We start from the raw sequence: 57292 nt of genomic DNA, 5'->3' as shown, positions 1-57292 counted from the left end.
GGGGCCGCGGACGCGATTCTCAGCCAGGTGCGGGCGATCTCCGCGCCGCCGAGGATCGGGTGCAGGAAGGCCGGGGCCAGGCCGCCGCTGTCGGCCGTCGCGACGGCCTGCGGATCCAGCAGGCCGATCAGCGCCTCGATATCCCTTGCCTCCCAGGCTCTTTTGAAATCCTTCACGACCTCCGCGCGCTGCGCCGAGGGCTCCCGCGAGGTGCGGATGCGGCGGCGCGCGGAGGAGGCGAGCTGGCGGCAGGCCGCCGGCGTGCGCCCGACGATGTCCGCGACCTCGGCGAAGGAGTAGCGGAAGACGTCGTGCAGGACGAACGCCACCCGCTCGGCGGGCGTCATGGCGTCCAGGACCACGAGGAAGGCCATACTGATCGACTCGTCGAGGGTGACGCGGTCCGCGGGATCGGCCGGGGCGGGCCCGCCGAGCCACTCCGCCCCGTCCGGCACCGGCTCCGGAATCCATTCGCCCACATAGCGTTCCCGCCGGGCACGCGCCGAGCCGAGCAGATCGAGGCAGATGCGGCTGGCGACCGTCGTGAACCACCCGCCCGGCGACGCCACCTCCCGCCGCTGTTCCTCCGACAACGCATACCAGCGCGCATAGGTCTCCTGCACCACGTCCTCGGCCTCGGCCAGCGAGCCGAGCAGCCGATAGGCGAGGTTGATCAGCTGGCGGCGTTCGCCGATCACCGGACTCGGGTCGGTCATCGCGGCTCCTTCGGGTCGGTACGGTCTCGATGTATAGACGACACGGCGACCCGAAGTGTGAGGCGGGCTATTTCCTCTTCAATCCGTCCAGGGCCGCGCGGGCCCGGGATTCGGCGATGGGGGCGAGGTCGTCGCGGTTCACCGGAGCCTCGCCCTGGGCGCGCAGGACGGCGACTTCGACGCGGACCGAGGCGTTGCCGTCCTGGGCGCCGACGATGTAGGTCATGCCGTTGCCGGTGGGTGTCGCGGACATGTGCCAGAAGGCCTGGGCGCCGAGTCCGGTGACGTCGCCGGAGGCGCGGCCGGGCCCGGTGGAGGCGGTGTCGGTCTGCTTCCACGTGTCGTAGGCGGGCGCGGTGGTGGCGCCGGTGATCGTGGCCTCGAGACTGATTCCGGCCTCGTCGACGGTGGCGTCGTCGGGCAGGGTGGAGGGGCTGATGTAGCGGATCGCGCAATACAGGGTGCCGCCGTCGGCCGTGCTGGGCGGGTGTTCCTGATGCTGCGGAGCCTCCTTGGGCGTGGCGGACCAGCGCTGCAACGGCGTCGGGTCGACGAGGTCGCACGCATTGGCGATCCCGTCGATCGAATAGATCCCCGGCGCCGCCTCCCGGCGCGCCGCCGTCGTGGTGGGGACGGCCGGGGCCGGGACCTTGGACGGCGTGGGAGCGACGGACGAGGTCGGCGCGGCGGCGGATTCGCCGTCCGTGCGCAACGCGCCCAGCACCCGGCGGACCTGCGCTCTCGCGACCGAGTCGAGTTCGTCCCGGCTCACCACGGGCGACCCCTTCTCCCGCGTCAGCCCGACCTTGGCCCGTACCGAGACATTGCCGTCCTGCACCGTGACGGCGTGCGACATTTCCTTGACGAGGTCGCCGGTGATCTCGGAGTGCCAATGGGCCTGGGTTCCGAGGCCGCGGATCTCGCCCGATTCCTCCCCGGGTCCCGGTGTCGCGGTGTCGGCGTGTTTCCAGTGGTCGTAGAAGGGCGGCGCGGAACCGTTGGTGAACTTGGCCTCGACGATCATCCGGGCCCGGTTCATCGGGAACCTGTCGGTGGTCGAATTGGTATAGCCGATTTCGCATTTCAGCCCACCGGCGTCGTAGGCGGACGGCCGCGTCTCCTCGTGTTCGGGAGCGCCCTTCGGCGTGGACGACCATTTCGCCAGCGGCGCCGGATCGACGAGTGCGCACGCGTCGGTGACCGCGTCCATCGAATAGATCGGCGATCCGGCGGCCACCGCCGTACCCGATACCTCACCACCGTCGCCACACCCCGCGAGAACGGCGACCGCCACACCGGCGAGGATCAGCCCCGCCCTGCCCCTCGTACCCATCCCGCCACCCCTTCGATTCCACAACGGGCTCCCCCGCCGACCGTGCACTGCGAGCCGATCGTATTCCCGCCGAGCCGGAATCGCGCGAGGGATCTCGCCCTAACTCCCCGAGGGCGTCAGCACGATCCGGCCGAACACCGCCCCGCCGTCCATCGCCCGATGCGCCGCCACGGCCTGCTCCAGCGGCAGCACCTCGTGCACCACGGCCTCCAGTTCCCCGCGACCCGCGGCCTCGAACAGGTCCGCGATCGCGGCGCGCCACCCGTCCAGGGGCACGGTATCCGCGCTGAAGGTCGTGAACGACAACGACTTCCGGAATCCGGCGAACAGCTCCGTCCCGAAATCCGCCGGCGGATCGCCACCCATCACACCGATGACCACCATGCGGCCGTTCGGCTCCAGCCGCCGGAAGAACGAGGGCATCTCCGGACCGGCGACGATATCGATCACGACGTCGTACCCTGCGGGCGCGTCCGGTCCGTCGCCCGACCGGTCGAGCACATGCGTCGCGCCGAGCGCACGCAACCGATCTCCCCGCGCCGCCGACGACGTGGTCACCGCGACGACCCCCGCACCGCCGCGCGCCGCGAGCTGCACCGTCATGGTCCCCAATCCCCCGGCCGCACCGCGCACCAGCACCGATTCCCCGGGCGCGAACCGCGCGCGACGCAGAGCGAAATGCGCCACCATCCCCGAACTCCCGAGCGTCACCGCATCGGTGGCCGCCAGGCCCTCCGGCAACGGCACCAGCGTCGCGACCGGCGCCACCGCCCGCTCCGCATAGCCACCGCCCAGACCGGTGAACGCCCACACCCGCCGGCCGATCCACGAACCGTCGGCGCCGTCACCGGCCGCCTCCACGACGCCCGCGATCTCACTGCCGAGCACATGCCCGTCCCGGAATCCGTAAGCCGCGAGCGCGCCACCGCGGATGAGTGCGTCCACACCACCGACCCCGATCGCCTCGGTCCTGATCAGCACCTCCCCCGCGTCCGGAACGGGCACCGGAACATCGATGACCGCGAGCCCTTCCGGACGGCCGAACGCCTGCACTGCGACTGCCTTCATCACCATCTCCTGTGTCGTACGGATCTCGCCGGCCGACGCTAACGGACGCCCCCGTCCGTTTAGCTAAAGTGAGAGGCGTGCCCGACGGTTTCCCTCAGATGCTGCGATCCGATGCCCGCGACAACCGCGATCGCATCCTCGACGCCGCCCGCGCGGTCTTCGCCGCCGAGGGCCTGGATGCCCCCATGCGGGAGATCGCCCGCCGGGCCGGAGTCGGCCCCGCCACCCTCTACCGGCGCTTCCCGACCAAGGAACTGCTGGTCACCGAGGCATTCACGGATCAGATGCGCGCTTGCTACACCATCGTCGACGAGGGACTCGCCGACCCGGACCCGTGGCACGGCTTCCGCCTGGTGATCGAGCAACTGTGCGAACTGCACGCCCGCGACCGGGGCTTCACCGCGGCTCTCATGTCCACCTTCCCCACCACGCTGGATTTCACCGCCGATCGCGAGCAGGCGCTGCGCTCCCTGGCCCGGCTGACCCGCCGCGCCCGCGACACCGGCCACCTGCGCCCCGACGTCACATTCGACGACGTCCTGCTGGTCATCATGGCCAACAGCGGCCTCCGAACCTCCTCTCCCGCAGCGGGAATCGCGGCCTCCCGCCGCTTCGCCGCCCTCGCCCTCCAGGGCCTGCGCGCCGCCCCGGACGCCCTGCCGCTCCCCCCGCCGCCACGCTAGACGGACGGCAGGCCGAACCACGCACACGCGGCCCGCTCGAACGCCGCCCGATCGGGTGCGAGATCGCTTGCCCAGCAGACGATCCCGTCGGGCCGCACCAGCACCGCCCCGAACCCGAGGTCCTCGACGGCCGCCCCGGCCACATACCGAATCCGGCTCTCCCACCTCGTCGCCGAATCGCGCAGCCCGCGATCGGCGCCGAAATCGAGCAGGACGCCACGCCCGTCCGCCGTCAGATCACCCAGCCGTGTCCCGTCCTCGAGACAGAAGTGCGGGACAGCGCACCCCACCAGGGGGTGATCGCTACCGAGGTCGTAGCGGGTCGAGACCCCCGAGATCTGCCCGAACGCGTAGGTCGCCCCGTCCCGGGTCGAGAGCAGATCGCGGATCAGCCCCTGCAACGCCGGTGCGTGCGATCCGGGCCGCATGACCGCCACCTGCGCCCGCGACCAGTCGAGCACCCGCGCGCCGACCGGATGTCGCTCCCGGGTGTAGGTGTCGAGCAGCCCCTCCGGTGCGTCCCCCCGCACGACCGCCCCGAGCTTCCACCCGAGATTCATCGCGTCCCCGAGACCGAGATTGAGCCCCTGCCCGCCGAGCGGCGAATGAATATGGGCGGCATCGCCCGCGAGCAGGACGCGCCCCTGCCGATAGGTCGTCGCCTGCATCGCCCGATCGGTGAAACTCGAGGCGAAACGCACCTCGCTCAGCGTCACGTCGACACCGGACACGCGACGCAGCACCGTCTGGAGATGCTCCCGTGTCGGCGGCAGCGTGCGATCGAACGCCCCGCCGTCGAAATCCATCATCCCGAGGTGCCCGTCCAGCGACATCTGAATGTAGGCGCCCGTCGGCGTCGGATTGATCCCGAACTTCAGCTTCCCCGGATCGTCGAGCGTGCCCAGCACGACATAGCCGGTGAACTGCGGCTCGCTACCGACGAAGTCGAACCCCGCGAGTTTCCGCACCACGCTGTGCCCGCCGTCGCACCCGACCACCCACGTCGCCCCGTACGCCCGCTCGCCGGCGCGCACGACCACGCCGTCGCCCTCCTGCGCCACGGCCGACACCGCCGCGCCCCGCCGGATCTCCACGCCGAGTTCGGCGGCCCGCCCGGCCAGCACCGTCTCGACGGCCTCGAGGCTGGTCATCATGAAATTCCGTAGCGGACTCGGCAACCGGAACGGCAGCGCGGCGGCGTCGACATCGTCCGGATCCAGCGCGATCCCGGCGAAATGCCCGGCCATGCGCGGCGGCCGCGGCCCGGAATCATCCTCGATACCCGACGCCTTGAGCAGCTGCGGCAGCAGACCACGCCGAGCGAACGCCTCGATCGACGTCGCGGACAACCCCCGCCGCCCCAGCGGCGCCGCCCGCCACGGCGACACGGCCTCCGCCTCCCGCTCGAGCACCAGCACGGAAGCCCCCGCGAGCCCCAGCTCACACGCCAGCAACAGCCCGACCGGCCCCGCCCCCACGACCACAACATCGAATTCGTCCATGACCCCATGGTTTTCGGGCCGCCTTGCACCCCCCTGACGCGAGCCTTGCGGGGCGCATGCGCCGGATCGATCGTAAGCAGAATGAGCACAACGCCCGTATTGCAGGTTGCGTGGGTTGTGCGCACAAGCGGGGGTGGTGTGACCCGGGGCACTTATGGTCGAGCGGCGGTCGCACGTCACACAGTGCGGCGTCGGAAGTTCAGGAGTATGTCATGACCAACCTCATGGAGCGCCACGGCGAGCCGTGTATCGAGTTCCGGAGCGCGACGAAGCGCTTCCCGGGATCCGGCGGTGGCATCCACACCGCGGTGAAGAACCTCGACTTCACCGTTGCCCCGGGCGAATTCGTCGCGGTCGTCGGCCCCACCGGCTGCGGCAAGTCGACCACGCTGTCCCTGGTGTCCGGACTGGAGAAGACCTCCGCCGGCCGGACGCTGGTGCGCGGCAAGGACGTTCAGGGCATCCCGGACGGCATCGGCTACATGTTCCAGCAGGACGCCGTGCTGCCCTGGCGGACGGTCCTCGACAACGTCGCGCTCGGCCCCCGCTTCCAGGGCGCGTCGAAAGCCGATGCGCGGCAACGGGCCGCGGAGTGGGTGCGCACGGTCGGCCTGGCGGGCTTCGAAAAGTACTACCCGCATCAGCTGTCGGGCGGTATGCGCAAGCGCGTCGCACTCGCCCAGACCCTCGTGAACGAGCCCGAGATCCTGCTGATGGACGAGCCTTTCAGCGCGCTGGACGTGCAGACCCGCCAGCTGATGCAGGACGAGCTGCTGCGGGTGTGGTCCGGCACCCGCGCGGACGACGGGCGCGGAGGCGGCAGCCTGCGTAACCACGGAGCGACCCGGGAGCGCGGCAGAGAACGCAGCGCGGCCGTCATCTTCGTCACCCACGACCTCGAGGAGGCGATCGCGCTCGCCGACCGCGTGGTGGTGATGACCGCGAGCCCCGCCACCGTCTGCGGCGACTTCCGCGTCACCCTCGACCGTCCCCGCGACGTCGAGGAGGTCCGCCTCACCGACGAGTTCCGGCAGCTGTACACCGAGATCTGGGGCACCCTGCGCGACCAGGTCGACGCCGCCCGCGCGAAGGGAGCGACCCGTGTCGCCTGACACCCTGACCACCGTCGACGCCCCGCAGGTCGAGGCCGAATCCGAGGAGCAGATCCTCGCCCGCGCCCGCGGCGCGGCCCGCCGCGCGCTCATCCGCACCTGGGGCCTGCGGGCCGTGCTGGTGGTGCTGTGGCTGGGCGCGTGGGAGCTGACCGCGAGCCTGTGGATCGACCCGTTCTTCTATTCGAAGCCGTCGCTCATCTGGCAGCGCATCGTCGAATGGTTCACCGAGGGAACGCAATTCGGCTCCATCTGGCTCCAGCTGTTCACCACCGTCGAAGAGGCGGTGCTGGGCTTCGTCATCGGCGCGGTCGCCGGGGTGGTGCTGGGCGTGCTGCTGGGCCGCAGCCGGTACTGGGCCGAGGTGCTGGCGCCGTTCATCAAGGCGCTCAACGCCGTTCCGCGCATCGTGCTGGCGTCGCTGTTCATCATCTGGTTCGGTCTCGGGCTGGAGTCCAAGGTCGCCACGGTGGTGGTGCTGACCTTCTTCGCGGTGTTCTTCAACGCCTTCACCGGCGCCCGCGAGGTGGACGGCAATGTCATCAACAACGCCCGCATCCTGGGCGCGAGCCGCTGGCAGGTGCTGTCGCAGATCGTGCTGCCCAGCGCGACCACCTGGATCCTGTCCAGCCTGCACACCGCCTTCGGCTTCGCCCTCATCGGTGCGGTGGTCGGCGAGTACGCCGGCGCGAGCAAGGGCCTGGGCCTGCTGATCTCCAACGCGCAGGGCACCTTCGACGCCGCCGGCATCTACGCGGGCATGATCATCATCACCGTGGTAGCGCTGCTGGCCGAGTGGGGCATCGGATTCGCCGAGGGGCGGCTGCTGAAATGGCGTCCGCCGCTGGTCACGTCGGCACGCGAGGTGTGAGAGATGAAGTATCGCAAGCACATCGCCGTGGTCCTGCTCGCCGTCAGCACGCTGCTGGTGACCACCGGGTGCCGGGATTCCCGCAAGATCCCCATGGCCGACGGCCGCCCGCAGATCACCATCATGGTCGGCGGCCTGGAGAAGGTGATCTACCTGCCCGCCATGCTCACCGAACGCCTGGGCAACTTCGCCCGCAACGACATCGACGTAAAGCTGATGGGCGAGCAGTCCGGCGCGAGCGCGGAGACCGCGCTGCTCACCGGTGACGTGCAGGCCGTGGTCGGTTTCTACGACCACACTGTCGACCTGCAGGCCAAGGAGCAGTGCCTGCGCACCGTCGTCCAGTTCTCCGACGTCCCCGGTGAGGTCGAACTGGTATCGAAGGACCAGGCCGCGTCCATCAAGTCACCGAGCGACTTTCGCGGCAAGAAGCTGGGCGTCACCTCCCTGGGCTCCTCCACCGACTTCCTCACCCAGGCGCTGGCCGGACAGGCCGGGATGTCCACCGCCGACTACTCGCGCGTGAAAGTCGGTGCGGGACAGACGTTCATCGCGGGCATGAACCACGGCGGCATCGACGCCGGCATGACCACCGACCCGACGGTGGCGCAGATGGTGAACTCCGGCGACGCCCAGGTGATGATCGATATGCGCACCGAACAGGGCACCCGCGCCGCGCTGGGCGGCCTCTACCCGGCGTCGTCGCTCTACATGAAATGCGACACGGTCCAATCCCATCCGGAGATCGTCCAGAAGCTCGCGACCGCGTTCGTCCAGACACTCCAGTGGATCGAGACCCACACCCCGGAGGAGATCGCCGCGAAGATGCCCTCCCAGTACGCCGCCGGCGGCAAGGACCTCTACATCCAGTCCATCCGCGACTCGATCGGCATGTTCAACGGCAACGGCCTCATGAAACCCGAAGGCGCACAGAACGTCCTGAACATCCTCGGCCGCTACTCCCGCAACGTCGCCCCCAAACGCGACACCATCGAACTCCAGGACACCTACACCAACGAGTTCGTGGAGAAGGCATTGGGCAACCGGCAGTAGCGCCAACGCCCTCCCCATTTCCCGGCACGCGCCCTCCCATTGTCCCGGCACGCTTTTGGCCGGGACCTCGGTGAGATTCCCACAGTGATGCCCGGTCGCGTGAGGGGCGGCCGGGCATCACCCTCTCATCACTCGTCCAACCACCGCTCGATGTCCTCGAGGGTCAGGGCGGAGTACAGACATTCCCCGTCCTCGGCATCCAGCAGCACCCACCGGTAGGGCTGCGCGGAATCCCGGATCAGCCGATACCCGCCGCGAGCGGCACGCGCGGTCAGCGCTCCGATCCGCGCCCACACTTCATCGCCGTTCACCACCCGCAACCGGCGCACGATCACCCGAGCCACCGGGTCGTGTACTCGGCCGCCGACGACCGCCGCGACGGAAAGTACTCCCGCCAGAACGCCCGCCGCACCGCGTCCCACAGCCCGCTGAACTCCGGCAGCCGCTCCCGCGCCAACGCCAGATCGGTCCCGACCACCACCACGGTCCCGTCAATCATGTTGCGTACGTACATAATCCCTACCCCGCTCTCGTCGAATCGCCATACCGCCTCCATCCCGCCCACCTCCGTCCGGTGCACGCCGCCTACCTCTCCCGAGCCAACGCTTCACCTCGAACGTCGGGGACAGCACACCATCAGACAACCCGCGAAACCGATAAAATAGAGATCTCTGTTCGAACTGATCGAAACGCCCTGCACACATCTCGTATCTGGGATAGAACTGTCTCTGCTTCCGTTCGAATCCGTCTCGTTTCTCCGGAAGGGATACCGGCCGTGACCAGTGCCGACAATCACGAAGTTCAGGACGAGGGCCCATCCTCGACGCTGCCGCGGCGGCAGCTCGGCCGCTTCCTACGGGAGGCGCGCGAGGCGGCCGGGTTCACCCTCGCGCAGGTCGCCGAACTGGTGGATATCTCTCGGCCGGTCATCCAGCGAATCGAAGCTGGCAAGATCATCAAGGTGCGCAAGCAGGACGTAGAAGCACTGTGCAAGCTCTACGGCGTGAGCCCCGAAGATACCGAGGGCGCAATAGATCTCGCGGTACAGGCACGCAAGAAGAGCTGGCATCACGTCTACGGTGGCCTGTACGGCAGCGCCTTCAATATGTACGTCGGGCTGGAAGCGGCGGCCTGCCAGCTGACCACCTGCCACAATCAACATATTCCGGGGCTACTGCAAACGGCCGATTACGCACGAGCGATCATCGGCGCATTCCCCGAGTTCACCGACGAGGATATCGACCGACGCGTCGAGCACCGTCTGAACCGGCAAGCACGTGTCACCCGCAAGACGAACCCCATCCGGTTGGACGTCATTCTTCACGCAGCGGTCCTCTATCGCACGATCGGCGAACCGACCATCATGGCCGCCGAGATGCGACACCTGGCCGAGATGTCGAAGCGACCGAACATCGCGATCCGAATCCAACCGTTCAGCGCTGGCCTGACCTGGGGAATTACCCATGGTTCATTCATCATCATGGACTTCGGAAAATCCAGGAGAGGCGAAACTGTCGAGCCCCCAGTGGTATTCATCGAAGGTGGAGCGGCTCAGGACGTATACCTCGAGAAACCGGAAGACGTTCGCTACTACAGTGAACTTGCCACGGCCATTCGGGGCACGTGTCTCGTCGAGGCCGAAAGCAGGAACTTGCTGCGGCAGGTAGCTAAGGAGTACGAACGTGGCAGACGGTGACCTATCGAAGGCGAAGTGGTTCAAGAGCAGTCGCAGCGAGGGCGGCGCGAAGTGCGTCGAAGTCGCTTGGCTCGCCGAAGGTGAAGTCGGCGTGCGTGACTCGAAGAACCCCAGCGGGCCTGCTCTGATCTTCGCCCCGGGCGAATGGGATGCCTTCACCGCAGCCGTGCAGGACGGTGGGTTCCAGCATCCCTCCGCATAGCGGTCGGTAACGTCTGCGAATTCAGGCCGACGGGGAGAGGTCCCAGAAACCTGTGGCGTTGAAGTGCCTCAGTGCCGCAAGAGGCTTCGTCAAGTCCCAGCTCTTGGCGTCGGTCCACTCGTCGTTGTAGTAGGTGTCGGTGTAGGGCTGGCCCGAATCGCCTTGCACGACAACGACGGTCCCGGTTCGCCCCTCCTCACGCATGCGGGCGACCAGATGTAGTGCGCCGAAAAGGCATGCGCCGGTGGAAGGCCCGGCGGACCGGCCGGTGATGTCGCGCAGATGCCGCATGGCGGCGACGCTGGACGCGTCCTTGACGGGAATCACCAGATCGATCACCTCGGCGTCGAAGGCGGGTTCGATCCGGGGACGGCCGATGCCCTCGATCATCGAGGGCATTCCGGTGGCATAGTCCGCACAGTCACCGGCCCAGCCCGGGAAGTACGCCGAATTCTCCGGGTCCACCACGGCGAGCCGTGTCGCGTGCCCGTGCGCGCGCAGATGGCGGCCGATAGCGCGGGAGGTGGCTCCGGTGCCGACGCCGGTCACGATCCACGCGGGTTCGGAGTCTCCGATCCGCCGGCAATCATCCAGGATCTCGGCGGCGAGATTCGACTCGTCATGATCCACGGCGCCGCCGAGGGTATTCAGATGGTCGATGTAGTAACCGCCGGTCTCGTCCGCCAACTCGGCAGCCTTCTCGTAGACGGCCAGCGGCGGTTCGACCGGATGCCAGCGCCCGCCCTGCTCCTCGAGCCGCGCCAGCTTGCCCGCAGCGGTACGCCGCGGCACAACCGCGGTGAACGGCAACCCGAGCATCCGCGCGAAATAAGCCTCGGCCACAGCCAGATTCCCGCTGGTCGCCTCGACCAGCCTCGTATTCTCCCCGATCCGCCCACGCCGCAGCGCCTCAGCCAGCAGACCCCGCGCGAGCCCATACTTCACACTCCCCGTCGGCCGCCGCGACTCGTCCTTGACGAACAGCCGCACCGCCGAATCCCCGGGGAGCGGATACCGATACAACGGCGTCGGCTCGTCGTCGGCGCGAGTGCCGGACAGCACCGCCAGCGCAGACCGTGCCCACTCACTCGGTCCGGGCGTCCTCTCGGAATCCTTCGCCTCGCCGCTCACCCACCGCAGTGTAGGTGCCTGGGACCATGCACATCGTGACCAATCCCGAACCGAACACCAACCACGAGACACCAGAGGGTTCGGTACGTGTGGCAACCTTCAACACCCTGTCACCATTGCTCGCCGATTGGCATAGCCGAAAAAACGCCGTGATAGAACTATTGCGGGCAACCGACCCCGACATCATCGCTCTGCAAGAGATCGACGCCGGTGCGGATCGAGAGCAGGGCATCGCCGATCTACTCGGCCCGGGCTGGCACATCGCCTGGCACTCCCGGACGACACCCGACGGCATCGGATTGGCGCTGGCCAGCCGCTGGCCGTTCGGCCAGATCCACGAACGCATCCTGGGAGTCACCGACCGCGCGGCGGTATTCCCATGGTCGGCCGTGGTCGTCGCCGAGGTCCGCGCTCCGCGACCACTGGGAACACTGCACGTCGCCCACCACAAACCGGTCTTCCAGTTCGACTACGAACATGAACGTGAGTTGCAGGCGGTCGAGGCGGCCCGATTCATCGAAGAAGTCCTCGGCGACCGCGCCGGACACGTTGTCGTGCTCGGCGACTTCGACGCCACCCCGGACTCGTCGAGCATCCGGTTCTGGACCGGCCGCCAATCACTCGCAGGCATGAGCGTCAGCTACCACGACGCATGGGAAGCGCTGCGCCCCAACGATCCCGGGCACACCTTCACCCCGGAAAACCCGCTCGTCGCCCGCGGCGACATGTTCTCCGCCGCCGGACGGCGCATCGACTACGTGATGGTGCGAGGCGGCAGTTTCGGGCCCACGCTCGAGGTGCGGTCAGTCGGCCTGATCGGTGTCGAGCCTCGGGGTGGGGTCCAAGCGAGCGACCACTACGGCCTAGTCGCCGAACTGACCGTTCCTGCCCGCTCGCCTGGGGTCTGGGGCTGACAACGCGAAAGGGCCACCGTCAGAACAAGATGTCGCGGACTCGTCGTGCCGGTACCCACGTACCGATCGTCGGCACGACGGTGTGTTCGCACGACATACGTGCGGCGTAGTCAGAAAGGTGGCGGCAGGTCCCGGGGCGGGCGTGGAGCGGCGGCCACCGGGTCATCTCGTCGTCGGCGACGTGACGGAGGAATGAACACGCGGAGTAATTCGGTGAGATCGGATTCGATGACTCCGCGATCTATCGGGGAGACCGCGTCGCGATCCGGGACGGGGACATCGATCGGCACGGTCGGCGGCACCGCGGTACGGGGAAACAGATAGTGCATACCCTCGGGTTCGGTGAGGGTGGATTCGCCTGTCGGAGTGAGCCATTCCTCGAGACGGCCGGGGTATCGGCGAATCCGCCACGCCGTAGCACCATTGTCGGCAAGCGTCTTCAGGCGGTGGTGCCTGCGGCACCGACAGCTCAGATTGCCCTCCGTGGTACGCCCACCACTCGCAGGGACCGCATGGTCGAAGGGAACATGATGATCGAGATCGGTGGCCGCAGCGGGAGTCTGACACCCAGGCGCACGACACACGCCATCAAGCGCCCGTACCCGCGCGGCCAACCGCGCACCAGGCCGATACCGCAACTCGGTCACACGCGGCTCCCCCCGCCCCAGCTCCCCCGACTCCCCGCCCCGACCGTCGACATCTCCGTTCCGCCCGGCGATTTCCGTCTCCAGGATGGCGGCATGCGCAGTGAGGCAGCCGGTTTCGATGTTGGAACCGTTGGCGGCTACGGACACAGTCGTGGACTCGGCGGCAGCACGGGTGGGGTCGGCGGCCATGTTCGTGAACTCGGCAGCGGCACTGGCGGTCTCGGCGACTACCTTCGTGGACTCGGTGGCAGCACGGGTGGCGGCAGTTAGGTTCGTGGGCTGAGCGGCAGCACCGGTGGTGTCGGTGGTTACGGCCGTGGGCGCGTTGCGGGGAGGGGCGGGTGGGGTTGTGGGCTCGGTGGCGGGGAAGACCTGAAAGCGGGCGTGGCGGGCTAGTTGGCGAGCCAGTTCGGCATCGATGGCGCCGAATCCTGCCAGGAGGGCGGGGTTATCTTGGATACCTGCCAACGTTTCGGCCGAGACGCCTACTTGGACAAGGGCTTTGCGTGGTTCGGCGGCGGCCGTGCCGGTGCAGCCTCGACGGGCGCACTGGCATACGAGGCGGCCGCTGCCGTCGGCGAGGGCGACCAGGGCGTCTGCGCGGCGCTGACTTCGGGTGCGGGGGTCCTGGGCGCAGCATTGGGAGTCGGCCATCTCGCGTAGTCGTTCGTACAGAGTCTGCCCGCCTGCCGCGGGAAGGACGGCCTCGACCATCGCGGTACCGTTGTCGCAGGCGGAGACTTGGACGTAGCGGTCCTGTTCGGCTTGTTTGCGGCGTTCGGCGCGGCCTGCGGGATCTTTCTCCAGGATCCAGCGGCGGATCGTGCGCTTCAATCGGGCGGGGTCGGCTGTCTGCGCGTAGGCCGCGATTCGCTGCTCGAGCTTCGCGATCAGAGCGGGCTCCACGTTTCGGAGTTCGGTGCAGATCACCTGCGCCTTGGTGACGTCGATACTTCCATCGCCGAATGCTCGTCGGGTGCAGGGCAATCCGTGTTCGAGGGCCAAGCCGAGGTCGATCTCTCGATCCGCTTGCCGCTGTGAGGATTTCAGGAGCACACCGATCTCGGTGGCGGCGGACTGTCCGGCGAACGCAGGATTGACCCGCAACTCCAATTCCTGGCACCGGCGACGCCGGTACAGCTGAGTTTCCAGACGAATTTTCTCCGCCTGCGCGACCGCCAGCATCCGCTGCGCGACCCGCAAGCGTTCCACCAACTCCATGGTGGAATCCGCATAGACGGAGAGTTCGTTCATATGTTCGATTATACTCCTACACAAGGGCTTTGGCAACGAAAACCGGTTCCCGCACCCCTCTCATTCCGTCCAGAATTCCATGGTGCGAACCGCGACACCAAGGAACGGCACCAGCACAGCGAAATCTCAGCATCCCTCACCCGCACAGCCCCGAATAGGCGGTCGCACATGGCCGGGCACCGCACGACAACAGGCCCACAAGGTTGTGTTGAGGATTTCCTATGCCGAGGACGCGACAGTACTTCCGACACAGACAGAATCGGCGACCGGGAGGACATCGTGGCGGAGCGGACTTTGCTCAGCATGGAGGAACTGACGCTGGCGATCGGATCACCCCGCCGCCCGTCGACGGATGGTTCACCTGGGCAGGACGGCCCGGCAACCGTGCCGACGCGGCGGGTAGTCGTCACCATGTGCGCGATGGGCCTTCTGCTGATTTCGACGGTCACCATGTTCGCCGCCGGATACGACGATCAAGCCGACACGGACCAGCGCGTGGATACCGTGGAATGCGTCACCCGCGAGCAACCACGCGACGGCCAGGGTCGCAACCAGCCCGAAGTCGTCTGCAGCATTGCCCCCAGCCGCTAGGACTCCTAGCGGGAGACGGGGACGCGGGAGACACGGCGAGCGCGGCGTAGTGCGTCCGTGGTGAAAACCGCCAGCGCCATCCAGATGAGGCCGAAACCGGCCCAGCGGGAAGCGGGCATCGGCTCGTGGCCCACCAGCACGCCCCACGCCATCTGCAGTGCGGGAGTGAGGTATTGGAGGATTCCCATGGTCGACAGTGGGACTCGGCCCGCGGCGAAGGCGAACAGTAGTAGCGGTATCAGCGTGACCGGGCCCGTGGACATCATCAGCGCGGTGTGGCCGGGGCTCTCGCCGAAGGCCGCGTGCCCGGTGACCGCGAACGCGATCGCCACGGTCAGCGCGAACGGGGCCGAGACCAGCCCCTCCGCGGCGACGCTGCGCAGGGGGTCCAGCCGGATCACCTTCTTGACCAGGCCGTAGGTGGCGAACGAGCAGGCCAGGACGAGCGCGATCCACGGCGGTTTGCCGTAGTCGACGGTCAGCACCACGACCGCGGTGGCGCCCAGGGCCAGCGCCAGCCACTGCGCCCAGACCAGCCGCTCCCGGAACAACACCACCCCGAACAGCACGGTCACCAGCGGGTTGATGAAATATCCGAGGGCACACTCGACGACGTGGCCGGTGGTGACGCCGAAAACATAGACGCCCCAGTTGAGCGCGATCGCCGCGCCCGCAACCGCGGCCAGCCGCCAGGTCCTGGCATCGATGGCACGCAGTTCGCGGAGACGGCCGGCGAGCAGCAGGACGATCAGCACCACGACCAGCGTCCAGAGGATCCGCTGTGCCACGATCTCGCCCGGATTCGCGAACTCCAGCACTCCGAAGAACGCCGGGAACGCGCCCCACATCAAATAGGCGCTCGCGCCGACGGGCACTCCCCAACGGAATTGCACTGAAAAGACGGTACTTCCGATCGGCAGGGGTTGTCGAGGGCGTCAATCCGGGAGCTGCACAACCCCGTCCATATACCGATGACAGCGGCCGGTGAGGAGGACTCGGTCTCCGGCGAGGGTGCAGCGGAGGCGGCCGCCGCGCTTGGACAGTTGGTGGGCGGTGAGGTCGGCGCGGCCGAAGTCTCGGGACCAGATGGGGGTGAGCTGGGCATGGGCGGAGCCGGTGACCGGGTCCTCGGGGATGCCGGCGCCGGGGGCGAAGAAGCGGGAGACGAAGTCGGCGGTGTCGCCGGGGGCCGTGAGGACGGCGCCGCGGGCCAGCTTCGGGAAGGCGGAGAGATTCGGGCGGGCGTCGCGCACCTCCTGTTCGGTGGCGACGATGATCACCTCGTCCTGGCCGGTGAGTGTGCGCAGCGGGCGCACGCCCAGCGCGTCGATCAGGTCCGGATCGGCCACCACGTCCAGCGAGGCGACGGCGGGCAGATCGAGGATCAGTTCGTCGTCGTCGGTGTGGTCGACCGTCAGCCAGCCGCTGCGGGTGTAGAAATGCACGCGGTCGGCGCCGGGGTGCATATCCTCCAGGATCTGCGCGGCCGACGCGAGGGTGGCGTGCCCGCACATGTCGACCTCCACCGCGGGGGTGAACCAGCGCAGATGGAATGCCGGACCCTCGCCCGGGACCGGCCCGGCCGCCGTGGGGAGGGCGGAGGTGTAGAAGGCGGTCTCGGCGAGGTTGTTCTCCTCGGCCAAGTGCTGCAGCAACTCGTCGGGTAGCCAGAACGGCAGAGGCATCACCGCCGCGGGATTACCCGTGAACGGCGCCTCGGCGAACGCATCGATCTGATGCAGCAGGACCTCCATACTGCCGAAGGTACCCGCGTTCCCAATAGACACGCGTGACAAGGCCATTCACGGCGCGCCATAGCACCCGACCAGTTACGCCGCTCGAAAAACGGCTGACATCAGCCGTTTTCGCCCGGCGAATTCGGCATCAGGCGCCGCTTCTCCCCCGCCGGCGACGCGCTCAGCCACCACGCCACCTCGACCAGCACGATGCCGATCACGCCGCAGACGGCCGCGGTGCCGGTCAGTGTCGCGTTGGACGGGTCGAGTTTGAAGAAGTGCCGGGTGAACGGGACGGTGAACAGGATCAGGTAGCCGGTGACCGAACCCGCGATCAGCACGACCTTCCACCACGTCCACGGCCGCGCCACGATCGCCAGCACCCACACCGCGATGATCAGCAGCGTGATCAGCGCCGTGGTGCCCGCCTGGACCTTCTCGGTCTCGCTCTGCTCCGCGCCCTGGTAGGCGATCAGGTAGGCGATGAACGTCATGACGCCGATCACCAGGCCCGACGGGATCGCCAGCCGGAGCACGCGGGGCACGAAACCCGTTCGCGCCCTTTCGTTGTTGGGAGCGAGCGAGAGGATGAACGCCGGGATGCCGATCGTGAACCAGGCGGCGATGGTGACGTGCCGGGGCAGGAACGGGTACGGGACAGGGTCGTAGTGGAACAGCTGCGAGCCGATGCCGACGACGCCGACCAGGAAGGCCAGCAGCACCGAGTAGACGGTCTTGGTGAGGAACAGATTCGAGACGCGCTCGATATTGCCGATCACCCGGCGGCCCTCGCCGACCACGTACGGCAGCGTGGCGAACTTGTTGTCCAGCAGCACGATCTGCGCCACCGCGCGGGTGGCCGGGCTGCCCGCGCCCATCGCCACGCCGATATCGGCGTCCTTCAGGGCGAGGACGTCGTTGACGCCGTCGCCGGTCATGGCGACGGTGTGCCCGCGCGACTGCAGGGCGCCGACCATCGCGCGTTTCTGGTCGGGGCGCACGCGGCCGAAGGTGGTCTCGTGGTCGAGGACGTCGGCGAGTTCGCCGCGGCCGGTGGGCAGGGTGCGGGCGTCCACGGCGTGATTGCCGCCGGTCAGGCCCAGCGAGGAGGCCACCGCGCCGACCGAGACGGCGTTGTCGCCGGAGATCACCTTGATCGAGACGTCCTGGCTCGCAAAGTATTCCAGCGTCTGCCGGGCGTCGGGACGCACCTTCTGCTCCAGCACGACCAGCGCCTGCGGAGTGACCGTGCCCGGCGCGCCCGGCGCGTCCACCGGGCCGTCGCTGGACGCGAGTAGCAGCACGCGCAGGCCCTGGGAGCCGATGTCCTGTGCGGTGGCGGCGGCCTCGGACTCCGGGTCCAGCAGCACGTCGGGGGCGCCCAGCAGCCAGTTCCCGTGCTCGCCGTAGGAGAATCCGCTCCACTTCTTGGCCGAGGAGAACGGCGCGATCGCGGTGTGCCGCCAGCCCGGGGAGTCGGGCAGCGCCTCGGCGATGGCCGCGACGCTGGCGTTCGGGCGCGGATCGTCGGAGGCCATGGCGGCCAGCACATCCCGCAGACCCTGCTCCGGGACGTCGCCCACGGTGCGCAGTTCCGACAGCCGCATACCGTTCTCGGTGAGCGTGCCGGTCTTGTCGGCGCAGACCACGTCGACGCGGGCCAGACCCTCGATGGCCGGCAACTCCTGGACCAGGCATTTGCGCTGGCCGAGCCGGACGACGCCGACGGCGAACGCGATCGAGGTCATCAGCACCAGGCCCTCGGGCACCATCGGCACCAGGGCCGCCACCATGCCGTTGAGGGCCTCGCGCCAGGACTCGTGGCTGGAGAACAGCTGGTTGTAGATGGTCACCAGGCCCGCCGGGATCAGCAGGTAGGTGATGACCTTCAGGATGGTGTTGATGCCGTTGCGCAGTTCCGAGTTGACCAGGGTGAACTTGCTGGCCTCGGAGGCGAGCTTGGCGGCGTAGGCGTCGCGGCCGACCTTCGTGGCACGGTAGGCGCCCGAGCCGGACACCACGTAGCTGCCCGACATGACCTGCGCGCCAACGCCTTTGTCGATCGGGTCGGCCTCACCGGTGAGCAGGGACTCGTCGATCTCGAGCAGTTCGGACTCGAGCACCTCGCCGTCGACGACGATCTGGTCGCCGGGGCCGAGTTCGATCAGGTCGTCGAGGACCACGTCGGAGGGCGCGATGGTCTCCGGCGTACCACCGCGGCGCACCGTCGGCCGGGCCTGGCCGACGATGGCGAGCTTGTCCAGCGTCTGCTTGGCGCGCAGTTCCTGCACGATGCCGACGACGCTGTTGGCCACGATCAGCAGGCCGAACATCCCGTCGATGATCGACCCGGTGGCCAGGACCAGGATGAACAGGACGCCGAGGATCGCGTTGATCCGGGTGAAGACGTTGGCCCGGACGATGTCGGCGACCGAGCGGCTGGCCCGGTCCGGCACGTCGTTGGTCTGCCCGTCGCGGACGCGCTGCTCGACCTCGGACGCGGACAGACCGGGGGCGCGTGCCGCCTGCTCGGTGATCGACATGACGACAGCCTAGAACGTCCGGCCCCCTCCGCCCCGTAACCAGGCGTTCGCGCACCCCGCGGTCAGCGGGGGCTGCGGGGACGCATGATCAGGGCGGCGACGTAGTAGGTGCAGGGGTGGGGGGTGTGGTTGGCGTAGTGGAGGGTGCTGTCGGCGGCCAGGTAGAGGGAGTCGCCGGGGGTGAGGTCGATGACGCGGTCGCCGTCGACGGTGAGGGTGACGGTACCGGATTCGGCGTAGATGAACTCGTGGGAACCCGGTGCGTAGGAGGGGTATTCGCCGGGGACGCAGCCCGCGGGGAGGGTGGTGCGGATCCATTCGAAGTTCACGCCCGGGACCACGGGGGTGAGAATCGTTCGCTGCCAGCCGGATTCGGTGACGACGTCCTGGTCCGCGGCGCGGCGCAGGATGATTCGCTCGTCGTCCGGTGCGGACAGTAGCGCCGCGAGGCGGAGGCCCAGGCCGGTGGCTATGCGGTCGAGAACCACCACCGTCGGGGCCTTGTCGCCGCGTTCGACCGCTGAGAGCATGCTCACGCTCACCGCGGAGAGGTCGGCGAGGGCCTGCAAGGTCAGGCCCCGGTCGTGCCGCAGGTGCTGAATGCGCTGGCCGAGTGCGACTAGGTCCATCTACACTATAGTAGTGACTGATTCTTCTATAGCGAAAACGTGGGTGGTGCGGGCGGGTCGCGCGGCCGACCTGCCCGAGGTCACCGAGATCTACGCGCACTACGTCCGCGACACCGTGGCCACCTTCGAGTTGCAGGCTCCCGACCTCGCCGAATGGCGGCGCAGGTTCGACGGGATCGAGCGCGCCGGGCTGCCGTTTCTCGTGGCGGAGGAGGACGGGCGGATCGCCGGGTACACGTACTGCTCGCCGTGGAAGCAGCGGCCCGCCTACCGGCAGACGGTGGAGAATTCGATCTATCTCGCGCCCTGGGCGCTCGGTCGCGGGCTCGGGGGACGATTGCTCGACGAGTTGCTGGCGGCCTGCCGGTCACAGGATCTGCGCGAGGTCATCGCGGTGATCGCCGACAGCGGCAACCCGGCCTCCCCCGCCCTGCATCGCAGTCGCGGGTTCGCTGACGCGGGGAAGTTGCGGCGGGTGGGGTTCAAGCACGAGCGGTGGATAGACACCATGCTTCTTCAGCTCAGTTTGTGAGGACGTTGGTTTCCGGCCAAAAGCGTGCCGGAAACAAGAGAACGAGCCCTCGATCACGTCCCCGCACCCCTCGATCATTTCCCCGGCACGCTTTTGGCCGGGGCCTCACCGATCCGGCACAGGCCCATCATCCGGCCCTGGGGCGGTCGTTTCTTGTTGCTCCGGGAGCAGCGGCACCACCGTAAAAGCACCCGCGGCGGCATCGGGAGGAAGTGCCTCGACGGCGCGAATGCTGTTGTGCGTGGCGAGGTCTCGGAGTTGGGGTGGGGTGGCGCGGACGACGAGGCCGACGGCGCAGGGGCAGGCGGCGTGGAGGCGGGCGGCGACCACCCGGGCCGTGCGGGCGGCGCGGTCGTCGGCGGGCTGGGAGTTGTCCATCGCGCCTGCCGCGGCCGCCAGGGATGCGAGGGTGGCGGCATCGCCCGCGGGGACCGGGACGTCGATGGGCGGGGTGTACACACGGTCGATGGGGACGTGGTAGAGCACGTGGGAGATGCGCAGGCCCGCGGCGGACCGCGGGAGCTGGTCGGCGGGGACGCCGGTGCCGAAGGACACCAGGGCCCAGTGCTGGTCGTTATCCGCGGCGGCGAGCGAATCCCGTACTCGCGCAAGGTAATCGGCGACCGGCTCACCGTTCTCCGGGCCCAGCCGGTCGGTCGAGACGACGCTCGGGCGGGGCGGGTTCGCCCAGCCGAGCAGGACGATCAGGGCGACGGCGAGGACGGCGGCAGTGAGGATTGCGGCCGTCCGCAGCCGTTCACGCACGGCGCAGGACGTCGAGGGCGTGCTCCAGGTCGGCGGGGTACTCGCTGGTGATCTCGAGCCAGCGGCCGTCGGCGGGGTGGGCGAAACCGAGGGAGCGGGCGTGCAGCCACTGCCGCTCCAGCCCGAGCCGCTCGGCCAGCCGGGGGTCCGCGCCGTAGGTGAGATCGCCACAGCAGGGGTGCCGGACCGCCGAGAAGTGCACCCGGATCTGATGGGTGCGGCCGGTTTCCAGGTGGATGTCGAGCAGGCTCGCCGCCTGGAAGGCCTCCACGGTGTCGTAGTGGGTGACGCTGGGCCGGCCGTCCGCGGTCACCGCGAACTTCCAGTCGTTGCCGCGGGCGCGGCCGATCGGCGCGTCGATGGTCCCGCTGGACGGATCCGGGTGGCCCTGCACCAGCGCGTGATAGCGCTTCTCGACCGTGCGGTACTTGAACGCGCGCTTGAGCACGGTGTACGCGTGCTCGGACTGCGCCACCACCATCACCCCGGAGGTGCCGACGTCCAGCCGGTGCACGATGCCCTGGCGCTCGTGCGCGCCCGAGGTGGAGATGCGGTAGCCCATCGAGGCCAGCCCGCCCACCACGGTCGGCCCCGACCAGCCCACGCCCGTGTGCGCCGCCACGCCGACCGGCTTGTCGACCGCGACGATGTCGTCGTCGGCGTAGAGGATCTTCATCCCCTCCACCGGTGTGGCCTCCACCCGCAGCTCGCGCTTGGGCTCCGGGAACTCGACCTCCAGCCAGGCGCCGCCGACCAGCCGGTCCGACTTGCCGACCGGCGCGCCGTCGATCTGGACGGAACCCTCCTCGGCGAGCGCGGCCACGGCGGTCCGTGACAGGCCCAGCAGCCGCGACAGCCCGGCGTCCACGCGCAACCCGTCGAGACCGTCCGGCACCGGCATGGCGCGGGTCTCCCTCATGCCTTGTCCCCCGCCGCCGAGCCGGCCTCGTCGTGCTGCCGGGCGCGGGTGCCGTCGGGTTCGAATCCGAACAGCGTCAGCGCGACCAGCAGGATCGCGCCGCACACGATCGAGGAGTCGGCCACGTTGAACACCGGCCACCACTTGGTGACCGCGATGAAGTCGACCACATGCCCCTGCAGCGGTCCGGGCGCCCGGAACAGCCGGTCGACCAGATTGCCGACCGCGCCGCCCAGCACCAGGCCCAGCCCGATCGCCCAGCCCACCGACCGCAGCGAGCGCCCGATCCGGATCACCCCGACGACCACGGCGGCAGCGACCAGCGTCAGCAGCCAGGTCATGCCGGTGGCCATCGAGAACGCCGCGCCCGGGTTGCGCACCACACTCAGCCGGACCACGTCGCCGATGATCGAGATCGGCTCGCCCGGCGTCATTTTCGCGACGACCAGCGCCTTACTGCCCAGGTCGAGGGCGAAAACGGCGGCGGCGACCAGCAACAGGGCGGGTAGCCGCCGCGCCGGGCGGGCAGCCGGGGCGGCGTCCTGCGCGACGGTGTCGCGCGGTCCGTCATCGTGCTGGTCGGGGTGCTCGTCGCTCGGCCGGTCGGTACTCACAGCTGACATCATCCCTTATCCCGATAGCGCCGCTGTCGCCCGTAGCGTCCCAGCAGATTTTCAGGAACCGGTCGTACCCTGTTCGACGTGACGGTGTTGCCTCCTCCTCCCCGCGCCTGCGCGCGGCCGTCCTCGACCGCCCGGTCCGTCCGATCGGGCGTGTGGCTGGTCGTGCTCACGGTCGCGCTGTCGGCACTGGGTGTCGGCTGCAGCGACTCGTCCGAGTCCTCGGCCGACCCCGACGTCGAACCGTCCGGACTAGGGAAGGAGGTCACCGTGCCGATCTCGGCGACGGTCACCTCCGTCGTCCGGCCCGGCGAGGAGCCGCGCGATCTGCTGCGGCCCGGCTACGAGATCGGCACCTCCCAGCAGGTCACGCTGCGGACCGTCCACCACATCGAACAGCAGATCAACGATCAGGCGGCGCGCGACTTCTCGCCGCCCTCGATGCGGATCCCGCTCACCGCGCGGACCGAACGCGAGGGCGTCGACCTGACGCTGGGCAGTCCGAGTTCCACCGATCCGAACCTGGCCAGGCAGTTGCAGTCGGCCGACGGCTCGCACGCCGGATTCGAGATGAGCGAGCTGGGCGCGATCACCGCGCTGCGGATGGAACCCACGGCCGCCACTCCCGACGCCGCCCGCGCGGCTCTGGAACAGGCTTTCTATCAGGCGGTGTACCAGTCGGTGGCGTTCCCGACCGAACCGGTCGGCGAGGGCGCGGTGTGGACGGTGCATCAGCAGGTGTCCAGCGGCGTCCCGCTCGACCAGGTGACGACGGCGACCCTGACCCGGCGCGAGGGCAATCTGCTGACCATCGAGCTGGACGTCACGCAGACGCCGAAGACCGCCGAGTGGCAGCTACCCAACAACGCCGGCACGCTCGACATCGCCGACTACCTGATGCACGGCTCGGGCACCATCACGGTGGATCTCGGCCTGCCGCTGCCGGTTTCGGGGTCCGTGACGGTCGGCGGACGGCAGTTCTACAAGGATCCCAGCAGCGCGGTCATGCTGCGGCAGAACATCAGCACGCAGGTGCAATGGGGCGAGTGAGGCGAGTCGGCGGACTGCTGGCCGGGCTGGCGCTGTGCGCGGCCGGATGCGGTTCGCAGGACCATGATTCGACATCCGGACTCGGCGCCGTGACGCCGCCGCCGGTGACCGCGCCCGCGATCACCGATTCCGCGGCGCTGCAGGCGAAATTGCTGACCGTGGCCGATCTCCCGCCCGGCTACACCCAGCTCGACGACGGGTCACCCGGCAACGGCGGCGGGGCGGCACAGGACCACTCCCGCACCGATCCGGCCGCGTGCGGGAAGGTGCTCGCCGCGGTGACCGATCAGGTGCCGGGCGCGAGTGCCCATGGCACGGTGAACTATTCGACGCCGGACTTCGCGAGTATCGACATCGATGCCGCGAGCTATCCGGGCAACGGTGCGGGACAGGCGTTCTCGTCCGTGCAGCAGCTGCTGCGGCAGTGCACCTCCTACTCGGGCACCGATGCGGACGGCATCGCCGTCGACTACAAGGTCAGCGGGCTCGACCAGCCGCGCACCGGGGACGCCTCGACCGCCTTCCAGGTGCACACCAGCAGCCAGGGCATGTCGTTGTATTCGGCGGCGGCACTGGTCCTGGTGGGCAGCACCGTGGTCCAGGTCGCCGAAACCTCGCCCCAGCCCGTCGATCCGGGGGCCCTACACAATCTCGTTGCGGCGCAGGTGGGGCGGTTGCAGGGCGTGCTGGGTCCCTGAGCGACGTTCCGGCTCGAGGCCGGAACGTCGCGTCTCCTCCTACCAGGCCGTGTTGATCGGGCCCGGGTTCCACAGGCCCGTATGGGTTTCCTGCGTCACCACCGGGTCAGCAAGGGCCGCTGAGGAATCGATGGGGGTCAGGCGCTGGAGTTCGCCCCAGTCCTGGCTCCAGTCGTCCTTCAGGTAGGTGGCGAGGGTTTCGGTGCGCAGGAGTTGCTGGCTCCAGCCGAGGGGGCCGCCGCCGTCGTGGCTCTCCCACAGGTTGGTGTCGTGGGCGGCGGGGCGGTCGGGCAGGATGCGCCAGCCGGGGACCTGGGCGATGCCGTCCTTGTGGTCGAACGGGCGCTGGCACGGGAACTGCAGGCCCACCGCCCAGTCGAGCAGCACCGGATCCTTCGAACCCATCAGCTCGTTGGCCGTGCGGGTCTGCGGGATCCGCGGCGGGGTCAGCGCCATCCACTGCTTGGGGTCCAGGGACTTGTCCTTGGCCACGATGCGGATCGCGTCGGCGTTTGCGGGAATCTGATCGAGCGGGACCCGCAGATTCCGCCACGACGGCGTCGGGCCGATATCGATCGGCATCACCGTGCCCAGCGACTTGGCCGAATTCGGCGAATCCGCGGTGCCGTACTCGATATCGATCGGCTGCCCGGGCATGACCGAACCGTCCTGGGTGATGGCGCGGAAGCGGCCCGCCGCGGTGATCGCCACGATCCCGTTGCGATCGGCCGGATCCGGCAGCTTGTACCAGCCGGTGGTGAGTTCGGCCGCACCCTGCTGCCCGTTGGTGCCCAGTTCGGGAGTGTTGGACGCGAGCCCGAAAGGCAGTGGCGCGCCGCCGGTCTGGGTGCCGGTGCTGCCGTCCGACTTGTCGTTGAAGGCGTTGGCGATACTGCTGGAATTGCCCGCGGGCTGATCGTCGGGAGTCAGGTCGCCGACGCCGTTGGGCACGTACTCGGTGGCGTTGCCGGTGAACGTGCCAACCGGATCGCCGTTCAGCGGGGTCAGCATCGACGCGTTCGGATCGGTCTCGACCAGCACGTCGTTGGCCAGTCCGCACGGCTCGCCCAGCACCGCGTCGATATTCGAGCGGGCCAGCGAGAACGCCGGATACTGGGTGATCGCGCCCTTGGCGAACGAGCCGACCTCGAAGATCACCAGCAACGCCGCCACCACGGTCAGCGGCGGGATCTTCACCAGCCGCCAGGCGCGGGGCGAAATCCGGTGCGGCGTACCGGGTTCCGGCGCTCGCACGTGCCACCAGGCGGCGAGGAACAGGCACAGGACGGCGATGATCAGGAAGACCTTGCTCAGCCCGACGCCGCCGATCGACGGCGCCGCGTCCCACCACGGAATGCCGTAGCTCGAGACGTACCACCACTCGTTGACGCTGGTGAAGATCTGCGCCATCGCCACCGCGACGATCGCCGCGAACAGCGCCCGATAGCGCGGCGCCCGCATCACGCGCGGGCCCACCGCCACCGCGGTGACCACCGCGACCGCGCCCGCCAGGCCGGCGTAGATGCCGTTGTGGTGGGTGAACTTGGTCGGGACGGTCGCCATCAGCAGCATGGCGCCGAAGGTGATGCCCAGCAGCCGCTTCGCAGGCCCGGCCGCGACGAACGGGATGCGGCCACCCTTGCGCAGCATCACGAAGGCGCACACGAGCAGGCCGAGCCACATCGCGACGATGCCGAAGCGCCGCCCGATCGACCCGTCGGCGGTGGGCATGAACAGCCACTGATAGGTCAGGTAGTCGTCGAACCAGGGCACCGACGGGCCGACCGCGTTGTGCACCCGCTTCATCTCGAACATCGCCGAGAGCGGTTCGACACCGAAGGCGAAGACCAGCACCAGGGTTCCGGCCGCGGCCAGCGGGGCCAGCAGGGCGCCGTAGGCGCGAGCCCACGACCACCACGAGACCCGTTCGGCGCCTTCGGGATTCGCCAGTTCACGGGCCCGGCGGATACTGAAGCGCACCACCGAGCGGGCCCCGGCCAGCAGTGGCGCCAGGCAGATCACGCCCGAGGGCGCCGCGGTGAGGCTGAACGCGGCGATCATGATGGCGATCGCGTACGGCAACAGCCGCCGCATCGCGATGGATCGCTCCACGAAACACCAGGTGAGCAGCACGGCGACCGCGATCACCGGCTCCGGGCGCAGCCCGTTGTTGTAGGGCAGCCACACCGCGAGGAAGCCCAGCGCCCCGGTCCACACCGCGACTTTGTCGTGGCGCACCGCCACCCCGAGCCGCGGGATCACCTCCCGGCTCAGCGCCAGCCACGTGATGACGCCGGCGAGCAGCGTGGGCAGCCGCATCCACGGGCTGGCCGTGCTGAGCTCCGTCATATGCGCGATCACGTCGTACGGCGGTGTGCCGACGGGGTTCTCGGGCACGCCGAAGAACCGGAAGTAGTTGGCCATATAGCCGGACACCAGCGACGTGCGGGCCATACCGAACTGATAGCCGTCGTCGGAGGTGGTGGAGCCGATGAAGTGCCAGACCACCAGCGCGCCGAGGACGATCGCGTCGACCCTGGTGAACGACCACCACCGCTGCGGCAGCAGCCGCTTCACCCGGCGGCCGTCGAACCGGTCCAGCCGGAACAGGGCGGCCAGCGATACCAGGGCCAGCAGCACCGCGAGCACGGTGGCGGCGCGCTTGGCGACGGTCGGGACGACCGAGAACCGGCTGTCCACCTCCGCGGTCACCGAGGCTCCGTCGGCGTTGGGCAGATCGCTGAACACGCCCACCAGCTGCGGGCGGAAATCGCCGTACAGCACAACCGGTTTCGTGCCGGTCCCCGCGAGTTCCGCGGTGGTCGTGGTCATGGTGGAGTGCACCGTGAGCGTGGCGCCGGCGAGCCCGTCCAGCGGGACGTTGAATATCGACTGGCTGCGCAGTATCACCTCGAGCCGGGCGTCGCGGTCGCCCTGCGCGGGGCGCACCCGCGCGGCGAAGCCGTACTTCTCGAGGTCGGGCGCCTGCGCCGGCATGGTCGCCGCGGCCAGTCCCCCGCGCTCACCCAGTTGTGCCAGGGAGCGGCCGGGGATGGTGGCGTCGAAGGTCAGCGGCGCGTAGGACACCAGCGGCGCGGTGATGCTGCGGGGCGATTCCTGCTGCGGCCACGACAGTGTGGTCTTGTCGACCTTGACCGGTAACAACGGCACCGCGATGGCGAGCAGTGCCGCGAGCAATCCCGCGATCAGGGCCACCGGTTGGACCCATCCTCCGCGTCCAGGCCGGCCGGCCCGAGGTTGCTCGCCTGCTGCGGGCGCCTCGTCCGCCCTGACCATCGTGTCCGTCACGGGGGCCGATCGTAGCGTGACGGATTCGTGACCGGAGAAATCGTCCAACGAATTCTCAGCCTGCACTTAACTTCCCGTCCGGCCCGGCGGGGCCGACGCGACGCGCGCATCGGCCCCGTCAGGGCTAGAAAAAACCGTTACGAGCAGGCGGGGGACGCCTGGCCGAGGTTCTGGATTCCGGCGCAGGCCCAGCTCTTCTCCAGCACCCACTTGCCGTTCTGGGCGATGAACGGGACGCTCGCCTCGCTCGGCGCACCGCCGTTGACGGAGAAGTCGGCCTTCGCGGTCAGCGTGTCGCCGCCGAGGTATGTGACGTTCGTCACCGTGATCTTGGCGTTGTTCTGCTGGTACGCGTCGGTCAGCTTCTTGATCATGTCGGGGTCCTTCTGCAGGGCCTCCTGACCGTCCTCGAGGTACTGGATCTTCTCTTCCGCGGCGACGTTCGGGTCCAGTGCCTGCCCCAGCTCGGTGTTCAGCTCCTCGACGGTCGGCACCGGCGGCACGTTCTCGGCCGAGGTGGCAGCAGCCTTGCTCGAGGTCTTGGGCTTCGAGCTCTCGTTCTTGTCACCGCTGCCGCAGGCCGACATGCCGAGCGCGGCCACGACGGCCAGGGTGGCGACCGCGATGCGTCCAGTCATCTGAAGCTTCAATGCTCGTCCTTTGCGTTCGAGTTGGTTCGAATCGTGTACGTGACAGCTACCACCCGACCGGCAGCGCTGCACGAGTGGCCTCACGCTACCCGGAGAAATTCAACGAAGACTAAGGAGCGGGTCGGCCGGGGCCAGGTCGACGTCATCGGCGGCAAAGGTATACGCCGGGCCGGGCCCTGTCGAGCGCGTCTCGAAACGCACGGTCACGCGGCCGTGTCCGGAGCCCTGCACCCAGCCGTGACCGTACCCGCGGTGCGCGACATCGCGGCCCGGATACCAGAATTCGGTGGTGTAGGACCGGGTGGCGGGCGGTACCGCGGGCGCCGGGCCGGCGGCGGGCGCGAGAGTCGGTTCGGGCGCGACGAATTCGTCCAGGGCGCTTTCGGGATCGGTTGTGGGCGACGCCCGGCCGGAACGTCCCGAGGCGGCGAGCGCCTGATCCAGTTCGGGGAACAGCGACTCCTGGCGGACCGTGGAGAGACCGCCGAAACCCACGCCCACCAACCGGATCGCGCCGAGTTCGCCCGGATCGATGGCCGAGCGCAGGGCGGCGGCGGTGAGGGTGGACAGCTCGCCGGTGGCGTAGGGCAGGGTGAACGAGCGCGTCACGATGCCCATATCGGCCTTGCGGAGTTTCAGGACCACCGTGCGGGCGGCGCGGCCGTCGGCGGTCAGGCGGCGGTGCGCGGCCGCGGCCATCTCCTCGATCGCCGGGCGCAGCTGGGCGAGGGTGACGATATCGCTCTCGTACGTGGTCTCGGCGCTGATCTGCTTGGCCTCGGCGCGCTCGGCGACCGGGCGGTCGTCGATGCCGCGGGCCAGCCGGTGCAGCGCCGCGCCGACGCTGCCGCCCAGCAGGGAGACCGCCTCCTGTTCGGGCAGGGCGGCGAACGCGCCGACCGTCTCGATGCCGACCGAGCGCAGCCTGCCCTCGGCCACCGGGCCGATGCCCCACAGCTTGCGCACCGGCAGCGCGGACAGCATCTCCTCCTGGTCGGCGGGCGAAACCACCTGCACGCCATCGGGTTTCGCGAGTCCGGAGGCGATCTTGGCGAGTTGCTTGCCGGTGCCCGCGCCGACCGACGCGACCAAGCCCGTGCGCTCCCGCACCAGGGCGCGCAGGTGCTCGCAGAATTCCAGCACCTCGGCCGCGGTGGCGCCGGCCAGTTCGGCGGGCTCGCCGAAGGCCTCGTCGAACGACAGGGTCTCCAGGACCGGGATGCGGGAGCGCAGCGTCTCGAAGACCTGCCCGCTCACCTCGCCGTAGACCACCCCGCGCGGCGGCACCACCACCGCCGTCACCCCCACCAGCCTCTTGGCCTGATGCATCGGCATCGCCGACCGCGCCCCGAACACCCGCGACTCGTAACTGGCCCCCGCCACCACCCCGCGCTGCCCGGTCCCGCCCACCAGCACCGGCCGCCCCCGCAGGGTCGGCCGGGTGAGCTGCTCCACCGAGGCGAAGAAGGCGTCCATATCGATGTGCAGCACCCAGCGGCGGGCGCGCCCGCCCGCACCAACCTCACAGCCCCCTCGCAAACTCGTTCCCGGAGCTGGCGAATTGCTGGTAGGTTTCTGCGAATCGCCGGGCCGAGCGGGTACGCCGCCGGGACCGGGCGCGATCCGGGGAGAGGCGCTCCGACCAGGCATGCGCGGTGCCGTAGCCGGGTCGGAGGCGGTGTCCATAGGGGGAAATCTACGCGCGGCTACCGACATGAACGGTGATGTGGATATGTGATGATCGGATCATGACCATCCGCAAGGCCGTGATCCCCGCCGCCGGAATCGGCTCCCGCCTGCTCCCGCTGACCAAGGCCATCCCGAAGGAGATGCTACCGGTCGGCGACAAGCCGGTGATCGAGCACACGGTCCGCGAGCTGGTGGCCTCGGGTATCACCGACATCACCATCGTGGTGAGCGCCGGAAAGTCGTTGATCCAGGACCACTTCCGGCCCAATCCGGCACTGGTCGCGCAGTTGCGCGCCGACGGCAAGACCGCCTATGCCGACGCGGTGGAGGAGGTCGGCGAACTCGGCCGCCTCGGCCACATCACCTACCTCGACCAGCACGGTCCCTACGGCAACGGCACCCCCGTATTGAACGCCGCCCGCACCCTCGGCGACGAGCCGATGCTGGTGCTGTGGCCCGACGACGTCTTCGTGGCGGAGGTGCCGCGCGCCCAGCAGCTCATCGACGCCTACAACAAGACCCACTCGCCGGTGCTGGCCCTGCTGCCGATGGACCCCGCCGACTCCAAGCGCTACGGCGTGCCGGTGGTCGAGGAGACCTTCGACCACGGGCTGATGCGCATCACCGGCCTGGTCGAGAAGCCCAAGCCGGAGGACGCGCCCTCGGCGTACGCCGCGATCGGCGGGTACGTCGTCACGCCGGGCATCATCGAGGAACTGCACAAGCAGGTCACCGAGTGGTACAACCACCGCACCGGCGAGGTCTACCTGACCGACGCCATCAACGCCTTCGCCGCCGCCAACGCGGTCTACGGCCAGGTCATCCGCGGCAAGTGGTACGACACCGGCAATCCGGCGGACTACCTGGTCGCGCAGTTCGCCTCGGCACTCACCCATCCCGACTACGGCCCCGTGCTGCGGGGCCTGGTGAACGGCTGACGCCGGGGCTGACGTCGCGGCGGGCGGTCGGGGCCGCCCGCCTCGGCATCGGTCAGTAGAAGCGGCGGATGGCGTAGATGTCGAATTCGCTGAGTGGGGTGAAGACGACGCCTACGCCGGCCGAGTGGGCGTTGAGGATCTGGCCGCCGCCGGCGTAGATGCCCTCGTGGGAGCCGTCGGCGTTGACGACGACGATGTCGCCGGGCTGGATGGCGCCGATCGGGACCGGGTTGCCGGCCTCGGCCTGCTGCCAGGTGGTGCGCGGGAGCATGATGCCCACCTGGCGGAAGGCCCACAGCGCGAGGCCGGAGCAGTCGTAGGTGTTGGGACCGGTGGCGCCCCACTCGTAGGGTTTGCCGGCCTGGGTCTGGGCGAGGCTCAGGGCGATCTGGGCCCGCGGGCTCGCGATCGGGAGATTCGCGGAGCCGCTGGCGCTGCCGGAGGCAGAGCCGGATCCGGAGCCCGAACTGCTTCCGGAACTGCCGCTGACCTCGTCACCGGTCGCGGCCGACACGGGACCCGCCAGGGCCGACGCGGCGATCAGGCCGGTCAGCGCCGTGAACAGCAGTCCGATGATTCTGTTGCGCGATGGAGTTGTCGCCATGGCTTGCCCTTCGGTTCGGCGCACACCACCCCGACGGCGAGCGGCCCGGCGACTACTCAGCGCACACGACGTACACGGGATGACCGCTTCCCCACGGGCATCTCATCCGGACAACTTGCCTGGCAGTGCGGTTTTCTCAGCGTGGTCGAACGGATAGAACACACAAGCTCAACTAGACATTCACAGTTGCTGTGACATAGCTGTTTTACCGCAAATCACATGCGCCCCACAAGATCCAATTCTCCCCCCGCGCCCCCGCCCCAGGTCAGAGGATTTTCGACGGCAACTCACCGGCGGGGGCAGTGAGATGGCAGGCACTCCCCGAGGGGTGGGCCTCGAGGCGATTCCAACCCGTGACCGCCGATCTCGACACTCCTACAGTGACCTGCGTGAGTGGACTGGATCATCTGGTGCTGGCGACCACGCGCCTGGCCGATACCGTGACGACCGTGGCTCGGTTGACGGGCGTGCATCCGGTCGCGGGCGGGCAGCACGTGGGGCGGGGGACCCGCAATTATCTGCTGGGCCTGGGCAACGGCGCCTATCTGGAGATCATCGGGCCGGATCCGGAGCAGCCGGAGCCCCGGCACCCGCGGCCGTTCGGCGTCGACGATCTGACGGGCCCGAAGCTGGTGGCCTGGGCGGTGCGCACGGACGGGATCGACGCGGTGGTGGCCGCGGCGCGGGCGGCCGGATCCGATCCGGGCGACGTGACGGAGATGTCCCGGGCGACGCCCGACGGCGAGGTGCTGCGCTGGCGGCTGACCGGCCCGCGCACGGGCGTGCTCCCCTTCCTCATCGACTGGGGCGACACCCGCCACCCGACGGACGACCTCCCGGAGACCAAACTGCTGTCGCTGACCGCGGTGCACCCGGACCCGGAGTCGATCTTCCCTCGGCTCCAAGCGATCTCGGCCGATATCGACCTGCGGCCCGGTCTTCCGGCCGCCCTGATCGCCACCCTCGACGGACCCGACGGCCCGGTCGCGCTGAGCTGACGGTTCACGTCTCGGTGGCCGCCGACCGCAGGAAGAACATGAGGTTGGCCGGGCGTTCGGCCAGGCGCCGCACGAAGTAGCCGTACCACTGGTCGCCGAAGGGCACGTAGACGCGCAGGTGCTGGCCGAGGTCGATCAGCCGCGCCTGTTCGGCGGGCCGGATGCCATAGAGCATCTGGAATTCCAGTTCGCCGCGCCCGCGCCCGGCCGCCGTGGCGAGCAGGGCCGCCGCCTCGATCATGGCGGGATCGTGCGTGGCGATCATCGGATATCCCTTGCCCGCCACGAGGATTCGCAGGCAGCGCAGGTACGACGCGTCGACCTCGCGCTTGCGCCGGAACGCCACGGTGTCCGGTTCGCGGTAGGCGCCCTTGCACAGCCGGATCCGCGCGCCCTCCGCCGCGAAGGCGCGGCAGTCGTCCTCGGTGCGCCGCAGGTACGCCTGAAGCACGGTGCCGACGGTCTCGGGATGGTCGTGGCGCAGCGTGCGCACGATCGCGTGCGTCGACTCGGTGGTCGTGTGGTCCTCGGCGTCGACCGTCATCCAGATCCCGGCCGCGGCGGCGGCCGCCGCGATCGCGCGGGCATTGCGCAGCGCGGTCTCGTGCCCGTCGGCGGGCAGCGCCTGACCGAGCGCGGACAGTTTCACCGATACCTCCAGCGGGCGGGCTCCCCCCTCACGGGAGCCCGCCGGAAGGGCGGCCAGGGCCTCGATCAGCCGCACGTACTCGCGCACCACACGCTGCGCCTGCGCCGGGTCGGCAGTGTCCTCGCCGAGATAGTCGACGGTGACGAAACGGTTGTGCCGCAACAAGTCCCGCACGGTTTCCAGAGCTGCGTCGCTGGTGTCGCCCGCGACGAAGCGGTCGACGAGCCGCCGGGTCGCGGGCGCCCGGGTGATGCCGCGTTCGAGGCGGCGCGAGCGTGCCGCGGCGAGCAGCGCGGGACGCAGCGGGTTGGTGAGAGCGGGAGCGCTCATGGCCTAGTCCTCCTCGGGATCGGGCGCCTGATGCGGGTACGCGTGCTCGGTGGCCGGGACGAACGTCTCCTTGATCGACCGCGGGGACGCCCAGCGCAGCAGGTTGAGCGGCGATCCGGCCTTGTCGTTGGTGCCCGACGCGCGAGCGCCGCCGAAGGGCTGCTGGCCGACCACCGCGCCGGTCGGCTTGTCGTTGACGTAGAAGTTCCCGGCGGCGAAACGCAAAGCCTCGCTTGCCTTCTCGATCGCGGACCGGTCGCGCGCGACGACGGCGCCGGTGAGCGCGTAGGCGGCGCCGGTGTCGACCAGGCGCAGCGCGTCGTCGAAGGCGCCGGGACGCGAGTCGTCGTAGACGTGGACCGACAGGATCGGGCCGAAGTATTCGGTGGCGAAGGCCTCGTCGGCGGGGTCGTCGCCGAGCAACAGCGTCGGGGAGACGAAATAGCCGACGCTGTCGTCGTAGGCGCCGCCGATCGCGACGGTCAGTCCCGGTGTGGCCTTCGCCCGTTCGATGGCGGCGACACTGCGGTCGAAGGCGCGCCGATCGATCACGGCCCCACCGAAATTCGCGAAATCGGTGACATCGCCGTAGGTCAGGGTGCCGATCCGGTCGATCAGCTCGTCGCCGATACGGTTCCACACCGACCGCGGGACGAAGGCGCGCGAGGCGGCGGAACACTTCTGGCCCTGGTACTCGAATGCCCCGCGGATCAGCGCGGTGATCAGCACGTCCGGTTCGGCCGACGGGTGCGCGAGGACGAAATCCTTGCCGCCGGTCTCCCCGACCAGCCGCGGATAGGCGTGATAGCGGTCGATATGGCCGCCCACCTCGCGCCACAGGTGCTGGAATGTGCGCGTGGACCCGGTGAAGTGGATCCCGGCCAGGCGCGGATCCCGCAGCGCCACCTCCGACACCTCCGGCCCGTGCCCGTGCACCAGGTTGATCACGCCCGGCGGCAGTCCGGCGGCCTCCAGCAGCCGCATGGTGTGGTACGCGGCGACGGCCTGGGTGGGCGACGGCTTCCACAGCACCGTATTGCCCATGAGAGCCGGTGCGGTGGGCAGGTTTCCGGCGATCGCGGTGAAGTTGAACGGGGTGATCGCGTAGACGAAGCCCTCCAGCGGGCGGTAGTCGCTGCGATTCCACACGCCCGGTCCGGACATCGGCTGCCCGGCCAGCAGCTGCCGCGCGAAATGCACGTTGAAGCGCCAGAAGTCGACCAGTTCGCAGGGCGCGTCGATCTCGGCCTGGTACGCGGATTTGGACTGACCCAGCATGGTCGCGGCCGCGATCGTCTCGCGCCACGGCCCGGCGAGCAGGTCGGCGGCGCGGAGGAAGACGGCGGCGCGTTCGTCGAAAGGCAATGCGCGCCAGTCTGTCGCCGCACGCGTCGCGGCCTCGACCGCGTCCCGGACGTCGTCCGGTTCGGCGACGGCGAAGCGGCCCAGTACCGCGCGATGGTCGTGCGGCTGGACGACGTCGACGCGCTCCCCCGCGCCGGCGCGGTGCTCGCCGTCGATCACGTGCCGGATATCGGTGGGCGCGGCGGCCAGCTCGCGCAGGGCGGCCCGCAGGCGGGCGCGCTCCGGGCTGCCGGGCGCGTAGGCGTTGACGGGTTCGTTGGCCGGTGCGGGCACCGTGGTGATCGCGTCCATGGCAGAAATAAACCGCATACGGGCCGCTGCCGAGTTGTCTCATCGAACGAATTGCGCCTGGGTATTTCGTCCGTTTGAATGAAGAGTGTGAACCACCTCATACCTCTCTCCGAGCTGCTGTCGGCACTGACCAGCGCCGTTGCCACGCTGGTCGACGCGCCCGCCGGGGCCGAGGTGGTGGTCGATTCCGTGGCGTTCATGGATGTGGACGACCTGACCATGGATATGCCGCCGGGGCGGGCGCTGCCGGAGGTGTATCTGCAGGTCGGCGTAAGCGACGACGACGCCGCGCGCTGGGTGCGGGATCTGGGTGAGCGGTGCCCGGCCGAGCACCGGCCGCGGGTGGTGTTCTCCAAGAGCGCCTCGCCGCGGTTGCGGGCCGCCGCGCGGGAGGCGGGTATCGCGCTGGTGGCGGTGCATCCGCATGCCCGCTGGGAGATGGTGCACGCGCTGATCGAGCGGATCACCGGGCACAGGGCCGGGCCGCGGACGGCGGTCACCGCCCCCGCCCTCGATACCGATCTGTTCGGGCTGGCGCAGTCGGTCGCGGAATCCACGCGGGGGCTGGTCGCCATCGAGGACGATCAGTCGCGGGTGCTGGCCTATTCGGCCGACAGCACGGCCTCCGCCGACGCGGTGCGACGGCTGTCGGTGCTGGGGCGGCAGGGTCCGGCCGGATATCTGCACTGGTTGCAGCGCGAGGGTGTCTTCGACCGGCTGCGCAATACCGGTGACGCCGTGGAGGTTCCGGCCCAGCTCGAGTGGGAGACGCGGCGGCGCATCGGGATCGGGATCCGCGAACCGGGGCGCGAGGGGCTGCGCGCGCCGGCGGTACTCGGCACCATCTGGGTGCAGGAGGCCGCGGAGCCGTTGCAGTCCGACAGCGCCAAGGTGCTGCGCGGCGCGGCATCCATCGCGGCCCGGGTGATCTGGCGAACCCGGCACGCTCCCACCACCGACGCGCTGCTGATCCAGCGGTTGTTCGGGGCGCACGGCGGGGATGTGGACATCGCGGCCTTCGCGGAGATGTTCGCGATGGCGGCCGACGGGCGGGCCGCGGTGGTCGGGTTCGCCCGGCATCTCCCCCGGGACAGCGGGCGGGACGCCGAGGCGGCCATGCACCGGGGCACGGTCACACTTCGCCTGCACGCCAGCGCTTTTCGCCAGGACTGCGTCACGACGCGGATCGGTGACCGGCTGTATGTGCTGTTCCCGGAGCACCGTTCGGTCGATCGGGTGACCTCGTGGACCCGGCAGGTGATCGAGCAGCTCGACGAGCGGTCGGGGCTGGGGCTGCGCGCCGCCATCGCCGCGCCCGTCGCCGGGCTGGGTGACGTGGCTCGGGCCCGCGCCGAGGTGGACCGCGTCCTCGACCGCACCGCGGATCTCCCCGCGGCCGAACCGGTGACGACGCTGGCCCGGTCGCGGACCACGGTGCTGCTGGCGGAGATCCTCACCCTCATCGGCGACAATCCGCAGTTGCGCGATCCCCGCCTGGACACCCTCGCCGACTACGACGCCAAGTACTCCGCCGATCTGCGGGCCAGCCTGGACGCCTACCTCACCCAGCGCGGCGACGTCCGCAAGGCCGCCACCGCCCTCCGCATCCACCCCAACACCCTGCGCTACCGCATCCGCCGCGCCACCCAGCTGATGGGCGTGGACCTGGACTCCGCCCCGGACCGGTTGCTGCTGGAGATTCAGCTGGCGGTGCAGCGCGATGGTGCGTGAAGTGGTTCCCGGCCAAAAGCATGCCGGGAAACGAAAGGGATACCTTGTTTCCGGCGTGCTTTTGGCCGGAAACACTGTTGGAGGAGGTTGATCGTGGCACCGTCGCGGGAGTGGGCTATCCAAGGCAGTAACGGCGAGATCGTGGGGCGGACGTGGACCGGCGACGGTGCGCCCCGGTATGTCGTCGTACTGGTGCATGGGTACGGGGAGCATGTCGGGCGGTACGAGTATGTGGCGGATGTGCTGGTGGGGCACGGGGCCCGTGGTGTACGGGGCCGATCATCAGGGGCATGGGAAGTCGGCGGGTGAGCGGGTCGTCATCCGGGATTACGAGGATGTCGTGGCGGATGTGCGGCGGGTCGAGGAGAGGGCGCGGGGCGAGTATCCGGGGATGCCGGTGGTGCTCGTCGGGCATTCGATGGGCGGCATGATCGCGGCGCGGTATGCGCAGGAGTACGGGGGCGGGCTCGCGGCGCTGGTGCTGTCCGGGCCGGTGATCGGGTCCTGGGTCGAGGCGACCTCGCTGCTCGAGCTGGACGAAATCCCTTATACCCCTATTGATGTCACGACGCTGTCGCGGGATCCCGAGATCGGGCGGGCGTACGAGGAGGACCCGCTGGTGTGGCACGGACCGTTCCGGCGGCCGCTGCTCGAGGCCCTCGCGCGGTGCCTGGAGACGATCAACGCCGGGGGTGATCTCGGTGGGCTGCCCATGCTGTGGGTGCACGGGGGTGATGATCAGCTGGTCCCCCTGCCTGCCAGCCGGGTGGGGGTGGAGCGGATTCGGGGGACGAATTTCGCCGAGCGGGTCTATCCGGGGGCTCGGCACGAGATCTTCAACGAGACCAACAAGGACAAGGTGCTGGGGGATGTGACGGGGTTCATCGATCGGGCGCTCGAAGCCTGAGGATGACCACAGCACCGAGGCCATAGTTTCCCGGCACGCTTTTGGCCGGGATCCCCCTCGGTCGCTTGGGTTTCCGGCCAAAAGCATGCCGGAAACCCAAGCGGCGAGGTGCCTGACGGGGCAGTGCCTGCGGCGGGGTGCCTGGCGGGCCTATGCCTTTGTGATGGTGACGCGGGTTCCGCCCACTACCTCGGCGGCGTCGGGGCCGGGGTCGCCGAAGGTGAGGGTGGTGGCGAGGACCTCGCCCGCGATCAGGTCGCGGTGGGTTTCGGCCCAGGCCTTGCGGTCGGCGGGGACGTCGAGGACGACCGTGATGCGGTCGGAGACGTCCAGGCCCAGGGACTTCCGCGTCTCCTGGAGGTCACGGATGAGGTCGCGGGCCCAGCCCTCGGCCTCCAGTTCCTCGGTGACCTCCGAATTCAGCACCACCAGACCGGCATTGCCGGGCAGGGCGGCGGTGGATTCGGGTTCGGCGGCCACCAGGCGCTGGGTGTACTCCTCGGGCAGCAGCTCGATACCGGCGGCGCTGACGACGCCCTCCGGGCTCTCCGACCACTCCCCGGCCTTGACCGCCTTGATCACCGTCTGCACCTGCTTGCCCAGCCGCGGGCCGGCGGCGCGAGCGTTGACGACCAGTTCGAACCGGCCGTGCGCGGCGACATCACCGGTGAGGTCGACGCGCTTGACGTTGACCTCGTCGGCGACCAGATCCGCGAACGGCGCGAGCCGATCGGCGTCGGGCGCGGCGATGGTGAGTTCCGACAGCGGCAGGCGCACCCGCAGGTTCCGGGCCTTGCGCAGGCTCAGCGCCGTCGAGCACACCGCACGCACCTCGTCCATCGCCGAGACCAGCTCCGCGTCCTGCGGCAATTCGGCGGCGGCGGGCCAGTCGGCCAGATGCACCGAGCGGCCCCCGGTCAGCCCACGCCAGATCACCTCGGTGACCAGCGGCAGCAGCGGGGCCGCGAGCCGGGTCGTCACCTCCAGCACCGTGTGCAGGGTGTCGATGGCGTCGCGGTCCTCGTCCCAGAACCGCGAGCGCGACCGGCGCACATACCAATTGGTGAGCGCGTCGGCGAACGCGCGCAGCTCCTCGCAGGCGGTCGCGATGTCGTAGACCTCGAGCGCGTCGGTCATCGCGTCGCGCGTGGCGGCCAGCTTGGCCAGGATGTACCGGTCCAGCACATGCTGCGAATCGGTCCGCCACACACCGGGTTCCGAGGCGTACAGCTGCAGGAATGTCCAGGCGTTCCACAGCGGCCGCAGCGCGTGGCTCACGCCCTCGCGGATGCCGCGCTCGGTGACGATCAGGTTGCCGCCGCGCAGCACCGGCGAGGCCATCAGGAACCACCGCATGGCGTCGGAGCCGTCGCGGTCGAACACCTCGTTGACGTCCGGGTAGTTGCCCTTGGACTTGGACATCTTGAGCCCGTCGTCGCCGAGCACGATGCCGTGCGCCACCACGGATTTGAACGCCGGCCGGTCGAACAGGGCCGTCGACAGCACGTGCAGGTTGTAGAACCAGCCGCGGGTCTGCCCGTTGTACTCGACGATGAAATCGCCGGGGCTGTGCGCCTTCTCGTCGTGCGTTCCCTCGAACCACTCCTTGTTCTCGAACGGGTAGTGCACCTGGGCGTAGGGCATCGACCCGGACTCGAACCAGCAGTCCAGGACCTCCGGCACGCGCCGCATCATCGACTCGCCGGTCGGGTCGTCGGGATTCGGCCGCACCAGCTCATCGATGGCCGGGCGGTGCAGATCCGCGGGCCGCGTGCCGAAGTCCCGCTCGAGCTGGTCCAGCGAGCCGTACACGTCGACGCGCGGGTAATCCGGGTTGTCGGACACCCACACCGGGATCGGCGCGCCCCAGTAACGGTTGCGGCTGATGTTCCAGTCGCGCGCGTTCTCGAGCCACTTGCCGAACTGGCCGTCGCGGATGTGCTCGGGCACCCAACTGATCTGCTGGTTCAGCTCCACCATCCGGTCGCGGAACTTGGTGACCGCGACGAACCAGGACGGCACCGCCATGTAGATCAGCGGCTGGCCGGAGCGCCAGCTGTGCGGATAGGAGTGCTCGATCGTCTCGTGCCGCAACAGCTTTCCGGCCGCCTTGAGGTCCTTGATGATGACCGGGTTGGCGTCGAACACCATCAGGCCCTCGTACGGCGGCACCATCGAGGTGAACTTGCCGCCCTGGTCCAGCGGCTGCACCAGGTCGATGCCCGCCTCGGACGCGACCGCCATATCCTCCTCGCCGAAGGCCGGCGCCAGATGCACGACGCCGGTGCCGGAGTCGGTGGTGACGTAGTCGGCGTTCAATACCCGGAATGCGCCCGGATGCCCGGCGAAGAAGTCGAACGGCGGGGTGTAGCGCAGGTCGGCCAAGGCGGCCCCGGAATGCTCCGAGAGGACCTCCGGATCGTCGCCCAGCTCGCGCGCGTAGTGCGAGACCCGTTCGGCCGCCAGCAGATACCGCTCGCCGTCCTGGCCGCGGACCTGGGCGTACGTCAGGTCGGGGTGGACCGCGATGGCCAGGTTGGACGGCAGCGTCCACGGCGTCGTCGTCCAGATCAGCGCGCTCGCGCCGTCGAGCTGATGCAGCGGGTGGTCGGCGGGCACGCTCAGGGGCATGCGGACCGTGACCGCCGGATCCTGGCGCATGCGGTAGGCGTCGTCCAGGCGGGACTCCTGGTTGGACAGCGGGGTCTGCTCGTACCAGCTGTAGGGCAGCACCCGGAAGCCCTGGTAGACCAGACCCTTGTCGTGCAGCGACTTGAATGCCCACATGACCGACTCCATGAAGTCGGGATCGAGGGTCTTGTAGTCGTTGTCGAAGTCCACCCAGCGGGCCTGACGAGTCACATACGCGCGCCACTCATTGGTGTAACGCAGCACAGACGATTTGCATGCGGCATTGAATTCCGCAAGCCCCATCTCATCGATCTGTGATTTGTCCGTGATACCGAGCTGCTTCTCCGCTTCGATTTCCGCGGGCAGCCCGTGGGTGTCCCAGCCGAAGCGCCGCTCGACCTTCTTCCCGCGCATCGTCTGAAAACGTGGGATCAAATCCTTCACGTATCCGGTGAGCAGATGGCCGTAATGCGGCAACCCGTTGGCGAACGGCGGTCCGTCGTAGAAGACGAACTCCGGTGCGCCGGAACGGTTCTCGATGCTGGCACGGAAGGTGTCGTCGGCGGCCCAGTAGTCGAGTACGCGCCGCTCCAGATCGGGGAACGACACCTGGCCGCCGGCGCCTAGGTCGGCGCGCGGGTAGGCGGGCGTCTCCTGGGAGGTGGCGTTGCTGGGGGATGTCTGATCCGCCATAACGGGCAGTGGTCTCCTCGTGCCGGGCGCCCCGGTGCGGGCGCTGCGTGGGCACGGGGACGATTCCGGCGTCTTTACGCCGGGACCGCGGTACCACCCCGCTTGTCCGGAGCCTGCCGTCGTGCGGCCGTGCGTTCCGGACCTCTCGTCGTGAGCTGTGACGGGCTCTCCCGTTCGGTTCTACTGAGCGCGCGGTCGGAGACCCGCGCCGTTCTTCCGAAGACTCCCCGGTGATAGCCGGATCACTGCCGTTCTACAGGTTTGATTGTAGCCAGAGTGGGCAAACTAGTTTTCGGGCCCCATCGGCGTGGCCCGTCCAGCGGCCGGACCGGCGATCGGCCGGACTCATCGCTTGGCATGCCGGCCGGGACGCGACGACGAATCGTCGTCGTCGGAATCGCGCATGGACAGCGCACTCACCAGTAGCAATACGGCGCCGATGACACAGACGACGATGCAGCCCCACGCCCAGACCACCGATCCGGTGGTCAGCGCGGTCACCAGCAGGGCGAATCCGATCGCGGCCAGGACGAGCGTCAGAACGAGCATGGTCACCCCCTCGGCGGGCCAGGTGGCTCGACCGTCTTCCGGACCACACGACTACGCAGCACGCCGAAACCGGCACGGCCGCGGAGCCGGCGGGCGATTCGAACGGAACGGTTGAACTACTTGCCGCCCTTGGCGAACGACGCGGGCGCGTGGTTGTTGGCGCCTGCTCCGTCGAAGGCCTCGCCGCCGTCCACCGGGACCGCCGAACCACGATTCTCCAGCTCCTCGAGCTGCGACTCCAGGTAGGACTTCAGCCGCACGCGGTACTCGCGCTCGAAGGTCTTCAGCTGCTCGATCCGGCTCTCCAGCACGCTGCGCTGCTGGGTGATGGTCGCCATGATCTCGGTGTGCTTGCGCTCGGCGTCGGCCTGCAGCGCGTCGGCCTTCTCCTTGGCCTGGCGCAGCTGGTTGTCGGAGCGGGTCTGCGCGTCCGAGAGCATGGTCTCGGCCTTCTGGCGGGCCTCGGCGACCATGCCGTCCGAGCGGGTGCGCGCGTCACTGACCAGTCGCTCCGAGTTTGCTCGGGCGTTGGACAGCAGCTGCTCGGCCTCGGTCTTGGCGTCGCTGGTGAGGCGGTCGGCCATCTCCTGCGCCAGGCTGAGGACCTTGGCGGCCTGCAGATTCGCGTCCGCGGCGTCCTTGGGAGCGGCGGGCGGAGCCGCCGGAACCGGGACCGGCGGGGGCACGGGAGCCGGTTTGGGCGGTTCGGGCTGCGGCGGAACCGGTTTCACGGCCTGCGGCGCCGGGCGCGGCGCCTTCTTGGCCTCTACCAGCTCGGAATCGAGCTCGGCAACCCGCTGGCGCAGGTCCGCGTTCTCCTCGATGAGGCGTGAGAGCTCCTGCTCGACCAGGTCGAGGAAGGCGTCGACTTCGTCCTCGTTGTAGCCGCGCTTCCCGATCGGCGGTTTGCTGAACGCGACGTTGTGCACATCGGCTGGGGTCAGCGGCATGGAAGGATCCCTTCACGCTTCGTACGGAGATCTAGCGGTAGATCTAGCAAGCTATTGTTCTCGGCCCATTCTGTCACACCTACACGACGGGCTGCCCGAGCCTGCTGGTCACCGACATCAAGATGAACACGATGAAAAGCAGCACCATAATGGACAGATCCAGTCGAATTCCTCCCAGGTTCACCGGAGGTATCAGGCGCCTCAGGAGTTTCACCGGGGGGTCGGTGATCGTGAAGATCACCTCCAGGACGACCGCGACCGCTCCGCGGGGGTGCCAGTCGCGAGCGAAGTTACGGATGAACTCGACGATCACTCGGCTGATCAACAACAGCCAGAAGAGGAACAGGAGTACATACAGCACCTGGAACAAGGCCACCAGACCACTTTGCCTCAGAATCGGTGTCCTGCAAACTCCCCGCGCCGTCGGATCGCGGCGTCACTCCCCCGTGCGCGGCGTGTCGTCCGGGGCGGCGGCCGCGACGCCAGACCCCGGCGGCAACGCTATTTCTGGTTGTAGAAGCCGGTTTCGGCGATCCGGCGACGCTCCTCGGCCGATACGTCCACATCCGAGGGTGAGAGCAGGAACACCTTGGTCGCCACCTTGTCGAACGAGCCGCGCAGCGCGAACGCCAGGCCGGCCGCGAAATCGACCAGCCGGCGGGCGTCGGCGTTGCTCATCTCGACCAGGTCCATGATCACCGGCGTGCCGTCGCGGAAGCGCTCACCGATGATGGCGGCCTCGGCGTAGGTCCGGGGGCGGAGCGTCGTGATCTTGGACAAGGGGCCTCCGTCCTCGAAGACCGGCGCGCGGCGCGGTGCCGGTTCGAAGCGGGCCCGCTCCTCCATCCGCCGCTCTTCCATCCTGCGCTCGGCCTCCGGGTCGACCGCGAGTGCGCCGTGCGTGGTACCGCGCACCATCGGCGTTCCCCCGCCGAGACGGTCGCCGGACCGGCCACGGCCCGAGGGGGCGGAGTCGATACGGGTGGGACGGCGCGGCGGCTCGTACCGGTCGTCGGCGTAGGACTCCTCGGAGTAGTCGTCGCGCCGGGCGACGGTGTAGCCGGGCTGATAAGGGGCCTTGTAGGCCGGTTCCGGATAGCCGGGCTCGTCGTAGCGATCGTCGCCGAACCGGGAACGACCGCTGTCGTACCGGGATTCGGGGAAATCGCGAGGATGCCGCATGCCGCGGTCGTCGACACCCCGGGGGCCGCGGTCGTCGACGTAGTCGTCCTCGTACTCCTCGAGCGGGACCATGCCGAAGTAGGCCTTGAATCGATGCAGCGTACTCATACTCCCACCTCGCTAGCACTAAGCTCCAGCACGAGCACGCTCGTGGCTGCGGTGAACTCTCGCTCGCTGCGCTCGCTCATCCTGGTCGACCTTCCTACGGCACCCGGTTGGCCTGGGGTGGTAAGTCCTGCTCATTCCCCGTCAGTCACCAGCATATGTTTCGAATGTGACTGATGAGGTTTGTTTGCTATCCCGAGGTTATCGGTCGAGTGCCCATCAAGGCGGTACCGACACGCACGCAGGTGGAACCGTGTCGGATCGCGGACTCCAGATCTCCGGACATGCCCGCCGACAGTTCGGACGCCTCCGGATGGTCGCGGCGCAACCGCTCGTACACCGCTGCCAGGCGGGCGAATTCGGGTTCGGGATCGGTGTCGAGCGGCGGGATCGCCATCAGGCCCGCCAGCCGCAGGTGATCGGCTTTCGCCACCTGGTCGGCCAGAGCCGGCAGGTCGTCCGGGGCCACGCCGCCGCGGCCCGGATCCCGGTCGAGGCTGACCTGCAGTAATACCTCCAGCGTCGTCTCGCGGTGACCCGCGTCCAGGGCTGCGCCGGTCGCCGTGTCCAGGGCCGTCACGAGCCGCTCGCTGTCCACCGAATGCACGGCATAAGCCCAGCGTGCGACCGATTTCGCCTTGTTGCGCTGCAGGCGTCCGATCATGTGCCAGCGCACCTGAGACAGGTGTCCCAGATCGGCCACCTTCGCACCGGCCTCCTGTTCGCGCGATTCGCCGAATTCGCGGCGGCCCAGGCGGTAGAGGATCTCGATGTCGGAGGCCGGGAAGAATTTGGTCACCGGCAGCAGCCGGACCTCGCCCGGATCGCGGTCGGCGGCCCGGCAGGCGGCCTCGATCCGGGCCAGCAGTTCGTTCAGGGCGCTGGACAGTTCGGCCGTCCGGGTCATAGGACATCTCCCTCGAATGCGAAACGGATCACGAATGGTCCGGGCGTGTCGGCAGTCCATTGTCCGCGCGCCATTTTCATAAAGCCGCCGCGGATACAAGCCCCCGAAAAGAGGGGGACCACAAGCTCACTCCGAGGATGCCTCGGATTCCATCCAGACGACACCGGCGATGCGGCCGGTGGGTGCGCCGCGGCGGTGGCTGAAGAGCCTGGCGTCCTCGATGGTGCAGCGCGGGTCCACCGCCACGCCCGCGACGCCCGCCTCCTCGAGCTGGCGGCGGACCCCCGCGCGCAGATCCAGGCCCGGCGTGCCCTTGGCGGTGGTGGTGGCGCTGCCCGGGAGGTGCGCCTCGACGTCGTCGCGCATGGCGGCCGGGACCTCGTACTGGCGACCGCTCGCCGCCGGACCCAGGAAGGCTCCGATACGTTCGGGATGCGCGCCGACCGAGACCATCGCCTCGATCACCCGCGGCACGATGCCGATGCGCGCGCCCACCCGTCCGGCGTGCACGGCCGCGATCACCCCGGCCTCGTCGTCGGAGAGCAGGATGGGGACGCAGTCGGCCGTCAGCACGACCAGCGCGAGTCCCGGCACGGTGGTGACCAGCGCGTCGGTCACGGGAACCGGTTCGGCGCGCGGCCCGTCCACGATCTCGACGTTGCGCCCGTGCACCTGTTCCATCCAGACCAGCCGCTCCGGCGCCAGGCCGATCCCCTCGGCCAGCCGGATCCTGTTGCGCCGCACCGCCTCCGGATCGTCCCCGACGTGGTCGCCCAGATTGAACGAATCGTAGGGGGCGCGGGAGAACCCGCCGTCCCGCGTGGTGGTCACCCGCCGGACACGAACCGAAGCAGCAGCAGTCATACCCCCGAGATTAATAGGGGTGAGTTCAGCGGCGCATGAACGACGGCACGTCGACGTCGTCGTCCGTGTCCTCGTCCGGCGGCTGGATGTGGTTGCGGGAGTTGTGGGCGACCGTCGGCTCGCTGGCCGGGCGGGGCTCGTAGGACGGGGCCGGGCCGCGCTGGACCGGAGCGGGCGCGGGGGCCGACTCCGTGGAGCGGGTGCTGCTGTAGTCGGAACCGCGCGTCGAGGCCGAGCCGAGTTCGCCGGCGCGGGCCGAGCCGATCGTGGAGCGACCGGTGGAGTCGATCCGCCGGGCGGGGGTGCCGCCGTCGAAGCCGGCCGCGATCACCGTCACGCGCACCTCGTCGCCGAGCGAATCGTCGATGACCGTGCCGAAGATGATGTTGGCCTCGATGTGCGCGGCCTCCTGCACCAGCGAGGCGGCCTCGTTGATCTCGAACAGCCCCAGATCCGATCCGCCCGCGATCGACAGCAGTACGCCGTGGGCGCCGTCCATGGACGCCTCCAGCAGCGGGGAGTTGATCGCCGACTCGGCGGCCTTGACCGACCGGCCCTCCCCTCGCGAGGACCCGATGCCCATCAGCGCCGAGCCCGCACCGGACATGACGCTCTTGACGTCGGCGAAGTCGACGTTGATCAGGCCCGGGGTGGTGATCAGGTCGGTGATGCCCTGAACACCGTTGAGTAGTACCTCGTCCGCGGAGCGGAAGGCATCCATCAGGCTCACCGCGGCGTCGCCGAGCTGCAGCAGCCGGTCGTTGGGGATCACGATCAGGGTGTCGCACGACTCGCGCAGGGACTGTATCCCCGACTCGGCCTGGTTGCTGCGGCGCTTGCCCTCGAACGAGAACGGCCGCGTCACGACACCGATGGTCAGCGCACCCAGCTTGCGGGCGATGCTGGCCACCACCGGCGCGCCGCCGGTGCCGGTGCCGCCGCCCTCACCGGCGGTGACGAAGACCATGTCGGCGCCCTTGAGCACCTCTTCGATCTCGTCCTTGTGATCCTCGGCGGCCTTGCGGCCCACCTCCGGATCCGCACCGGCGCCCAGACCCCTGGTGAGTTCACGACCTACGTCCAGTTTGACGTCCGCATCGCTCATCAGCAGGGCCTGCGCGTCCGTATTGACCGCGATGAACTCGACTCCCTTGAGTCCCTGTTCGATCATCCGGTTGACGGCATTCACGCCGCCGCCGCCGATACCGACGACCTTGATCACTGCAAGGTAGTTGTGCGGGGGCGTCATGGGCTCTCGCCTTCCTTCGATCTAAAGCCTGTCGTGTTCGGATCCCTGTCAGAACACCGACCGTTCGGTCCGAGCGAACCCGGGCTTTCATCCGGGCAAACCCTAAACCTCAACGATAGGGTTATCGTTATGTCAAGTATCCGACTGCTGCGGAACGCTATTCGTACCCGCCGCAATCCGCGCGCAGGCGCGCCGAAACGAGCGTGAGAATCTTATGTGATCCATCTCGTTCGAGCCCGCCCCGCATCGTATCGCGAACGGCCGCCCCGAGCACGGGGAATCGTTCCTGGTGCCCGCGAAACTTCGGTGGCTGCCGTGGACCGTCACCGAAAACCCCGTAGGCACAACGGGTATCACTCACTTTACCGTTACCAGATCGGGGCTCGATACGTCGAATACCGTGCCGTCGCGAGTCAGCACCGGCAGCACCACCGCGGCCTTGCGCACCGAATCGTCCGGCCCGCCCCACAGGACGGTGCGGTCGTCGGTCAGGCGCAGTTCGATATCCGAAACCGACCGCGCCACAACCTCTCCCACCTGCGCCCGCAACCCCGGCGGGGCCGCGTCGAGCACCGCGACGGCCGCCCGAGTGACCGGGTCGCTACCGCCCGGATGGGCGGTCGTCAGCTTCGGCACGCCGGGCGGCGGGGGCTCGACCGCGTATTCGACACTGTCGCCGTCGAGCAGGTGTGTTCCCTGCGGGCTCTCGAAATACACCGCGGGGGTGCGTTCCTCGACCGTGATCCGCACGGTCGAAGGGAACGTCCGCTGCACCCGCGCCGAATGGATCTTCGGAATGGCGGCCGCCCGCCGGGCCATCGCGTCGGTGTCGATGCGCAGCATCGAGCGCCCCTCCGGAACCTTCAGCGCGTCGCGCACCTGCTGCTCGGGCACGGTCCGCAGGCCCTCGATCCGCACGGTTCGCACCGCGAGCGCCGGGGTGAAGTACGCGACCACCAGCAGGATCAAGACCAGAACGACCACCGGCACGCCCCACAGCGCGATGCGGCGGACCGGGAGATCCGCGGCCCACCGCGCGCGGTCGCGCACCGTGTTCACCGGCCCGTCGGCGGGCGCACCCGCAGCCCGTCGAGGATCTGCCCGCCGAGCATGGTCACATCGCCCGCGCCCATGGTGATCACGACATCGCCGGGGCGGGCCAGATTCGCGGCCTGCTTCCCGACCCGCGACATATCCGGCTGGTAGTGCACGGGTTTGGTGACCGACTGGGCGACCAGGGCGCCGTTCACGCCCGGCAGCGGCTTCTCGCGGGCGCCGTAGACGTCGAGCACCACCACCTCGTCCGCGAGGTCGAGCGCCGCGCCGAATTCCTCCGCGAACGTGGCGGTCCGGCTGTACAGGTGCGGCTGGAAGACCACGATCACCTTGCCCTGCCGGGACCGGGCGCCGTCGGCGGCCTCCTGCTGGACGAGTTCGGCGGCGGCGCCGAGCACCGCCCGCACCTCGGTGGGATGGTGGGCGTAGTCGTCGAAGACGCGCACGCCGTTCTCCCGGCCGACGAACTGGAAGCGCCGGTGCACTCCCCCGAAACCCTCCAGGCCCTGCAGGACCTCGTCGGTGTCGGCCCCGGCGTCGCGCGCCGCCAGCAGCGCGGCCAGCGCGTTCAGCGCCATGTGCCGCCCCGGGACCGCCAGACGCAGCGTGCGCGGCGTGGACTCGTCGGCGAACTGGAAGGTGACCACGCCGCCGACGTCGCGGGGCTCCCACGACAGCAGCCACACCCCGATAGGGACCGGCGCGCCGTCGGATTCGCCGGAGCCGTAACCGAGTACGCGGATGTCGAGTTCCCCGGCCTGCCGGCGCGCGGCGACGCGTTCGGCCAACGCCCGCGAGCCCGGATCGTCCAGGCACACCACGAGCAGGCCGCCCGGCCGCAGCCGCGCCACGAAATCGTCGAAGACCTGGATGTAGGCCTCGGCGGTGCCGAAGAAGTCGAGGTGGTCGGATTCGATATTGGTGATGACCGCGACGTCCGGGTCGTACTGCAGCAGCGAGCCGTCGGACTCGTCGGCCTCGGCGACGAAGAAGCCGCCGGAGCCGTGGTGGGCGTTGGTGCCGGCCTCGTTGAGTTCGCCGCCGACGGCGAACGACGGGTCGAACCCGCAGTGCTGCAACGACACCACCAGCATCGAGGTGGTCGAGGTCTTGCCGTGCGTGCCCGACACCAGCAGCGTGTGGTGGCCGCGCATGAGTTCGGCGAGCACCGCCGGGCGCAGCAGCACCGGCACGCCGCGCCGGTTCGCCTCCACCAGTTCGGGATTGGTCTTGGGAATGGCCGCGAGCGTGGTCACGACCGCCGTCGGCCCGCCGGGCAACAGGTCCAGCGCGCCGGCGTCGTGACCGATGCGGACCTCGGCGCCCCGCGCGCGCAGCGCCAGCACGCCGCGGCTCTCCTTGGCGTCGGACCCGGACACCGCGCCGCCGCGCGACAGCAGGATGCGCGCGATACCGGACATGCCGGCGCCGCCGATGCCCACCATGTGCACCCGCCGCAGCAGTGGCGGCAGGTCGTTGCCGTCGCCGTCCTTCGTCTCCGTCACCGCCCGGCCACCTCCGCCACGATCCGCGCCACCGCGTCGGCGGCCTCGCGATGCCCGGCACCGGCGGCCGCCACCGCCATCCCCGACAGCCGCTCCCGATCGGTGAGCAGCGGAATCACCTCGTCGATCACGTATTTCCCGGTCAACTCCGAGTCGGGGACGATTCTGCCACCACCCTGAGCCACGATGGGCCGGGCGTTGAGTTCCTGTTCGCCGTTGCCGTGCGGCAGCGGCACGTAGAACGCCGGCAGGCCGACCGCGGACACCTCCGCGACGGTCATCGCGCCGGAGCGGCACACCGTCGCGTCGGCGGCGGCGTAGGCCAGATCCATGCGCGACAGATAGGGCACGGCAACGTATTTCGCGGCGCCCGCCGGATCGACGCCGGTGATCTCGAGGGTGTTCTTGGGTCCGTGCGCGTGCAGCACCGAGATCCCCGCGGCCGTCAGCTGCGCCGCGGCCGCCGAGACCGCCTCGTTGAGCCGCCGCGCGCCCTGCGATCCGCCGAACACCAGCAGCACCGGGCCCTCGTCCGGCAGCCCGAAGTGCGCGCGCGCCTCCGTCCGCAGCGCCGCGCGATCCAGCGTCGCGATGGTCTCGCGCACCGGGATGCCCACGATCTCGGCATCGGCGCGGCCGGGCGCGCGCACACCGGAGTTCGCGACCGCGGCCAGCACCCGTGCCGCCCGCCGCGCGCCCACCTTGTTCGCGATGCCCGCCTTCACATTCGCCTCGTGCACGACCACCGGCACCGGGCGCCGACGCCGGGCCCCGCGACCCGCGGCCAGGTACGCGGGCAGCGCCACGTATCCGCCGAAACCGACGACGACATCGGCGTCCACGGCATCGATCACCGCGCGGGCGCGCGCCACCGACGACCGCACCCGGCCGGGCAGCCGCAGCAGATCACCGGTCGGCTTGCGCGGCAACGGCACCGGCGGGATCAGCTCGAGGTCGTAGCCGCGTTCGGGCACCAGCGTGGTCTCCAGGCCGCGCGCGGTACCCAGCGCGGTGATCCGGATCGACGGGTCCAGCCGGCGCAGCGCGTCGGCGACCGCCATGGCGGGTTCGATATGGCCGGCGGTGCCGCCGCCCGCGACTATCACCGAGAGTGCCCGTCCCCCAGGTCTTTCCGCACCGGACCTGACGCTCCCGCCGGTTGTCACCTCGAATTACCCCGTTCTCTCGCATGTTTCATCGGATAGCTCGGCTCCCAGGCCCGCGTGGAGCGCCACGAACTGGTGCTGCGGCTCTCGCGCCGGCCGGACTCCGAATCTATCGAGCGCCGCGGCGCGGGGTCCGCACCACCCCGCCGACCGGCGCCCCGGCGGTCGCCCGCCGACAGTTCGCGCCGCGGCGGAGAGGGGCGCACTCCGGAACGGCTGCGCGCCGCCTGGGCCCGGGCCGCGGAGTACATCTCCGGCTTCGGCAGCCGCAGCAGCCGGCTGAACCGGCCGTCCTGGCCGTTGTGCAGGGCCGACACCGCCTCCGGTTCGTGCCGAGCGGCGTTGGCGATGATGCCGAACATGAGCAGCGTGATCGCCAGCGACGAGCCGCCCGCCGAGACCAGCGGCAGCTGCAGGCCGGTCACCGGGAGCAAGCCCACCACGTAGCCGATGTTGATCAGCGCCTGGCCGGTGATCCAGAAGGTCGCGGTCGCGGTGAGCAGGCGCAGGAACGGATCCACCGACCGGCTCGCGATGCGCAGGCCGGTGTGCGCGAACAGCGCCAGCAGGCCCAATACCAGTGCGCAGCCGAGGAATCCCAGCTCCTCACCGATGATGGCGAAGATGAAGTCGTTGTGCGCGTTGGGCAGATAGCTCCACTTCGCGCGGCTCTGTCCCAGCCCGCGGCCCCAGATGCCGCCGTCGGCGAGGGAGAACAGCGCCTGCCGCGCCTGGTAGCCGATGCCCTGCGGATCGTCGCCGGGGTTGAAGAACGCGCGCATGCGGTCGGAGCGGTATCCCGCCGACAGCGCCAGCACGCCCGCGGCGATCACACCCGAAATCGCGATGGTCACGAACAGCCGCACCGGCAGCCCGCCGAACCACAGCAGCGCCGCCAGGATCATGCCCAGCGCGATGGTCGTCGACAGGTTGGGTTCCAGCACCACCAGCAGGCAGGCGAGCAGGCCCGCCGGCACCAGCGGCACCATGATCTCCTTGTAGTTCGCGTGCTCCGAGCGCCGCGCCGCCAGCAGGTGCGCGCCCCAGATGATCAGCGTCACCTTGACCAGTTCGGACGGCTGCACCGAGGCGAAGCCGAGGTCGAACCAGCGCCGCGAGCCCTGTACCTGCGAGCCGATGCCGGGAATCAGCACCAGCACGAGCAGCAGCAGCGAGATCGCGAACAACGGGAACGACAGCTGTCGCAACCGGCGCAGCGGCAGCCGCAGCGCCAGATAGAACAGCACCGCGCCGATCACCGCGAACAGCGCCTGCTGGATGAACAGCTTGTAGGCCGATCCGCCGTCGGCGTACGACTCGACGCTCGACGCCGACAGCACCATCACCAGCCCGAGCATGGTGAGCAACGTGGCGATGGTGACCACCAGATGGAAGTCCGCCAGCGGGCGCGCCAGCCAGGCCCCGAACCAGGTACCGGATTGCTTGCGCGCCGGCTCGGTCATGCCTCCGCCTCGCCGGCGCTCGGCTCCGGCCCGACCGAGCGGTCGGCTGTGTCTATGGTTCGCTCGTTGCGCTCACTCACTGCGGGCTCCCGATATCTCTCTCGTCGAGCGCCTGCACCGCCGCGACGAAACTGCGGCCGCGGTGGGTGTAGTCGGCGAACATGTCCAGGGAGGCCGCGGCGGGGGCCAGCAGCACCGTATCTCCGCGGCGGGCATAGCCGGCGGCGATGCGCACGGCCCGCGCCATCACCGCGTCCGCGCCGTCGATCTCGGACGTGAGTTCCACACCCATCACAGCATCGTCACCCGAACCGAGCTCCACGACCGGGACATCGGGCGCGTGTCGCGCCAACGCGGCGGCGACGACCGGGGCGTCCTGGCCGAACAGCACGGCCGCGACGAGCCGATCGGCGGCCTCCTCGACCAGGTCCTCGACGTGCGCGCCCTTGAGCAGGCCGCCGGCCAGCCACACCACCTGGGAGTGCGCGAGGATCGAGGACCGCGCGGCGTGCGGGTTGGTGGCCTTGGAGTCGTCCACGAAGGTCACCCCGCCCAGCTCGCGGACCAGGGCGGCACGGTGCGGGCCGACCTTGTGCTCCTGCAGGCCCTCCTTGACGAATTGCGGTGCCACATCGATGGATCGGGTCAGCGCCGCCGCGGCCAGCGCGTCGGCGACGCCCGCCGGACCGGCCGGGCTGATGTCGCCGGTCTCGGCGAGGATCGCGGCCTTGGTGAACGCGCGGTCGAGGAGTTTGCCGTCGACCACGCCCAGCTCGCCGTCGGCGGGCACGCCCACCCGGAAGCCGACGGTGCGGCGGGCCTTGGACTTGCGCGCCAGCGCGGCGGCGACCGGATCGTCCAGCCCGACCACGCCGACGCGGCCGGTCAGCGCGCGCGCCTTGGCGGCGGCGTAGGCGTCCAGGCCGCCGTGCCAATCCAGGTGGTCCTCGGCGACATTCAGCACGACGCCCGCCTCCGGGCGCACCGACGGCGCCCAGTGCAGCTGGAACGACGACAGTTCCACGGCCAGGATCTGCGGACCCGGATTGCGCCGCAGCGCGTCCAGGATCGGCAGGCCGATATTGCCGCAGGCGACGCTGGGGATACCGGCCGCGCGCAGGATCGCGTGGGTCATCTGGGTGGTGGTCGTCTTGCCGTTGGTGCCGGTGATCACCAGCCACTTGCGGGCCGGGCCGTAGAGCCGGGCCTGATCCACCCACCAGGCGAATTCGACGTCGCCCCAGACCGGAATGCCCTCGGTCACCGCGGAGACCAGCACCGGCGAATCCGGCCGCCACCCCGGACTGGTGATCACCAGCGCGAACCGGTCGAGAGCGGCGGGCTCGAGGAGTTCGTCCCCGGTGGCGGTGGTGAGCCCGAGTTCGGCCGCCTCGGCCATCGCCTTCTCGCCGGCGTCGGTGACCACGGGCCGGGCGCCGATATCGCGCAGCGGTTCGATCAACGACCTGCCCGACACCCCCCAGCCCGCGACGAGGACGTCGCGGCCACGCAGGAATTCGAGCATCGGCCCCGGTGAACGCAGGGCCCGCGGAGTGTGTTCGACCATCGCTGCTTTACCCGACCTGAGAGAGGTATTCGCTGTAGAACAATCCCAGTCCGACCGCCGACGCTATGCCGGCCAGCAGCCAGAACCGAATGATCACGGTAGTCTCGGCCCATTTGCTGAGTTCGAAGTGGTGGTGGAACGGCGCCATCTTGAACAATCGGTTGCGGGTCGTGCGATAGACCGCCACCTGCAGCACCACCGACGCGGTCTCGGCCACGAACAGCGCGCCGATCACGATCATCAGCAGTTCGGTGCGGGTGGTGACCGACAGTCCGGCGATCAGGCCGCCGAGCGCGAGAGAGCCGGTATCGCCCATGAAGATCTTCGCGGGAGCCGCGTTCCACCACAGGAATCCGATACAGGCGGCCCCGCCCGCGGCGCACACCAGCGCCAGGTCCAGCGGATCGCGCACGTTGTAGCAGCCGGCCTCGGCGTGCACCGAGCAGGCGTTGCGGTACTGCCAGAAGGTGATGATCACGTACGCGCCCAGCACCAGGCTCATCGACCCCGCGGCCAGCCCGTCCAGGCCGTCGGTGAGGTTCACGGCGTTCGACCAGGCCACCACCACCAGGCAGACGAAGGCCAGGAAGACGATGACGCCCATCGACACCGTGGTGATGTCGCGGACGTAGGAGAGGTGGCGGCTGGCCGGGGTCTGCTTGTTGGCGCCCGGGAACTGCAGCGCCAGCACGCCGAAAACGATTGCCGCCGTGAGCTGCCCGAGGTACTTGCCGGCCGCGGTGAGGCCCAGGTTGCGCTGTTTGCGGAGCTTGATGAAGTCGTCGATGAAGCCGACCGCGCCGAGCGCCGTCGCCAGCGACAGCACCAGCAGGCCCGAGACCGTCGGCCCCTCGGCCTTGTAGCCGATGCCGATGAGGTGCGACCCCCAGTAGCCCGCCCACAGGCCGACGAGGATCGCCACGCCGCCCATGGTCGGGGTGCCGCGCTTGGCCTGATGGCTCTCCGGCCCGTCGACGCGGATCTCCTGCCCGAAGCCGCGCCGGGCGAACATCCGGATCAGCAGCGGCGTCAGGAGGATCGATACCGCCAGCGCGATACCCGCCGCGAATAGAATCTGTCTCATCCCGCCGCCTCCGTGGTCTCACGGGCGGCGGCGGTCAGATGCTGCGCGACCGCCCACAGACCGGCGGAGTTCGACGCCTTCACCAGCACTACATCACCCGCCGTGATCTCGTTGTCCAGCACCGCGATCGCGGCGTCGATATCGGGCACGAGGATCGACTCCTCACCCCACGAACCTTCCATGACCGCACCCTGGTGCAACGCGTGCGCCGGACGCCCGTCGCCGACCACGATCAGCCGGTCCACGTCCAGGCGCACCGCCAGCCGCCCGATGCGGTCGTGCTCGATGATCGAATCCTCGCCCAGCTCGGCCATTTCGCCGAGCACCGCCCAGGTCCGGCGGTCGGCGGTTTTCGCCATGCTCACCAGCGCCTTGAGCGCCGCGCGCACCGAATCCGGGTTGGCGTTGTAGGAGTCGTTGACGACGGTGACGCCGTCGGCGCGGGTCCGCACGTCCATGCGGTGCGCCGAGACGATCCGCGCGTCCGACAGCGCCCGCGCGACCGTCTCGAGGTCGGCGCCGCACTCCAGCGCCACCGCGGCGGCCGACAGCGCGTTGCCGACCTGGTGCTCGCCGTGGACGGCCAGCCGGATGTCGATGCGGGAACCCTTGGCGTGCAGGGTGAATCGGGCGCGCGCGTCGTCGTCGAGGACCACGTCGGTGGCCCGCACGTCCGCCTCCGACGACTGGCCGACGGTGACCACGCGGGCCCCCGTGCGGTTCGCCATGGCCGCGACGTTCGGGTCGTCGGCGTTGAGCACCGCGACGCCGGACGGTGGAAGCGCTTCCACCAGTTCACCCTTGGCCTGGGCGATCGCCTCGCGGCTCCCGAACTCGCCCAGGTGCGCGGTACCGACATTGAGCACTACGCCGATGGACGGCGGTGCGGTCTCGGCGAGCGCCTTGATGTGTCCTACGCCGCGGGCGGACATCTCGAGCACCAGGAAGCGGGTTTCGGCGTTCGCGCGCAGCACCGTCCACGGGTACCCGAGTTCGTTGTTCAGCGAACCCGGCGGGGCCACCACCGGTCCGAGCGGGGCCAGCACGGTCGCCAGCAGGTCCTTGGTCGAGGTCTTGCCCGAGGATCCGGTCACCCCGATGACCGTGAGGCCACCGCTGGCGAGTCGATCGATACTCACGCGGGCCAGCTTCGCCAGCGCGGCGAGGACGGCCGCGCCGGATCCGTCGTGATCGTGGGCCAGAACCAGCGCCCTGCTGCCGGTGACCGGCAGCGGGTCCACCACGATGGCCGGGACACCGACCGGCCGCGCGGCCAGCACGGCCACCGCACCGGCGGCGACGGCGCGGGCGGCGAAATCGTGCCCGTCCGCGTGCTCGCCGGGCATCGCCAGGAACAGATCCCCGGAATTGATTCGGCGCGAATCGAATTCGACCGCACCGGTCACCGTCACCGCGGGATCGGGTACATCGTGCAGCGTGCCGCCGACGACGTCCGCGATCTCCCGCAGAGTCATCTCGATCATGAAACCGTCAGGTCCTTCGCGGTCGTTTTCCGAGAGAGGGCCTCCGCCAGCACCTCGCGGTCGTCGAACGGATACTTCACACCCGCAATCTCCTGCCCAGTCTCGTGTCCCTTCCCCGCCACCAGCACCACGTCACCGGGGCGTGCCCAGTCCACGGCGGCGGTGATCGCCGCGGCCCGGTCGCCGATCTCGGTGACCTCGCCGCGTTCGGTCTCCGCGATCCCCAGCGCGCCGCCGCGGATCGCCTCGCGGATGGCGGCCGGATCCTCGCTGCGCGGATTGTCGTCGGTGATGATCAGCAGGTCGGCGCCGCGGGCCGCGGTGGCGCCCATCAGAGGCCGCTTCCCCGCGTCGCGATCGCCGCCCGCGCCGACCACCACGGCCAGGCGGCCGCCGGAGCCCTTCACGTGCTCGCGCATCGTGGCGATCACCGATTCGACCGCGGCCGGCTTGTGCGCGTAGTCCACGATCGCCAGGAAGTCCTGGCCGCGCTCCACGCGCTGCATCCGGCCCGGCACGTCGACGGTGGCCAGAGCCTCGGCCGCGGTCGCCGCGTCGGCGCCGGCCGCCGCGCACACCGCGACCGCCAGCAACCCGTTGGCGATGTTGTAGCGACCCGGAAGCCGCAGCCGCACCGGCACCTTCGCGTGCGGGCCCGCGGCGGTGAACAGCTGCTCGCCGCCGTCCGCCGACACCCCGAGGGCGCGCCAGTCCGGTTCGTCCTCGCCGGTCGGGCTGTCCTCGGTCGCCACCGTCACCACCGGGGCGCGGCCGCCGACCTCGCGGGCCAGGCGGCGGCCCCAGGCGTCGTCGACGCAGATCACGCTGCGTTGCGCGGCCACCGGCGATTCGGGATCGAACAGGCGGCGTTTGGCGGCGAAATAGTCCTCGAAGTCGGCGTGGAAGTCCAGGTGGTCCTGCGACAGGTTGGTGAAGGCGCCCACCGCGAATCGCACCCCGTCGACCCGGCCCAGCGCCAGCGCGTGGCTGGACACCTCCATCACCACGGCCTGCACGCCCTGCTCGACCATCAGCGCGAACATCGCGTGCAGCTGCGGAGCCTCCGGCGTGGTGAGCGCGCTGGGCACCCGCTGCCCGCCGATGCGGGTCT

The 57292-nt window shown here is 69.5% G+C and carries 53 protein-coding genes (1 of these 53 cut by a window edge); 16 read left to right on the top strand and 37 right to left on the bottom strand.

The features are described 5' to 3' along the window. From sigJ to ON41_RS12230, 3 genes are all read right to left on the bottom strand, one after another. On the bottom strand, positions 1-716 hold the 5' portion of the coding sequence (gene sigJ, locus ON41_RS12240) for an RNA polymerase sigma factor SigJ (RefSeq protein WP_040747692.1). Its footprint begins 166 nt before the window's first position; 716 of the gene's 882 nt are visible here — the first part of the coding sequence; the start codon lies at positions 714-716; its stop codon lies off the left edge, out of view. Between the two features lie 67 nt (positions 717-783). Continuing rightward, on the bottom strand, positions 784-2049 hold the full coding sequence (locus ON41_RS12235) for a hypothetical protein (protein ID WP_040747691.1): 1266 nt from the start codon (positions 2047-2049) through the stop codon (positions 784-786). Between the two features lie 99 nt (positions 2050-2148). Next, the gene (locus tag ON41_RS12230; RefSeq protein WP_040747736.1) at positions 2149-3117 is read right to left on the bottom strand and encodes a zinc-dependent alcohol dehydrogenase family protein; all 969 of its coding nucleotides are present in this window, start codon (positions 3115-3117) and stop codon (positions 2149-2151) included. Between the two features lie 77 nt (positions 3118-3194). Here ON41_RS12230 and ON41_RS12225 point away from each other — a divergent pair, with 77 nt between their 5' ends. Further along, the gene (locus ON41_RS12225) at positions 3195-3800 is read left to right on the top strand and encodes a TetR/AcrR family transcriptional regulator (RefSeq protein ID WP_246829511.1); all 606 of its coding nucleotides are present in this window, start codon (positions 3195-3197) and stop codon (positions 3798-3800) included. Here the strand turns inward: ON41_RS12225 and ON41_RS12220 are convergent. Then, positions 3797-5302 (bottom strand): FAD-dependent oxidoreductase, encoded by a 1506-nt coding sequence (locus ON41_RS12220; protein ID WP_040747690.1) that lies wholly within the window; start codon positions 5300-5302, stop codon positions 3797-3799. The two genes, ON41_RS12225 and ON41_RS12220, sit on opposite strands and share 4 nt — an antisense overlap. Positions 5303-5514: 212 nt before the next feature. On the opposite strand from ON41_RS12220, the gene ON41_RS12215 reads away from it, so the two are divergent. The 3 genes from ON41_RS12215 to ON41_RS12205 are packed head-to-tail and all read left to right on the top strand — an operon-like array spanning position 5515 to position 8338. After that, a complete protein-coding gene (locus ON41_RS12215; protein ID WP_083905296.1) occupies positions 5515-6414 on the top strand; it encodes an ABC transporter ATP-binding protein in 900 nt (299 codons plus the stop codon). Beyond that, positions 6404-7285, top strand: coding sequence for an ABC transporter permease (locus tag ON41_RS12210; RefSeq protein ID WP_051161276.1), 882 nt, complete (start codon positions 6404-6406; stop codon positions 7283-7285). Before ON41_RS12215 ends, ON41_RS12210 begins: the two co-directional genes overlap by 11 nt. Positions 7286-7288: 3 nt before the next feature. Next, a complete protein-coding gene (locus ON41_RS12205; RefSeq protein WP_040747689.1) occupies positions 7289-8338 on the top strand; it encodes an ABC transporter substrate-binding protein in 1050 nt (349 codons plus the stop codon). A 128-nt stretch (positions 8339-8466) separates the two neighbouring features. Here ON41_RS12205 and ON41_RS12200 read toward each other — a convergent pair whose 3' ends face one another. After that, positions 8467-8682 (bottom strand): hypothetical protein, encoded by a 216-nt coding sequence (locus ON41_RS12200; RefSeq protein WP_246829510.1) that lies wholly within the window; start codon positions 8680-8682, stop codon positions 8467-8469. After that, the gene (locus tag ON41_RS41510; RefSeq protein ID WP_157185439.1) at positions 8670-8837 is read right to left on the bottom strand and encodes a hypothetical protein; all 168 of its coding nucleotides are present in this window, start codon (positions 8835-8837) and stop codon (positions 8670-8672) included. The genes ON41_RS12200 and ON41_RS41510 overlap by 13 nt, the downstream gene beginning before the upstream one ends. Positions 8838-9113: 276 nt before the next feature. On the opposite strand from ON41_RS41510, the gene ON41_RS41505 reads away from it, so the two are divergent. Continuing rightward, positions 9114-10034 (top strand): helix-turn-helix domain-containing protein, encoded by a 921-nt coding sequence (locus tag ON41_RS41505; protein WP_051161275.1) that lies wholly within the window; start codon positions 9114-9116, stop codon positions 10032-10034. Further along, positions 10021-10236: a DUF397 domain-containing protein gene (locus ON41_RS12185; RefSeq protein ID WP_040747687.1), complete on the top strand. Its 216-nt coding sequence runs from the start codon at positions 10021-10023 to the stop codon at positions 10234-10236. Before ON41_RS41505 ends, ON41_RS12185 begins: the two co-directional genes overlap by 14 nt. A 21-nt stretch (positions 10237-10257) precedes the next feature. Here ON41_RS12185 and ON41_RS12180 read toward each other — a convergent pair whose 3' ends face one another. After that, entirely contained in the window at positions 10258-11367 is a 1110-nt protein-coding gene (locus ON41_RS12180) for a PLP-dependent cysteine synthase family protein (RefSeq protein WP_218003432.1), read from the bottom strand. Between the two features lie 26 nt (positions 11368-11393). Here ON41_RS12180 and ON41_RS12175 point away from each other — a divergent pair, with 26 nt between their 5' ends. Then, positions 11394-12281: an endonuclease/exonuclease/phosphatase family protein gene (locus tag ON41_RS12175; protein ID WP_083905294.1), complete on the top strand. Its 888-nt coding sequence runs from the start codon at positions 11394-11396 to the stop codon at positions 12279-12281. A gap of 110 nt (positions 12282-12391) precedes the next feature. On the opposite strand, the gene ON41_RS38925 is transcribed toward ON41_RS12175, so the two are convergent. Next, on the bottom strand, positions 12392-14182 hold the full coding sequence (locus ON41_RS38925; RefSeq protein WP_051161274.1) for an HNH endonuclease signature motif containing protein: 1791 nt from the start codon (positions 14180-14182) through the stop codon (positions 12392-12394). Positions 14183-14485: 303 nt separating this feature from the next. On the opposite strand from ON41_RS38925, the gene ON41_RS12165 reads away from it, so the two are divergent. Further along, positions 14486-14773, top strand: coding sequence for a hypothetical protein (locus tag ON41_RS12165; RefSeq protein ID WP_157185437.1), 288 nt, complete (start codon positions 14486-14488; stop codon positions 14771-14773). 5 nt (positions 14774-14778) lie between these two features. Here ON41_RS12165 and rarD read toward each other — a convergent pair whose 3' ends face one another. The 4 genes from rarD to ON41_RS12145 all read right to left on the bottom strand — a co-directional run bounded on the left by rarD (position 14779) and on the right by ON41_RS12145 (position 19681). Beyond that, positions 14779-15666 (bottom strand): EamA family transporter RarD, encoded by an 888-nt coding sequence (rarD, locus tag ON41_RS12160; protein ID WP_040747684.1) that lies wholly within the window; start codon positions 15664-15666, stop codon positions 14779-14781. Positions 15667-15708: 42 nt separating this feature from the next. Beyond that, positions 15709-16527: a PhzF family phenazine biosynthesis protein gene (locus ON41_RS12155; protein ID WP_040747683.1), complete on the bottom strand. Its 819-nt coding sequence runs from the start codon at positions 16525-16527 to the stop codon at positions 15709-15711. A gap of 101 nt (positions 16528-16628) precedes the next feature. After that, the gene (locus ON41_RS12150; RefSeq protein ID WP_040747682.1) at positions 16629-19052 is read right to left on the bottom strand and encodes a cation-translocating P-type ATPase; all 2424 of its coding nucleotides are present in this window, start codon (positions 19050-19052) and stop codon (positions 16629-16631) included. A 62-nt stretch (positions 19053-19114) separates the two neighbouring features. After that, a complete protein-coding gene (locus tag ON41_RS12145; RefSeq protein WP_040747681.1) occupies positions 19115-19681 on the bottom strand; it encodes a helix-turn-helix domain-containing protein in 567 nt (188 codons plus the stop codon). A gap of 13 nt (positions 19682-19694) precedes the next feature. Here ON41_RS12145 and ON41_RS12140 point away from each other — a divergent pair, with 13 nt between their 5' ends. Next, positions 19695-20213, top strand: coding sequence for a GNAT family N-acetyltransferase (locus tag ON41_RS12140; RefSeq protein ID WP_246829508.1), 519 nt, complete (start codon positions 19695-19697; stop codon positions 20211-20213). A 105-nt stretch (positions 20214-20318) separates the two neighbouring features. On the opposite strand, the gene ON41_RS12135 is transcribed toward ON41_RS12140, so the two are convergent. From ON41_RS12135 to lspA, 3 genes are read right to left on the bottom strand one after another with little or no spacing between them, the layout of a single operon-like run. Beyond that, positions 20319-20978: a hypothetical protein gene (locus ON41_RS12135; protein ID WP_174411321.1), complete on the bottom strand. Its 660-nt coding sequence runs from the start codon at positions 20976-20978 to the stop codon at positions 20319-20321. Then, positions 20971-21897 (bottom strand): RluA family pseudouridine synthase, encoded by a 927-nt coding sequence (locus ON41_RS12130; protein WP_040747680.1) that lies wholly within the window; start codon positions 21895-21897, stop codon positions 20971-20973. The genes ON41_RS12135 and ON41_RS12130 overlap by 8 nt, the downstream gene beginning before the upstream one ends. Next, positions 21894-22520, bottom strand: coding sequence for a signal peptidase II (lspA, locus tag ON41_RS12125; RefSeq protein ID WP_246462041.1), 627 nt, complete (start codon positions 22518-22520; stop codon positions 21894-21896). Before lspA ends, ON41_RS12130 begins: the two co-directional genes overlap by 4 nt. An 84-nt stretch (positions 22521-22604) precedes the next feature. On the opposite strand from lspA, the gene ON41_RS12120 reads away from it, so the two are divergent. Beyond that, positions 22605-23567, top strand: a complete 963-nt coding sequence (locus ON41_RS12120; protein WP_373281341.1) for a hypothetical protein — start codon at positions 22605-22607, stop codon at positions 23565-23567. Then, a complete protein-coding gene (locus tag ON41_RS12115; protein ID WP_051161273.1) occupies positions 23564-24265 on the top strand; it encodes a sensor domain-containing protein in 702 nt (233 codons plus the stop codon). Before ON41_RS12120 ends, ON41_RS12115 begins: the two co-directional genes overlap by 4 nt. 39 nt (positions 24266-24304) lie before the next feature. Here the strand turns inward: ON41_RS12115 and ON41_RS12110 are convergent, their stop codons facing one another. The 3 genes from ON41_RS12110 to ON41_RS12100 form a co-directional block, all read right to left on the bottom strand. Further along, positions 24305-27562 (bottom strand): arabinosyltransferase domain-containing protein, encoded by a 3258-nt coding sequence (locus ON41_RS12110; RefSeq protein WP_040747726.1) that lies wholly within the window; start codon positions 27560-27562, stop codon positions 24305-24307. Positions 27563-27711: 149 nt separating this feature from the next. Beyond that, on the bottom strand, positions 27712-28212 hold the full coding sequence (locus ON41_RS12105; protein WP_051161272.1) for a WKL family lipoprotein: 501 nt from the start codon (positions 28210-28212) through the stop codon (positions 27712-27714). 111 nt (positions 28213-28323) lie between these two features. Beyond that, positions 28324-29700, bottom strand: a complete 1377-nt coding sequence (locus tag ON41_RS12100) for a DNA polymerase IV (protein ID WP_246462043.1) — start codon at positions 29698-29700, stop codon at positions 28324-28326. Positions 29701-29972: 272 nt separating this feature from the next. Here ON41_RS12100 and ON41_RS12095 point away from each other — a divergent pair, with 272 nt between their 5' ends. Beyond that, positions 29973-30851 carry a UTP--glucose-1-phosphate uridylyltransferase gene (locus tag ON41_RS12095; protein ID WP_040747674.1) on the top strand — a complete coding sequence of 293 codons (879 nt, stop codon included), beginning with the start codon at positions 29973-29975 and terminating at the stop codon, positions 30849-30851. Between the two features lie 52 nt (positions 30852-30903). On the opposite strand, the gene ON41_RS12090 is transcribed toward ON41_RS12095, so the two are convergent. Next, positions 30904-31455, bottom strand: a complete 552-nt coding sequence (locus ON41_RS12090) for a C40 family peptidase (RefSeq protein WP_051161271.1) — start codon at positions 31453-31455, stop codon at positions 30904-30906. 389 nt (positions 31456-31844) lie between these two features. Between ON41_RS12090 and ON41_RS12085 the strand changes: the two genes are divergently transcribed. Next, on the top strand, positions 31845-32453 hold the full coding sequence (locus ON41_RS12085) for a VOC family protein (RefSeq protein WP_040747724.1): 609 nt from the start codon (positions 31845-31847) through the stop codon (positions 32451-32453). Between the two features lie 4 nt (positions 32454-32457). On the opposite strand, the gene ON41_RS12080 is transcribed toward ON41_RS12085, so the two are convergent. Then, positions 32458-33432 carry a proline dehydrogenase family protein gene (locus ON41_RS12080; RefSeq protein WP_040747673.1) on the bottom strand — a complete coding sequence of 325 codons (975 nt, stop codon included), beginning with the start codon at positions 33430-33432 and terminating at the stop codon, positions 32458-32460. A gap of 3 nt (positions 33433-33435) precedes the next feature. Further along, entirely contained in the window at positions 33436-35088 is a 1653-nt protein-coding gene (pruA, locus tag ON41_RS12075; RefSeq protein WP_040747672.1) for an L-glutamate gamma-semialdehyde dehydrogenase, read from the bottom strand. A gap of 78 nt (positions 35089-35166) precedes the next feature. Here pruA and ON41_RS12070 point away from each other — a divergent pair, with 78 nt between their 5' ends. The 3 genes from ON41_RS12070 to ON41_RS12065 all read left to right on the top strand — a co-directional run bounded on the left by ON41_RS12070 (position 35167) and on the right by ON41_RS12065 (position 37726). Next, complete coding sequence (locus tag ON41_RS12070; RefSeq protein WP_083905291.1) at positions 35167-36819, top strand: PucR family transcriptional regulator; 1653 nt, start codon at positions 35167-35169, stop codon at positions 36817-36819. Positions 36820-36912: 93 nt separating this feature from the next. After that, positions 36913-37128 carry a serine aminopeptidase domain-containing protein gene (locus tag ON41_RS43745; protein WP_373281340.1) on the top strand — a complete coding sequence of 72 codons (216 nt, stop codon included), beginning with the start codon at positions 36913-36915 and terminating at the stop codon, positions 37126-37128. Further along, positions 37031-37726 carry an alpha/beta fold hydrolase gene (locus tag ON41_RS12065; protein WP_373281339.1) on the top strand — a complete coding sequence of 232 codons (696 nt, stop codon included), beginning with the start codon at positions 37031-37033 and terminating at the stop codon, positions 37724-37726. The genes ON41_RS43745 and ON41_RS12065 overlap by 98 nt, the downstream gene beginning before the upstream one ends. A 150-nt stretch (positions 37727-37876) precedes the next feature. Here ON41_RS12065 and ileS read toward each other — a convergent pair whose 3' ends face one another. From ileS to ON41_RS11985, 16 genes are all read right to left on the bottom strand, one after another. After that, positions 37877-41050 carry an isoleucine--tRNA ligase gene (ileS, locus tag ON41_RS12060; RefSeq protein ID WP_040747671.1) on the bottom strand — a complete coding sequence of 1058 codons (3174 nt, stop codon included), beginning with the start codon at positions 41048-41050 and terminating at the stop codon, positions 37877-37879. 345 nt (positions 41051-41395) lie between these two features. Then, positions 41396-41599 (bottom strand): hypothetical protein, encoded by a 204-nt coding sequence (locus ON41_RS12055; RefSeq protein ID WP_040747722.1) that lies wholly within the window; start codon positions 41597-41599, stop codon positions 41396-41398. 116 nt (positions 41600-41715) lie between these two features. After that, complete coding sequence (gene wag31, locus ON41_RS12050; protein ID WP_040747670.1) at positions 41716-42549, bottom strand: DivIVA-like cell division protein Wag31; 834 nt, start codon at positions 42547-42549, stop codon at positions 41716-41718. A gap of 79 nt (positions 42550-42628) precedes the next feature. Beyond that, positions 42629-42925: a YggT family protein gene (locus ON41_RS12045; RefSeq protein WP_040747669.1), complete on the bottom strand. Its 297-nt coding sequence runs from the start codon at positions 42923-42925 to the stop codon at positions 42629-42631. A 125-nt stretch (positions 42926-43050) separates the two neighbouring features. Further along, positions 43051-43839 carry a cell division protein SepF gene (locus tag ON41_RS12040; protein WP_040747668.1) on the bottom strand — a complete coding sequence of 263 codons (789 nt, stop codon included), beginning with the start codon at positions 43837-43839 and terminating at the stop codon, positions 43051-43053. Between the two features lie 187 nt (positions 43840-44026). Then, entirely contained in the window at positions 44027-44743 is a 717-nt protein-coding gene (locus ON41_RS12035) for a YggS family pyridoxal phosphate-dependent enzyme (protein WP_040747667.1), read from the bottom strand. A gap of 126 nt (positions 44744-44869) precedes the next feature. Further along, positions 44870-45607, bottom strand: coding sequence for a peptidoglycan editing factor PgeF (gene pgeF / locus ON41_RS12030; protein ID WP_040747666.1), 738 nt, complete (start codon positions 45605-45607; stop codon positions 44870-44872). A gap of 25 nt (positions 45608-45632) precedes the next feature. Further along, on the bottom strand, positions 45633-46856 hold the full coding sequence (ftsZ, locus tag ON41_RS12025) for a cell division protein FtsZ (RefSeq protein WP_040747665.1): 1224 nt from the start codon (positions 46854-46856) through the stop codon (positions 45633-45635). A gap of 357 nt (positions 46857-47213) precedes the next feature. Beyond that, positions 47214-47915, bottom strand: a complete 702-nt coding sequence (locus ON41_RS12020) for a cell division protein FtsQ/DivIB (protein ID WP_246829506.1) — start codon at positions 47913-47915, stop codon at positions 47214-47216. Beyond that, positions 47912-49357: a UDP-N-acetylmuramate--L-alanine ligase gene (gene murC / locus ON41_RS12015; protein ID WP_051161286.1), complete on the bottom strand. Its 1446-nt coding sequence runs from the start codon at positions 49355-49357 to the stop codon at positions 47912-47914. Before murC ends, ON41_RS12020 begins: the two co-directional genes overlap by 4 nt. A 56-nt stretch (positions 49358-49413) precedes the next feature. Beyond that, complete coding sequence (murG, locus tag ON41_RS12010) at positions 49414-50523, bottom strand: undecaprenyldiphospho-muramoylpentapeptide beta-N-acetylglucosaminyltransferase (RefSeq protein ID WP_040747664.1); 1110 nt, start codon at positions 50521-50523, stop codon at positions 49414-49416. A gap of 56 nt (positions 50524-50579) precedes the next feature. Next, on the bottom strand, positions 50580-52046 hold the full coding sequence (ftsW, locus tag ON41_RS12005; RefSeq protein WP_040747663.1) for a putative lipid II flippase FtsW: 1467 nt from the start codon (positions 52044-52046) through the stop codon (positions 50580-50582). A 76-nt stretch (positions 52047-52122) separates the two neighbouring features. Then, on the bottom strand, positions 52123-53571 hold the full coding sequence (gene murD, locus ON41_RS12000; RefSeq protein WP_040747662.1) for a UDP-N-acetylmuramoyl-L-alanine--D-glutamate ligase: 1449 nt from the start codon (positions 53569-53571) through the stop codon (positions 52123-52125). Between the two features lie 49 nt (positions 53572-53620). Beyond that, positions 53621-54697, bottom strand: coding sequence for a phospho-N-acetylmuramoyl-pentapeptide-transferase (gene mraY, locus ON41_RS11995; RefSeq protein WP_040747661.1), 1077 nt, complete (start codon positions 54695-54697; stop codon positions 53621-53623). Continuing rightward, entirely contained in the window at positions 54694-56181 is a 1488-nt protein-coding gene (locus tag ON41_RS11990; RefSeq protein ID WP_040747660.1) for a UDP-N-acetylmuramoyl-tripeptide--D-alanyl-D-alanine ligase, read from the bottom strand. Before ON41_RS11990 ends, mraY begins: the two co-directional genes overlap by 4 nt. Beyond that, positions 56178-57292: Mur ligase family protein (locus ON41_RS11985; protein ID WP_040747659.1), on the bottom strand; the 1115-nt coding region annotated here is incomplete at its 5' end. The genes ON41_RS11990 and ON41_RS11985, both read right to left, overlap by 4 nt.

This window comes from Nocardia transvalensis NBRC 15921, assembly GCF_000308875.1.
GTDB classification, from domain to species: domain Bacteria; phylum Actinomycetota; class Actinomycetes; order Mycobacteriales; family Mycobacteriaceae; genus Nocardia; species Nocardia transvalensis.
The sequence above is the reverse complement of the archived record's forward strand: the minus strand, read 5'-3'. Positions and strand labels throughout refer to the sequence as shown.

Excerpts from the sequence above, each read along its gene's own strand:
- ON41_RS12145 (WP_040747681.1), bottom strand. The coding sequence starts at position 19,681 with ATGGACCTAGTCGCACTCGGCCAGCGCATTCAGCACCTGCGGCACGAC.
- ON41_RS12100 (WP_246462043.1), bottom strand. The coding sequence starts at position 29,700 with ATGGACGCCTTCTTCGCCTCGGTGGAGCAGCTCACCCGGCCGACCCTG.
- ON41_RS12035 (WP_040747667.1), bottom strand. The coding sequence starts at position 44,743 with ATGACCCGGACGGCCGAACTGTCCAGCGCCCTGAACGAACTGCTGGCC.
- ON41_RS12165 (WP_157185437.1), top strand. The coding sequence starts at position 14,486 with ATGGAGGAACTGACGCTGGCGATCGGATCACCCCGCCGCCCGTCGACG.
- pruA (WP_040747672.1), bottom strand. The coding sequence starts at position 35,088 with ATGGACGCGATCACCACGGTGCCCGCACCGGCCAACGAACCCGTCAAC.
- murC (WP_051161286.1), bottom strand. The coding sequence starts at position 49,357 with ATGGTGGGCATCGGCGGCGCCGGCATGTCCGGTATCGCGCGCATCCTG.
- ON41_RS12070 (WP_083905291.1), top strand. The coding sequence starts at position 35,167 with ATGAAGAGTGTGAACCACCTCATACCTCTCTCCGAGCTGCTGTCGGCA.
- ON41_RS12055 (WP_040747722.1), bottom strand. The coding sequence starts at position 41,599 with ATGCTCGTTCTGACGCTCGTCCTGGCCGCGATCGGATTCGCCCTGCTG.
- ON41_RS12105 (WP_051161272.1), bottom strand. The coding sequence starts at position 28,212 with ATGACTGGACGCATCGCGGTCGCCACCCTGGCCGTCGTGGCCGCGCTC.
- ON41_RS12040 (WP_040747668.1), bottom strand. The coding sequence starts at position 43,839 with ATGAGTACGCTGCATCGATTCAAGGCCTACTTCGGCATGGTCCCGCTC.
- ftsZ (WP_040747665.1), bottom strand. The coding sequence starts at position 46,856 with ATGACGCCCCCGCACAACTACCTTGCAGTGATCAAGGTCGTCGGTATC.
- ON41_RS12065 (WP_373281339.1), top strand. The coding sequence starts at position 37,031 with ATGTCGGGCGGTACGAGTATGTGGCGGATGTGCTGGTGGGGCACGGGG.
- ON41_RS12235 (WP_040747691.1), bottom strand. The coding sequence starts at position 2,049 with ATGGGTACGAGGGGCAGGGCGGGGCTGATCCTCGCCGGTGTGGCGGTC.
- ftsW (WP_040747663.1), bottom strand. The coding sequence starts at position 52,046 with ATGACCGAGCCGGCGCGCAAGCAATCCGGTACCTGGTTCGGGGCCTGG.
- ON41_RS12230 (WP_040747736.1), bottom strand. The coding sequence starts at position 3,117 with ATGAAGGCAGTCGCAGTGCAGGCGTTCGGCCGTCCGGAAGGGCTCGCG.
- ON41_RS41510 (WP_157185439.1), bottom strand. The coding sequence starts at position 8,837 with ATGATTGACGGGACCGTGGTGGTGGTCGGGACCGATCTGGCGTTGGCG.
- ON41_RS11990 (WP_040747660.1), bottom strand. The coding sequence starts at position 56,181 with ATGATCGAGATGACTCTGCGGGAGATCGCGGACGTCGTCGGCGGCACG.
- ON41_RS12175 (WP_083905294.1), top strand. The coding sequence starts at position 11,394 with ATGCACATCGTGACCAATCCCGAACCGAACACCAACCACGAGACACCA.
- pgeF (WP_040747666.1), bottom strand. The coding sequence starts at position 45,607 with ATGACTGCTGCTGCTTCGGTTCGTGTCCGGCGGGTGACCACCACGCGG.
- ON41_RS12080 (WP_040747673.1), bottom strand. The coding sequence starts at position 33,432 with ATGAGCGCTCCCGCTCTCACCAACCCGCTGCGTCCCGCGCTGCTCGCC.
- wag31 (WP_040747670.1), bottom strand. The coding sequence starts at position 42,549 with ATGCCGCTGACCCCAGCCGATGTGCACAACGTCGCGTTCAGCAAACCG.
- ON41_RS12220 (WP_040747690.1), bottom strand. The coding sequence starts at position 5,302 with ATGGACGAATTCGATGTTGTGGTCGTGGGGGCGGGGCCGGTCGGGCTG.
- ON41_RS12205 (WP_040747689.1), top strand. The coding sequence starts at position 7,289 with ATGAAGTATCGCAAGCACATCGCCGTGGTCCTGCTCGCCGTCAGCACG.
- ON41_RS12110 (WP_040747726.1), bottom strand. The coding sequence starts at position 27,562 with ATGGTCAGGGCGGACGAGGCGCCCGCAGCAGGCGAGCAACCTCGGGCC.
- ON41_RS12215 (WP_083905296.1), top strand. The coding sequence starts at position 5,515 with ATGACCAACCTCATGGAGCGCCACGGCGAGCCGTGTATCGAGTTCCGG.
- mraY (WP_040747661.1), bottom strand. The coding sequence starts at position 54,697 with ATGAGACAGATTCTATTCGCGGCGGGTATCGCGCTGGCGGTATCGATC.
- ileS (WP_040747671.1), bottom strand. The coding sequence starts at position 41,050 with ATGGCGGATCAGACATCCCCCAGCAACGCCACCTCCCAGGAGACGCCC.
- lspA (WP_246462041.1), bottom strand. The coding sequence starts at position 22,520 with ATGTCAGCTGTGAGTACCGACCGGCCGAGCGACGAGCACCCCGACCAG.
- ON41_RS12150 (WP_040747682.1), bottom strand. The coding sequence starts at position 19,052 with ATGTCGATCACCGAGCAGGCGGCACGCGCCCCCGGTCTGTCCGCGTCC.
- ON41_RS38925 (WP_051161274.1), bottom strand. The coding sequence starts at position 14,182 with ATGAACGAACTCTCCGTCTATGCGGATTCCACCATGGAGTTGGTGGAA.
- ON41_RS12090 (WP_051161271.1), bottom strand. The coding sequence starts at position 31,455 with ATGGCGACAACTCCATCGCGCAACAGAATCATCGGACTGCTGTTCACG.
- murD (WP_040747662.1), bottom strand. The coding sequence starts at position 53,571 with ATGCTCGAATTCCTGCGTGGCCGCGACGTCCTCGTCGCGGGCTGGGGG.
- ON41_RS12155 (WP_040747683.1), bottom strand. The coding sequence starts at position 16,527 with ATGGAGGTCCTGCTGCATCAGATCGATGCGTTCGCCGAGGCGCCGTTC.
- ON41_RS12130 (WP_040747680.1), bottom strand. The coding sequence starts at position 21,897 with ATGAGGGAGACCCGCGCCATGCCGGTGCCGGACGGTCTCGACGGGTTG.
- ON41_RS12095 (WP_040747674.1), top strand. The coding sequence starts at position 29,973 with ATGACCATCCGCAAGGCCGTGATCCCCGCCGCCGGAATCGGCTCCCGC.